The sequence below is a fragment of the Bacillus sp. P4_D3 genome, assembly GCF_056401855.1.
Map to the genome: position 1 here is coordinate 1 of NZ_JBFUIN010000003.1, position 57671 is coordinate 57671.

54 protein-coding genes, 4 tRNA genes and 1 rRNA gene (1 of these 59 running past the window's edge) are annotated in these 57671 nt (G+C 35.0%); 47 read left to right on the top strand and 12 right to left on the bottom strand.

Annotated elements, in window-relative coordinates; all coding sequences use genetic code 11:
* The 7 genes from AC1DTM_RS00910 to dnaA all read right to left on the bottom strand — a co-directional run.
* A 16S ribosomal RNA gene (locus AC1DTM_RS00910) occupies positions 1-154 on the bottom strand; the annotation flags it as partial.
* Positions 155-397: 243 nt separating this feature from the next.
* A complete protein-coding gene (gene gyrA / locus AC1DTM_RS00915; RefSeq protein ID WP_016106804.1) occupies positions 398-2869 on the bottom strand; it encodes a DNA gyrase subunit A in 2472 nt (823 codons plus the stop codon).
* 88 nt (positions 2870-2957) lie between these two features.
* Entirely contained in the window at positions 2958-4880 is a 1923-nt protein-coding gene (gyrB, locus tag AC1DTM_RS00920) for a DNA topoisomerase (ATP-hydrolyzing) subunit B (protein WP_033710559.1), read from the bottom strand.
* 38 nt (positions 4881-4918) lie between these two features.
* Positions 4919-6046, bottom strand: coding sequence for a DNA replication/repair protein RecF (recF, locus tag AC1DTM_RS00925; RefSeq protein ID WP_016106803.1), 1128 nt, complete (start codon positions 6044-6046; stop codon positions 4919-4921).
* 12 nt (positions 6047-6058) lie between these two features.
* Positions 6059-6271: a S4 domain-containing protein YaaA gene (gene yaaA / locus AC1DTM_RS00930; protein WP_002159661.1), complete on the bottom strand. Its 213-nt coding sequence runs from the start codon at positions 6269-6271 to the stop codon at positions 6059-6061.
* Positions 6272-6399: 128 nt separating this feature from the next.
* A complete protein-coding gene (dnaN, locus tag AC1DTM_RS00935; protein ID WP_476999959.1) occupies positions 6400-7545 on the bottom strand; it encodes a DNA polymerase III subunit beta in 1146 nt (381 codons plus the stop codon).
* 182 nt (positions 7546-7727) lie between these two features.
* The gene (dnaA, locus tag AC1DTM_RS00940; RefSeq protein ID WP_002144554.1) at positions 7728-9068 is read right to left on the bottom strand and encodes a chromosomal replication initiator protein DnaA; all 1341 of its coding nucleotides are present in this window, start codon (positions 9066-9068) and stop codon (positions 7728-7730) included.
* Positions 9069-9631: 563 nt separating this feature from the next.
* Here dnaA and rpmH point away from each other — a divergent pair.
* The 10 genes from rpmH (at position 9632) to spo0J (ending at position 18684) form a co-directional block, all read left to right on the top strand.
* Positions 9632-9766 (top strand): 50S ribosomal protein L34, encoded by a 135-nt coding sequence (rpmH, locus tag AC1DTM_RS00945; protein ID WP_002068706.1) that lies wholly within the window; start codon positions 9632-9634, stop codon positions 9764-9766.
* A 76-nt stretch (positions 9767-9842) separates the two neighbouring features.
* Entirely contained in the window at positions 9843-10190 is a 348-nt protein-coding gene (gene rnpA / locus AC1DTM_RS00950; protein ID WP_256416236.1) for a ribonuclease P protein component, read from the top strand.
* A gap of 52 nt (positions 10191-10242) precedes the next feature.
* Positions 10243-11010, top strand: coding sequence for a YidC family membrane integrase SpoIIIJ (gene spoIIIJ / locus AC1DTM_RS00955; RefSeq protein ID WP_002144555.1), 768 nt, complete (start codon positions 10243-10245; stop codon positions 11008-11010).
* Positions 11007-11624 (top strand): RNA-binding cell elongation regulator Jag/EloR, encoded by a 618-nt coding sequence (gene jag, locus AC1DTM_RS00960; RefSeq protein WP_016106802.1) that lies wholly within the window; start codon positions 11007-11009, stop codon positions 11622-11624. The genes spoIIIJ and jag overlap by 4 nt, the downstream gene beginning before the upstream one ends.
* A 227-nt stretch (positions 11625-11851) precedes the next feature.
* Positions 11852-13228, top strand: coding sequence for a tRNA uridine-5-carboxymethylaminomethyl(34) synthesis GTPase MnmE (mnmE, locus tag AC1DTM_RS00965; RefSeq protein ID WP_256416237.1), 1377 nt, complete (start codon positions 11852-11854; stop codon positions 13226-13228).
* Positions 13229-13286: 58 nt separating this feature from the next.
* Positions 13287-15176, top strand: coding sequence for a tRNA uridine-5-carboxymethylaminomethyl(34) synthesis enzyme MnmG (gene mnmG, locus AC1DTM_RS00970; protein WP_002159664.1), 1890 nt, complete (start codon positions 13287-13289; stop codon positions 15174-15176).
* Between the two features lie 22 nt (positions 15177-15198).
* A complete protein-coding gene (rsmG, locus tag AC1DTM_RS00975) occupies positions 15199-15918 on the top strand; it encodes a 16S rRNA (guanine(527)-N(7))-methyltransferase RsmG (RefSeq protein ID WP_002089956.1) in 720 nt (239 codons plus the stop codon).
* A gap of 105 nt (positions 15919-16023) precedes the next feature.
* Positions 16024-16896, top strand: coding sequence for a nucleoid occlusion protein (noc, locus tag AC1DTM_RS00980; protein WP_016106801.1), 873 nt, complete (start codon positions 16024-16026; stop codon positions 16894-16896).
* 182 nt (positions 16897-17078) lie between these two features.
* The gene (gene soj / locus AC1DTM_RS00985; RefSeq protein ID WP_002016469.1) at positions 17079-17840 is read left to right on the top strand and encodes a sporulation initiation inhibitor protein Soj; all 762 of its coding nucleotides are present in this window, start codon (positions 17079-17081) and stop codon (positions 17838-17840) included.
* On the top strand, positions 17833-18684 hold the full coding sequence (gene spo0J / locus AC1DTM_RS00990; protein WP_171902578.1) for a stage 0 sporulation protein Spo0J: 852 nt from the start codon (positions 17833-17835) through the stop codon (positions 18682-18684). Before soj ends, spo0J begins: the two co-directional genes overlap by 8 nt.
* A gap of 20 nt (positions 18685-18704) precedes the next feature.
* On the opposite strand, the gene yyaC is transcribed toward spo0J, so the two are convergent.
* Positions 18705-19301 (bottom strand): spore protease YyaC, encoded by a 597-nt coding sequence (gene yyaC / locus AC1DTM_RS00995; RefSeq protein WP_016106800.1) that lies wholly within the window; start codon positions 19299-19301, stop codon positions 18705-18707.
* Between the two features lie 260 nt (positions 19302-19561).
* On the opposite strand from yyaC, the gene AC1DTM_RS01000 reads away from it, so the two are divergent.
* The 26 genes from AC1DTM_RS01000 (at position 19562) to AC1DTM_RS01125 (ending at position 42054) form a co-directional block, all read left to right on the top strand.
* Positions 19562-20419 carry a mechanosensitive ion channel family protein gene (locus tag AC1DTM_RS01000; protein WP_016106799.1) on the top strand — a complete coding sequence of 286 codons (858 nt, stop codon included), beginning with the start codon at positions 19562-19564 and terminating at the stop codon, positions 20417-20419.
* A gap of 20 nt (positions 20420-20439) precedes the next feature.
* Complete coding sequence (locus AC1DTM_RS01005; RefSeq protein WP_000436054.1) at positions 20440-20637, top strand: DUF951 domain-containing protein; 198 nt, start codon at positions 20440-20442, stop codon at positions 20635-20637.
* Positions 20638-20752: 115 nt separating this feature from the next.
* Positions 20753-21853: a redox-regulated ATPase YchF gene (ychF, locus tag AC1DTM_RS01010; RefSeq protein WP_002159666.1), complete on the top strand. Its 1101-nt coding sequence runs from the start codon at positions 20753-20755 to the stop codon at positions 21851-21853.
* Between the two features lie 191 nt (positions 21854-22044).
* Positions 22045-22335, top strand: a complete 291-nt coding sequence (gene rpsF, locus AC1DTM_RS01015; protein WP_002144565.1) for a 30S ribosomal protein S6 — start codon at positions 22045-22047, stop codon at positions 22333-22335.
* A 27-nt stretch (positions 22336-22362) separates the two neighbouring features.
* A complete protein-coding gene (ssb, locus tag AC1DTM_RS01020) occupies positions 22363-22893 on the top strand; it encodes a single-stranded DNA-binding protein (RefSeq protein ID WP_002159667.1) in 531 nt (176 codons plus the stop codon).
* Between the two features lie 44 nt (positions 22894-22937).
* Positions 22938-23171 (top strand): 30S ribosomal protein S18, encoded by a 234-nt coding sequence (rpsR, locus tag AC1DTM_RS01025; protein WP_000918874.1) that lies wholly within the window; start codon positions 22938-22940, stop codon positions 23169-23171.
* An 80-nt stretch (positions 23172-23251) separates the two neighbouring features.
* Positions 23252-24187: a YybS family protein gene (locus tag AC1DTM_RS01030; protein ID WP_016106798.1), complete on the top strand. Its 936-nt coding sequence runs from the start codon at positions 23252-23254 to the stop codon at positions 24185-24187.
* Between the two features lie 78 nt (positions 24188-24265).
* On the top strand, positions 24266-26239 hold the full coding sequence (locus AC1DTM_RS01035; RefSeq protein ID WP_016106797.1) for a DHH family phosphoesterase: 1974 nt from the start codon (positions 24266-24268) through the stop codon (positions 26237-26239).
* On the top strand, positions 26236-26682 hold the full coding sequence (gene rplI, locus AC1DTM_RS01040) for a 50S ribosomal protein L9 (protein ID WP_016106796.1): 447 nt from the start codon (positions 26236-26238) through the stop codon (positions 26680-26682). The genes AC1DTM_RS01035 and rplI overlap by 4 nt, the downstream gene beginning before the upstream one ends.
* Before the next feature lie 27 nt (positions 26683-26709).
* Positions 26710-28071 carry a replicative DNA helicase gene (gene dnaB / locus AC1DTM_RS01045; RefSeq protein ID WP_002113222.1) on the top strand — a complete coding sequence of 454 codons (1362 nt, stop codon included), beginning with the start codon at positions 26710-26712 and terminating at the stop codon, positions 28069-28071.
* Between the two features lie 215 nt (positions 28072-28286).
* Positions 28287-29576, top strand: a complete 1290-nt coding sequence (locus AC1DTM_RS01050; RefSeq protein ID WP_002138921.1) for an adenylosuccinate synthase — start codon at positions 28287-28289, stop codon at positions 29574-29576.
* A 154-nt stretch (positions 29577-29730) separates the two neighbouring features.
* Positions 29731-29806 (top strand) — tRNA-Lys (locus tag AC1DTM_RS01055).
* Positions 29807-29819: 13 nt separating this feature from the next.
* Positions 29820-29891, top strand: a tRNA-Glu gene (locus AC1DTM_RS01060).
* 21 nt (positions 29892-29912) lie between these two features.
* A tRNA-Asp gene (locus tag AC1DTM_RS01065) sits at positions 29913-29988 on the top strand.
* Between the two features lie 41 nt (positions 29989-30029).
* A tRNA-Phe gene (locus AC1DTM_RS01070) sits at positions 30030-30102 on the top strand.
* Positions 30103-30384: 282 nt separating this feature from the next.
* A complete protein-coding gene (gene walR, locus AC1DTM_RS01075) occupies positions 30385-31092 on the top strand; it encodes a cell wall metabolism DNA-binding response regulator WalR (RefSeq protein WP_002089942.1) in 708 nt (235 codons plus the stop codon).
* 3 nt (positions 31093-31095) lie between these two features.
* The gene (walK, locus tag AC1DTM_RS01080) at positions 31096-32931 is read left to right on the top strand and encodes a cell wall metabolism sensor histidine kinase WalK (RefSeq protein WP_002144571.1); all 1836 of its coding nucleotides are present in this window, start codon (positions 31096-31098) and stop codon (positions 32929-32931) included.
* Positions 32928-34271 carry a YycH family regulatory protein gene (locus AC1DTM_RS01085; RefSeq protein ID WP_016106795.1) on the top strand — a complete coding sequence of 448 codons (1344 nt, stop codon included), beginning with the start codon at positions 32928-32930 and terminating at the stop codon, positions 34269-34271. Before walK ends, AC1DTM_RS01085 begins: the two co-directional genes overlap by 4 nt.
* Positions 34252-35088, top strand: coding sequence for a two-component system regulatory protein YycI (locus tag AC1DTM_RS01090; RefSeq protein ID WP_016106794.1), 837 nt, complete (start codon positions 34252-34254; stop codon positions 35086-35088). Before AC1DTM_RS01085 ends, AC1DTM_RS01090 begins: the two co-directional genes overlap by 20 nt.
* The gene (locus AC1DTM_RS01095; RefSeq protein ID WP_002138925.1) at positions 35072-35866 is read left to right on the top strand and encodes an MBL fold metallo-hydrolase; all 795 of its coding nucleotides are present in this window, start codon (positions 35072-35074) and stop codon (positions 35864-35866) included. The genes AC1DTM_RS01090 and AC1DTM_RS01095 overlap by 17 nt, the downstream gene beginning before the upstream one ends.
* 63 nt (positions 35867-35929) lie before the next feature.
* A complete protein-coding gene (locus AC1DTM_RS01100; protein WP_088099756.1) occupies positions 35930-37117 on the top strand; it encodes a S1C family serine protease in 1188 nt (395 codons plus the stop codon).
* Between the two features lie 53 nt (positions 37118-37170).
* Positions 37171-37356: a CxxH/CxxC protein gene (locus AC1DTM_RS01105; RefSeq protein WP_002035001.1), complete on the top strand. Its 186-nt coding sequence runs from the start codon at positions 37171-37173 to the stop codon at positions 37354-37356.
* A gap of 59 nt (positions 37357-37415) precedes the next feature.
* The gene (gene rlmH, locus AC1DTM_RS01110; RefSeq protein ID WP_002123590.1) at positions 37416-37895 is read left to right on the top strand and encodes a 23S rRNA (pseudouridine(1915)-N(3))-methyltransferase RlmH; all 480 of its coding nucleotides are present in this window, start codon (positions 37416-37418) and stop codon (positions 37893-37895) included.
* A 203-nt stretch (positions 37896-38098) separates the two neighbouring features.
* On the top strand, positions 38099-39217 hold the full coding sequence (locus AC1DTM_RS01115; RefSeq protein ID WP_476999960.1) for a hypothetical protein: 1119 nt from the start codon (positions 38099-38101) through the stop codon (positions 39215-39217).
* A gap of 1 nt (position 39218) precedes the next feature.
* Positions 39219-40316: a hypothetical protein gene (locus AC1DTM_RS01120; protein ID WP_476999961.1), complete on the top strand. Its 1098-nt coding sequence runs from the start codon at positions 39219-39221 to the stop codon at positions 40314-40316.
* A gap of 166 nt (positions 40317-40482) precedes the next feature.
* Positions 40483-42054: a DNA cytosine methyltransferase gene (locus tag AC1DTM_RS01125; protein ID WP_476999962.1), complete on the top strand. Its 1572-nt coding sequence runs from the start codon at positions 40483-40485 to the stop codon at positions 42052-42054.
* An 89-nt stretch (positions 42055-42143) separates the two neighbouring features.
* On the opposite strand, the gene AC1DTM_RS01130 is transcribed toward AC1DTM_RS01125, so the two are convergent.
* A complete protein-coding gene (locus AC1DTM_RS01130) occupies positions 42144-43292 on the bottom strand; it encodes an MvaI/BcnI family restriction endonuclease (RefSeq protein ID WP_476999963.1) in 1149 nt (382 codons plus the stop codon).
* A gap of 370 nt (positions 43293-43662) precedes the next feature.
* Here AC1DTM_RS01130 and AC1DTM_RS01135 point away from each other — a divergent pair, with 370 nt between their 5' ends.
* From AC1DTM_RS01135 to AC1DTM_RS01150, 4 genes are all read left to right on the top strand, one after another.
* Positions 43663-43959 carry a hypothetical protein gene (locus tag AC1DTM_RS01135; RefSeq protein WP_476999964.1) on the top strand — a complete coding sequence of 99 codons (297 nt, stop codon included), beginning with the start codon at positions 43663-43665 and terminating at the stop codon, positions 43957-43959.
* An 80-nt stretch (positions 43960-44039) separates the two neighbouring features.
* Entirely contained in the window at positions 44040-44219 is a 180-nt protein-coding gene (locus AC1DTM_RS01140; protein ID WP_476999965.1) for a hypothetical protein, read from the top strand.
* A gap of 294 nt (positions 44220-44513) precedes the next feature.
* Positions 44514-45284 (top strand): hypothetical protein, encoded by a 771-nt coding sequence (locus AC1DTM_RS01145; protein ID WP_476999966.1) that lies wholly within the window; start codon positions 44514-44516, stop codon positions 45282-45284.
* Between the two features lie 162 nt (positions 45285-45446).
* On the top strand, positions 45447-45647 hold the full coding sequence (locus AC1DTM_RS01150) for a hypothetical protein (RefSeq protein WP_476999967.1): 201 nt from the start codon (positions 45447-45449) through the stop codon (positions 45645-45647).
* A gap of 55 nt (positions 45648-45702) precedes the next feature.
* On the opposite strand, the gene AC1DTM_RS01155 is transcribed toward AC1DTM_RS01150, so the two are convergent.
* Positions 45703-46173, bottom strand: coding sequence for an arginine repressor (locus tag AC1DTM_RS01155; protein WP_476999968.1), 471 nt, complete (start codon positions 46171-46173; stop codon positions 45703-45705).
* Between the two features lie 333 nt (positions 46174-46506).
* Between AC1DTM_RS01155 and AC1DTM_RS01160 the strand changes: the two genes are divergently transcribed.
* The 7 genes from AC1DTM_RS01160 to AC1DTM_RS01190 all read left to right on the top strand — a co-directional run bounded on the left by AC1DTM_RS01160 (position 46507) and on the right by AC1DTM_RS01190 (position 55270).
* On the top strand, positions 46507-48357 hold the full coding sequence (locus AC1DTM_RS01160) for a hypothetical protein (RefSeq protein ID WP_476999969.1): 1851 nt from the start codon (positions 46507-46509) through the stop codon (positions 48355-48357).
* A 50-nt stretch (positions 48358-48407) separates the two neighbouring features.
* Entirely contained in the window at positions 48408-48920 is a 513-nt protein-coding gene (locus AC1DTM_RS01165) for a hypothetical protein (RefSeq protein WP_476999970.1), read from the top strand.
* Between the two features lie 124 nt (positions 48921-49044).
* Complete coding sequence (locus tag AC1DTM_RS01170) at positions 49045-49191, top strand: hypothetical protein (protein ID WP_476999971.1); 147 nt, start codon at positions 49045-49047, stop codon at positions 49189-49191.
* A gap of 10 nt (positions 49192-49201) precedes the next feature.
* Positions 49202-50791: a recombinase family protein gene (locus AC1DTM_RS01175; RefSeq protein WP_476999972.1), complete on the top strand. Its 1590-nt coding sequence runs from the start codon at positions 49202-49204 to the stop codon at positions 50789-50791.
* Entirely contained in the window at positions 50776-52419 is a 1644-nt protein-coding gene (locus tag AC1DTM_RS01180) for a recombinase family protein (RefSeq protein WP_476999973.1), read from the top strand. Before AC1DTM_RS01175 ends, AC1DTM_RS01180 begins: the two co-directional genes overlap by 16 nt.
* A 66-nt stretch (positions 52420-52485) precedes the next feature.
* Positions 52486-54162 carry a DUF5050 domain-containing protein gene (locus AC1DTM_RS01185; protein ID WP_476999974.1) on the top strand — a complete coding sequence of 559 codons (1677 nt, stop codon included), beginning with the start codon at positions 52486-52488 and terminating at the stop codon, positions 54160-54162.
* Positions 54163-54391: 229 nt separating this feature from the next.
* Positions 54392-55270: a radical SAM/SPASM domain-containing protein gene (locus AC1DTM_RS01190; RefSeq protein ID WP_002159675.1), complete on the top strand. Its 879-nt coding sequence runs from the start codon at positions 54392-54394 to the stop codon at positions 55268-55270.
* A gap of 36 nt (positions 55271-55306) precedes the next feature.
* Here the strand turns inward: AC1DTM_RS01190 and pepF are convergent, their stop codons facing one another.
* Both pepF and guaC read right to left on the bottom strand, forming a co-directional pair.
* Positions 55307-57124, bottom strand: coding sequence for an oligoendopeptidase F (gene pepF, locus AC1DTM_RS01195; RefSeq protein ID WP_476999975.1), 1818 nt, complete (start codon positions 57122-57124; stop codon positions 55307-55309).
* A 138-nt stretch (positions 57125-57262) separates the two neighbouring features.
* Positions 57263-57671, bottom strand: partial view of a GMP reductase gene (guaC, locus tag AC1DTM_RS01200; protein ID WP_088099754.1) — the 3' portion only. It continues 575 nt past the right edge of the window; only the last 409 of its 984 coding nucleotides appear in the window; the start codon falls outside the window, past its right edge — the gene reads right to left on this strand; the stop codon is at positions 57263-57265.

Sequence of the window (57671 nt, forward strand, 5' to 3'; positions counted from 1 at the left end):
GAGTTATCCCAGTCTTATGGGTAGGTTACCCACGTGTTACTCACCCGTCCGCCGCTAACTTCATAAGAGCAAGCTCTTAATCCATTCGCTCGACTTGCATGTATTAGGCACGCCGCCAGCGTTCATCCTGAGCCAGGATCAAACTCTCCAATAAAGTTAGTTTGTCTAGCATCTAAAAATAAAAATTGACGTTTCACGTTGTTTGTTTCGTTTAGTTTTCAAAGTTCAACATCGCGTTTCAGCGACTTTCATAATATATCATAGTATATTATTTTCGTCAACAAGTTTTTTTCGATAACTTGTATCTCTCATTTGCTGACTCTGCCTATTATATACACTTCCCTATTGCTATGCAAGTATTATTATAAAAAAATAAGAGGGGGAGAAATCCCCACTCTTATTCTTCAGAAGAAACCTCTTCGCTAATTTCTTCTTCTTCATCCTTTTGTGCTTTTGCTACTGTCGCTACCTCTTGCTCATCCCCTAATCGAATTAGACGAACACCTTGTGTATTACGCCCCATTTGAGAGATTTGATCAACTGGCATACGAATAATAACACCCGCTACTGTAATTAACATAATGTCTTCTTCACCTGTTACAGACTTAACTGCTACTAATTTACCGTTCTTGTCTGTAATGTTACAAGTCTTCAGACCTTTACCACCACGACTCTGTAGTCGATACTCTTCAACCGGCGTACGCTTACCATACCCGTTCTTCGTTACGATTAAGACATTCGTATCCTCTTCAACAATTTCCATACCTACTACTTGGTCCTCTTCGCCTAGTGTAATAGCTTTTACACCAGCTGCATTACGGCCCATAGAACGTACATCCTGTTCATTGAAGCGAATTAACATACCGTTGCTCGTCCCTACGATAATATCTTTATCACCAGATGTTAAACGTACAGAAATTAATTCATCTTCTTCACGAAGCGAAATTGCAATTAAACCGTTCGTACGTATATTTGCAAATGATGAGAGCGGCGTTCTCTTAGAAATACCTTGTTTCGTTGTAAAGAATAAGAACTGGTCGTCACCAAATTCACGAATTGGAATAATGGCGTTGATCCACTCACCCTTATCTACCCCTAATAGATTAATAATTGGTATGCCTTTTGCCGTACGACTATACTCTGGAATTTCATATCCTTTTGTACGGTATACTTTACCCTTGTTTGTGAAGAATAAAATATGATCATGAGTAGACGTTGTTAATAAATGTTCAACAAAGTCATCATCATTCGTACCCATTCCTTGTACACCACGTCCCCCACGGTTCTGTGTTTTGTACGTAGAAGCCGGTAACCTCTTAATATAACCATTATGAGTAAGTGTAATTGCGATATTTTGTTCTGGGATTAAATCTTCATCCTCTATAGCTTCCATACCGCCAATTGTAATTTCTGTTCTTCTCTTATCATTAAAACGTTCTTTGACCTCCGTTAATTCCTCACGAATGATTTCAAGAACCTTCTCTTCATCTGCTAAAATTGCTTTTAACTCTGCAATCAGCTTCATTAAGTCTTGATATTCTTGTTCGATTTTTTCACGTTCTAATCCAGTTAAGCGTTGCAGACGCATATCTAAAATTGCCTGTGCTTGTTTCTCACTTAAGCCGAAACGTTCCATTAAACCTTGTTTTGCAATATCAGCTGTTTTTGAACTACGGATTAACGTAATGACTTCATCAAGATGATCTAAAGCGATTCGTAATCCTTCTAAAATATGAGCGCGCGCTTCTGCTTTCTCTAACTCATAGGCAGTACGTCTGCGGATCACGACCTTCTGGTGCTCTAAATAATAATATAAATTTTGTTTTAAATTTAGAACTTGTGGCTCTCCATTTACAAGAGACAACATGTTAATACCGAAACTCGTTTGAAGTGCTGTATGTTTATAAAGATTATTTAATAGTACATTTGCATTTGCATCGCGACGTACTTCCATAACAATGCGCATACCATTTCGATCCGATTCATCACGTAAATCTGTAATACCTTCAATTTTCTTATCACGAACTAATTCTGCAATTTTTTCAATTAAACGTGCCTTGTTAACTTGATAAGGTAGCTCAGTTACAATAATAGATTGTTTACCGTTGGCTCTCTCTTCAATTTCAACTTTAGCACGAATTATAATAGAACCACGGCCTGTCTCGTAAGCTCTTCGAATTCCACTTCGCCCTAAGATTAAACCTGATGTTGGGAAGTCTGGTCCAGGAATATATTCCATTAATTCCGCGATAGTGATATCAGGGTTATGACTTAATGCCAACACACCATCAATTACTTCTCCAAGTTGATGCGGTGGAATGTTTGTTGCCATACCAACCGCAATACCCGTCGTACCATTGACTAATAAGTTAGGGAAACGCGCTGGTAATACAACTGGTTCTCTTTCAGAACCATCGTAGTTATCTTGATAATCAATTGTATTCTTTGTAATATCGCGTATTAATTCCATAGAAATCTTAGACATTCTTGCTTCTGTATAACGCATCGCCGCCGCTGAATCTCCATCAACAGAACCGAAATTACCATGTCCATCAACAAGCATGTAACGTTGACTAAAATCTTGCGCCATACGTACCATTGTTTCATAAACAGCTGCATCACCGTGCGGGTGATACTTACCAATTACTTCACCGACAATACGCGCTGACTTCTTATATGCTTTATCAGCTGTAATTCCTAAATCATTCATCGCATATAAAACCCTACGATGAACTGGTTTTAATCCATCACGAACATCTGGTAATGCACGAGACACGATAACACTCATTGCATAATCTAAAAATGAGGTACGCATTTCATGACTAATATTAATTTCTCGAATTCGTGCTTGTTGTTGATTGTCTGACATCAACGAGCACCTCCTCTTACATTTCCGTTACACATACATTGATTTATATGTAGAAGACAGGAATACTTAGATTCCTGTCATTACTCACTTAAATATCAAGGTTTTTCACGTATTTTGCATTTTCTTGGATAAAGTTACGACGCGGCTCTACTTTATCACCCATTAAAATTTCAAACGTTTCGTCTGCTTCTATTGCATCTTGAAGGGAAACTTGAAGTAATGAACGTACTTCTGGGTCCATTGTCGTCTCCCACAGCTGAGTTGGATTCATTTCCCCTAGACCTTTATAACGCTGAATCCCAGGCTTAGGTTGAGCTGGTAATTCAGCTAGTATTTTTTCAAGTTCTTTATTGTTATAAGCATATTGAATTTTTTTACCTTGTTGTACTTTAAACAACGGTGGCTGTGCGATATATATATAACCACACTCAATGATTTGACGCATATAACGATAGAAGAACGTTAATAATAGGGTACGAATATGCGCACCATCAACATCGGCATCTGTCATAATAATAACTTTATGATATCGAGCTTTTTCAATATCAAAATCCCCACCAATATTTGTACCTATTGCTGTAATAATTGTACGAACTTCATCATTTGATAAAATCTTATCTAAACGTGCCTTTTCAACGTTAATAATTTTACCCTTCAGTGGTAAAATCGCTTGGAAATGACGATCGCGTCCTTGTTTTGCAGATCCGCCCGCAGAGTCACCCTCCACGATATAAATTTCGCTAATTGCTGGATCTTTAGAAGAACAATCAGCTAGCTTCCCTGGTAAACTTGAAACTTCTAGAGCACTCTTTCGGCGCGTTAGTTCACGCGCCTTTTTAGCCGCTACACGTGCACGCGCTGCCATAGTCCCTTTATCTATAATTTTACGTGCAACATTGGGATTTTCTAGTAAGAACTTTTCAAACGCCTCTGAGAATACAGACTCTGTAATCGTTCTCGCTTCACTATTTCCAAGTTTCGTCTTTGTTTGTCCTTCAAATTGTGGATTTGGATGCTTAATTGACACGATTGCTGTTAAACCTTCACGAACATCTTCACCAGTTAAATTACTATCCGCATCTTTTAAAATATTATTTTTACGACCATAATCGTTAATTACACGTGTTAGAGCAGTCTTAAAACCTACCTCATGTGTACCGCCTTCATACGTATGAATATTATTCGTAAATGAATAAATATGATTTGTATAGCCTTCGTTATATTGAAGAGCAACCTCAACCTGAATCCCATCTTTTGAACCGTCAACATATACAGGTTCTTCATGAATCGGTTGTTTTGAACGATTTAAATGTTCAACATATGATTTAATTCCACCTTCATAATGGAATTCTTTCTTCTGCTTATGTTCACGCTTATCTTCAATTGTTAATTTAATATTACGATTTAAAAACGCCAACTCACGCATACGAGTAGCCAATGTATCAAATTCGTATTCTGTCGTCTCTGTAAAAATTTCTGCATCTGGCTTAAAGCGTGTGATCGTTCCTGTACGATCAGTTTCACCTATTACTTTTAAATCCGCAGCTGGGATCCCACGTTCATATTTTTGATAGTGTATTTTTCCATCTCGATGTACAAATACCTCTAATTCTATTGATAAAGCATTTACAACAGATGCACCTACTCCATGCAAACCACCGGAGACTTTATAACCGCCACCGCCAAATTTACCACCGGCATGGAGTACCGTCATAATAACTTCTACAGCGGGACGTCCCATTTTCTCTTGAATACCAACTGGGATACCACGACCATCATCTGTTACAACAATACTATTATCTTCTTCAATACTGACATTAATTTCATCACAATATCCCGCTAAAGCTTCGTCAATACTGTTATCAACTATTTCCCATACGAGGTGATGAAGACCTTTTCCACTTGTAGAACCGATATACATACCAGGACGCTTACGAACCGCTTCCAGTCCTTCTAACACCTGGATCTGACTTTCATCATATGCATTTTCCTGCATTTGCTTTTGTTCCATTGACACAAAGATCACCTACTTTTCCATTTAAACAGAAATTATTTCCTGTCTATTTCACAATCTACCGTGCCGTTCGTTACATGAATTGTTTTCGCTTCTTTCAATGTTTCGTGTTCAATTCCGTCGACACTCGTCGTCGTCACAAAGGTTTGTACTTTTCCTTGAATTGTATTTAGCAGATGCGATTGGCGATAATCATCTAATTCTGATAACACATCATCTAGTAAAAGGATTGGATATTCCTTAACCTCTGAGTATATCAATTCAATTTCAGCCAATTTTAGGGATAGTGCGGTTGTTCGTTGTTGTCCTTGTGAACCAAAGACTTGAACATTTTTACTATTAACGAAGAAGTGTAAATCATCACGATGAGGACCTAGTAAAGTTGTACCACGAAAAATTTCACGTTGTTTCACAGATTGAAAACTTTCATAGTATACTTCTTTTATTTTCGACAAATCCATTGATTCTGATACATCTACACTTGGTTTATAAACAATTTCTAACTCCTCTAATCCCCTGCTAATCCCGCGGTGAATTGGAGCAGCCCATTCTTGTAGTAAATGCAAAAACTCAAAACGTTTTCGCAAAATTTTTGCACCATGCTCAATAAGTTGAAGTGTAAATACATCCAACATCGTTTCCTCATTTTTACTATTCCCTTGCATCTTCTTAAGTAAATGATTTCGTTGCGTGAGTACCTTTTGATATTGACTTAATTCATACAAATAGACCGGAGCTATTTGTCCAAGTTCCATATCCAAAAAGCGTCTTCGTACTTGGGGGCTTCCTTTTACAAGATTTAAATCTTCTGGGGCAAACATAACAACATTCATTTCACCAATATACTGGCTCAATTTTTGTTGTTCTAACTGATTTAACTTTGCCTTTTTACCTTTTTTTGAAATATTTAATTCTAAGGATAATGAACTATTTCGCCTTTGTAATCTACCTTTTATATTACCATAATCCTCATCCCAACGAATGAGTTCACGATCGTTCGAAGTTCTATGGGATTTCGCCATCGCCAATACATAAATAGCTTCCATCAGATTCGTTTTCCCTTGCGCATTTTCACCAATAATTACATTGACTTTATCCTCAAAGGAAAGCTCTAAATGCTCATAATTGCGATAGTTTTTTAATTGTATCTCTGTAATAAACAAAGGGATCCCCCTTTATGCCTGAACTTGGAAAGTTCCGCTTCCCGGAATTTCAACAACATCATTTGCATATAACTTTCGGCCTCTTCTATTTTCAAGTTCTTGATTCACATATACTTCATATTCTTGTAAGAACCATTTCACAGCGCCACCTGTATCAATTACATCAGCTAACTTTAAAAATTGTCCTAGTGTAATGTATTCTGTTGAAATCTTAATAAGTTTCATAAAATCGCTCACTTTCTGAAAGTGTTCATTCTTTCATTGTACTAAATAAACTAGCATTAGGAAAGTAATACCCTACAAATCAAATAAGGGTCACTAGTACCTTTACACTAGCAACCCTTAATCCTTACTTAGTAAGTACGGACTGGTAAAATTAACTGGATAATAGAATTATCATTTACTGTGCGAATTAAAAACGGTCTCATCGCTCCAGTAAAACTAACTTTAATTTCTGTACTATCTAAAGCTTTTAATGCATCCATCATATATTTTGCACTAAAAGATATTTTTAATTCTTCTCCATCTACATTTTCACATTGAACCTCTTCTACTACTTTTCCGATTTCTGGTGCATTCGAAGAAATCTCTAACATCTGTTGTTCTAATGTTGATAATTTAACAACGTTGTTACGACCATCTCTTGCTAATAGCGACGCGCGATCAATCGCTTGTAAAAATTCTTTTGTATTTACAAATATATCAGTTTTACTTTCAGCTGGAATTAAACGCGTTGTATCTGGATAATTTCCTTCTAATAATCTTGAGAAGAATAATAAATGTTTTGTACGGAATAATACTTGATACTCCGTAATAACGATATCTACCATTTCTTCAGATTCATCTAGAATTTTACTTAATTCACTTAAGCTCTTACCAGGAATAACGACATTCGCTTGAAATTCATCGGCAATATTATACCCTTCGATTTTTGCTTTACGAAGTGCTAGCCTGTGACTATCTGTTGCAATGCAAGTTAGCTCGCTGTTATATACCTTCCAGTTTACACCTGTCAAGACCGGTCTCGTTTCAGAACTTGAAACTGCAAATACTGTTTGACGAATCATGTGTTTTAGTAAATCTGTTGGAATCTTAAATACATGATGTTCTTCGATTTGTGGTAATAACGGATATTCAGCAGCATCTAAACCATTTAAGTTGAACTCTGATTTTCCAGATTTTATTTTTGTCATAAAATGATTTTCCACAGAAATTTCGACAGTTTCTTTAGGTAATTTTTTTACGATCTCACTAAAATACTTTGCTTGTAAAATAATACTTCCTGATTGTTTAATTTCCACAATTTCTTTTCCAGCATCTTCGACTGGGATAAATGATTCGATAGAGATGTCTGCATCACTACCTGTTAAAGTAACTCCTTCTTCAGTTGCTACAACTTTAATTCCTGTAAGAATTGGAATTGTTGTACGAGAAGAAACTGCCTTCATTACATCTTGTACACTTCTTACAAGATAGTCTTTTTGTATTGTAAAACGCATAACGAAAAACCTCCGGTAAGTATAAGATTTTATTTATTTAATAAAGATAAAAAAGTAGTAGTAATAGTAATAGTGCTTGTGGATATGTGGATAACCCTGTTTGGAGATGTAAAAACAGTCTATCTACATGTGGATAGACTGTGCGTAAAATAAGCTAAGTTATTCACACTATTCAGCTACTACTATTTTAAAATATCCTTAATTTCTTCAACGTGTTTTTGTAATTGAGTATCCGTTTTTAATAGCTTCGAAATTTTTTCGTGAGCATGGATTACTGTTGTATGATCGCGGCCACCAAATTCTTCACCTATTTTTGGCAAAGATGAGTCCGTAAGTTCACGTGATAAATACATCGCAATTTGGCGAGGGAATGCAACGGATTTTGTCCGTTTTTTTGCTTTGAAATCTTCTAACTTTACCTGATAGACGCCTCCAACAGCCTTTTGAATATCAGAAATAGAAATAATTCTAGGTATAGAGTTTGGAATAATATTTTTAAGCGCTTCAGCCGCTAAATCAGCATTCATATCTTTATTAATTAAAGATGAATAAGCTACAACTCGAATAAGTGCACCCTCTAGTTCACGAATATTTGAATCGATTTGATTTGCGATATAAAGCATAACTTCATTTGGTATATCAAGACCTTCTGCTTTTGCTTTTTTACGTAAAATTGCGATTCTAGTTTCTAAATCTGGTGGCGTAATGTCCGTAATTAACCCCCATTCAAAGCGAGAACGAAGGCGATCTTCTAAAGTTGGGATTTCTTTTGGTGGTCTATCGCTTGAAATCACAATTTGTTTACTTTCTTCATGTAACGCATTAAATGTATGGAAAAACTCTTCCTGTGTTTGTTCTTTTCCAGCAAGAAATTGAATATCATCTATCAATAAGACATCTACATTACGATATTTATTACGAAAATCGACAGCTTTATTATCACGAATTGAGTTAATAAATTCATTTGTAAATTTTTCAGATGATAAATATACAACTTTTGCATTCGGGTTGTGTTCAATTACATAATGCCCAATTGCGTGCATTAAATGTGTTTTTCCAAGTCCAACGCCCCCGTAAATAAAGAGCGGATTATAGGCTTTAGCTGGTGCCTCAGCTACAGCTAAAGAAGCAGCATGTGCAAAACGATTACCAGAGCCAATAACAAATGTATCAAATGTATATTTGGGGTTTAACATACTCTGTGGTAAGTGATTAGACTCATCATGTGCGTGTTTTTGCTTAACAGAAGGGAGATCTATATCCTCTTCTGCCTGACTTTGGGGAATGATAAAACGAATAGCTAGTTTTGCCCCTGTTAAATCATAAAGTGTTTCGGAGATTAGTTCCGAATAATGAGATTCTAGCCAGTCACGAGCGAATTCATTTGGAGCTGTAATCGTTAATACATCTTTTTTCAAGTTATGAGCAGTTGTTGATTTTAACCAGGTTTCATAACTTGGCTTGCTTACCTTTTTTTCTAATTCTTTTAAGGCACTATTCCATAAATCAGAGATATTTTCCAAAGGTGTCCCTCCTTTACAAAGATGGTAAAAGAATAAGGTTGCGCAACAATTGTACAACCTGTAAATATTTCTAATGCATATTTATACGAAACGTATTTTAAAATATAAAAACGTCGTTAGTATCCGAGATAGAGTTTTCGACAAAAAAACAAATGTGGACAACTATTTACCCACATGTGATTTAAACTATCCACATGTTATACACAAATTGTGGATAAAATAAAGGTGTGGAAAACTTATTCAAAGTGAAAACACAACTATAATATCAAAAAAAAGCAGCTATAGCAATGAATTTAAGAAAGTTATCCACAAAATCAATACCTTGTGGAATAAACTTGTCCACAATACGATATACTGTGTAAAAGTAAAAAAAGAGTTTGTGGATACAAAAAAGAGAAAATATATTTATCCACAAGGAAATATAGGGACTGTGAAAAAGTGTGTGAATAGGTTAAAAATGAATATTTGATGAAAATTTCGAGAACCATTGACATTTTCCTATTTGATTTACTATAATTTATTAGACTGTCTTTAACAGATATTCCTCAGGGAGGTGTCATATAATGAAAAGAACTTACCAACCAAATAAACGTAAGCGCAGCAAAGTACATGGTTTCCGCAGCCGTATGAGCACAGCAAACGGACGTAGAGTGCTAGCAGCTCGTCGTCGTAAAGGAAGAAAAGTATTATCTGCGTAGACCACTGATCGTTCAGTGGTCTTTTTTTCTAATAATAATGAGTTTCTGCTGATGAGATACAGGAGTGTCAAATGATATGAAGAAAAAAAATCGTATAAAAAAGAATGATGAATTCCAGGCTGTTTTCCAAAAAGGACAATCGAATGCCAATCGCCAGTTTGTTGTATACAAATTAGATAAAGAAAAACAGCCGCATTTTCGCATTGGTCTTTCTGTTAGTAAGAAAATAGGAAATGCAGTAGTTCGTAATCGAATTAAGCGTATGATTCGCCAATCGATTATAGAATTAAAAGATGAGATAGATTCTGGAAAAGATTTTGTTATAATAGCAAGGAAGCCTTGTGCAGAGATGACATATGAAGAGTTAAAGAAAAGCTTAATTCATGTCTTTAAACGCTCTGGTATGAAGAAAATAAAAAAGTAGCGTAAGGAAATGAATTACACTATATACATACCGAAACAAGGAGGAGCAAGCTTTGAAAAAGAAAATAGGTTTATTAGCCATGGTTATTATGTTAATGGCAATCGCTACCGGCTGTAGTGAAACAAATCAGCCGATTACACCGAAAAGCACTGGGATTTGGAATGAATATTTCGTATACCCGCTTTCTCAGTTAATCACGTATTTTGCAAATTTATTTGGTAGTAATTATGGTTTAGCAATCGTTGTTACAACTCTTATCATTCGTTTTGCATTATTACCATTAATGATTAAACAAACGAAGAGTACGAAAGCAATGCAGGCGTTACAACCAGAAATGGTGAAATTAAAAGAGAAGTACAGCTCAAAAGATCAAGCAACACAACAAAAATTACAACAAGAAATGATGCAGTTGTATCAAAAAAATGGTGTAAATCCATTAGCAGGATGTTTACCAATATTTGTTCAGATGCCTATCCTATTCGCTTTTTATCATGCGATTATGAGAACGGCAGAAATTAGTAAACATACATTTTTATGGTTTGATTTAGGACAAGCAGATCCTTACTATATCCTTCCAATCGTTGCGGCTATTACGACTTTTATTCAGCAAAAGCTTGCAATGGCAGGAACGGCTGGGCAAAATCCGCAAATGGCAATGATGATTTGGCTTATGCCAATTATGATCTTAGTCTTTGCAATTAACTTCCCAGCAGCACTATCATTGTACTGGGTAGTTGGTAATATCTTTGGTATCGCTCAAATGTATATGATCAAAGGGCCTGAAATTAAGGCTAGTAAGGCAGGAGGATCAAGCAAGTGAGTATAATTACTGCTAAAGGACAAACAGTCGAGCTGGCAGTACAAGATGCTTTAAGACAATTAAATGTTTCGAAAGATCGAGTAGATATAAATATTATCGATGAGGGTAAGAGGGGATTCCTAGGTTTATTTGGGAATCGCCTCGCTGTAGTAGAAGTTGTATTGAAAAAAGATCCAATCCAAGAATGTGAAGAGTATTTAAAAAATGTTGTTCAAAATATGGGTGTGGAAGTTGAGATTAGAAAAATTGTAAAAGGACGCGAAGTTGAATTTACAATTTTTGGTGAAAATATTGGTGTTTTAATTGGTAAAAGAGGTAATACATTGAACTCCTTACAGTATTTAACAAAACTTGTTGCGAATCGTAATACAAAGCAATATATTGGTATTACACTGGATGCTGAAAACTATCGTAGTAAAAGAAAAACTACGTTAGAATCTCTTTCTTATCGATTGGCAAAACAAGTAGTGAGTACGAAAAAAAGAGTTGTTCTAGAACCAATGCCTTCTTTTGAACGAAAAATTATTCACCAAGCATTATCTAATCATCAAAATATCATTACAACTTCTGAAGGGAAAGAACCACATCGGTATGTTGTAATATCTTCCAAGTGACCGGTTACTCAATTGAGTGCCGGTTTTTTTGAGGAGAAAATAAATGTGGATAACTAAAAAACACTAGATTTATCCACTGTGAATAAGTTTAGTGTTTTTTACATAAGGACATAATAAAATGAGTTATTATTCTTTTGTAGATAGGTTCGTTATGGTATCCTAATAATTTAGTGACGGAAAAAATTCATGTTGAAATAGAGATAAATAAGCAAGTGAGGTGAAAGGACATGGAATTTGATACAATTGCCGCAATTTCCACAGCACTTGGGGAAGGTGCAATTGCCATTGTTCGAGTAAGTGGGGATGATGCGATTGAGAAAGTCGATCGTATTTTTAAAGGGAAGGATTTAACACAGGTTTCTTCTCATACAATTCATTATGGTCATATTGTCGATTTAGATACAAATCAAGTTATTGAAGAAGTTATGGTATCCATTATGCGCGCACCAAGGACTTTTACGCGTGAAAATATAGTAGAAATTAACTGTCATGGTGGGCTTGTTTCGGTAAATAAAGTATTACAGCTTATTTTAGCACAAGGAGTACGACTGGCAGAGCCTGGTGAATTTACAAAACGTGCTTTTTTAAATGGACGTATTGATTTGTCACAAGCAGAAGCTGTTATGGACTTAATCCGCGCGAAAACAGATCGTGCTATGAATGTAGCGATTAACCAAATGGAAGGACGATTATCTAAATTAATCGGCCATCTGCGTCAAGAAATATTAGAAACATTAGCTCATATTGAGGTGAATATAGATTACCCAGAATATGATGATGTAGAAGAGATGACACATAATATTTTAATTGAGAAAGCTACACATGTCCGTGCTGAAATTAAAAAGATATTAGAAACATCGAAGCAAGGAAAGATTTTACGTGAAGGCATTTCTACCGCGATTATCGGTAGACCTAACGTTGGGAAATCATCGCTATTAAATAGTCTTGTTCAGGAGAAAAAGGCAATTGTAACTGATATTGCAGGAACAACTCGTGATGTTATTGAAGAGTACGTTAATGTGCGTGGTGTACCACTTAAACTTATAGATACAGCCGGAATTCGTGAAACGGAAGATATTGTTGAACGAATTGGTGTAGAGCGTTCGAAGGAAATGATGAGCCAAGCAGACTTAGTGTTAATTGTAGTGAACTATAGCGAGGCTTTAACAAATGAAGATGAGGATCTATTCCGTGCCGTACAAGGAAAAGATTTCATTGTCATTGTAAATAAGACAGATTTACCGCAAGAAATTGATATGGAACGTGTTACAGATTTAGCGGTAGGCAATCGTGTTATTACAACATCTTTAATTGAGGAGCAAGGAATAGATGAGCTTGAAAAGGCAATAGCTGATTTATTCTTTGAAGGAACAATTGATTCTGCGGATATGACATACGTGTCTAATGCGAGACATATCGGATTGTTAACACAAGCAGGAAGAACAATTAATGATGCAATTGAAGCGATAGAAAATGGTGTTCCGATTGATATGGTTCAAATTGATTTAACAAGAGCGTGGGAAATACTTGGTGAAATTACTGGTGATACTGTCCATGAAAGCTTAATTGACCAATTGTTCTCTCAATTTTGTTTAGGAAAATAAAGTAAAACTTTAATCAGAGATGATTTAGTAAGATAGAGGTTATTAGGAGGAATAAACAATGGGATACAATGCCGGTTCATATGATGTCATAGTAATCGGTGCAGGTCATGCAGGATGTGAAGCTGGTCTTGCGGCAGCACGAATGGGCTCAAAAACATTAATGTTAACAATTAACTTAGATATGGTAGCGTTCATGCCATGTAACCCTTCTGTTGGTGGACCAGCAAAAGGGATTGTTGTTCGTGAAATTGATGCATTAGGCGGAGAAATGGGACGCAATATTGATAAAACACATATTCAAATGCGTATGTTAAATACGGGTAAAGGACCAGCTGTACGTGCGCTTCGTGCACAAGCTGATAAATTCTCTTACCAGCATGAGTTAAAGAAAACAATTGAAGAAACACCAAACTTAACGTTGTTTCAAGGTCTGGTAGAGCGTTTAATTGTTGAAGATGGTGTATGTAAAGGGGTAATTACGCAAGCTGGTGCCGAATACACAGCGAAAACAGTTGTAATTACAACGGGAACATTTTTACGTGGTGAGATTATTATGGGAGATTTAAAATATTCAAGTGGTCCAAATAATCAGCAACCATCTATTACGTTATCTGAACACTTAGAGGAACTTGGTTTTGATCTTGTTAGATTTAAAACAGGTACACCTCCGCGTGTAAACAGTAATACGATTGATTATAGTAAAACAGAAATTCAACCAGGTGATGATAAGCCACGTGCTTTCTCTTTTGAAACGACAAAATTCATTATGGATCAAATTCCATGTTGGTTAACGTATACAAGTACAGAAACACATCGTTTAATAGATGAAAACTTACATCGCTCAGCTATGTATTCTGGTATGATTAAAGGAACAGGGCCTAGATATTGCCCTTCAATTGAAGACAAGGTAGTAAGATTTAATGATAAACCACGTCATCAAATTTTCTTAGAGCCAGAAGGACGTAATACGCAAGAAGTATATGTACAAGGCTTATCGACGAGTTTACCAGAAGATGTACAGCGTGCAATGCTTAGAACAATTCCTGGCCTGGAAAATGTTGAAATGATGCGTACGGGTTATGCAATTGAATATGATGCAATTGTACCAACTCAACTATGGCCAACACTTGAAACGAAAAAAATTAAAAATTTATATACAGCAGGACAAATTAATGGAACTTCTGGTTACGAAGAAGCGGCAGGACAAGGGCTTATGGCTGGAATTAATGCAGCGTGTCGTTCTTTAGGTAAAAAAGAAGTTATTTTAGGTCGCGCTGATGCATATATTGGTGTCTTAATTGATGATCTTGTAACAAAAGGCACAAATGAACCATACCGTTTATTAACGTCTCGTGCAGAATATCGTTTATTATTACGCCATGATAATGCAGATCTTCGTCTAACTGAGGTTGGGCGTGAAATTGGTTTAATTAAAGAAGATCGTTATGAGAGATTTACAAATAAAAAACTACAAATTGAACAGGAAAAGGAACGGTTAGAGAGTATTTTTATTAAACCGCGTCCTGAAGTTCAAGAATTAATTCGTAGTATTGGTGGAAGCGAATTGAAAGATGGAATACGTGCAAGTGACTTATTACGTCGTCCAGAGATGACATATGAGCATATTCATCTTTTAGTACCAAGTGAATTAGAATTAAATGATGAAATTACAGAACAAGTTGAAATTCAGATTAAGTATGAAGGATATATCGAGAAATCTTTACAGCAAGTAGAACGTATGAAGAAAATGGAAAACAAAAAAATCCCTGTGGATATTGATTATGATGCGATTTCTAGCCTTGCCACAGAAGCGAGACAGAAATTGAAAGATGTTCGTCCACTTTCGATGGGGCAAGCTTCACGTATTTCTGGCGTAAATCCAGCTGATGTTTCTATTTTGCTTATTTACATTGAACAAGGAAAAATTGCACGAGTATCGAACCAATAACATAGTAAGGAGATATTGCTAGATGAACATAGAACAATTTCAATCTATGCTAGAAGAGAAGGGTATTTCCCTCTCTTCTAGACAGTTAGAGCAGTTCGAAATCTATTTTGAAACGTTAGTAGAGTGGAATGAAAAAATGAACTTAACGGCTATTACGGAGAAAGAGGAAGTATACTTAAAACACTTTTTTGATTCTGTTACAGCGGCTTTTTATTATGATTTTTCGAAACCATTTTCTATTTGTGATGTTGGAGCAGGAGCTGGCTTCCCAAGTATCCCTTTAAAAATCTGTTTCCCGCACTTAAAAGTAACAATTGTAGATTCATTACAAAAACGTATTAATTTCTTAAATCACTTAGCGCAAAAGTTAGAATTAAGTGATGTTGCATTTTGTCATGATCGTGCTGAAACATTTGGGAAAAAAGAAGGTGTACGTGAAGCATACGATATTGTAATGGCACGTGCAGTTGCACGTCTTTCTGTATTAAGTGAGCTATGTTTACCACTTGTAAAAGTAGGGGGAACATTCATTGCAATGAAAGGTGCAGCGGCGAACGAAGAAATCGAAAATGGCAAATATGCTTTAGAGGTACTTGGCGGAGAATTGAAAGAAATGTCTACGTTCCAATTACCGTTTGAAGAAAGTGAGCGTAATATTTTATTAATCGAGAAAAAGCGCAAGACACCAAAGAAATATCCACGCAAACCGGGAACGCCCAATAAATTACCTATTGAAAAATAAATCTTATTAGACGTAAGATTAAATTATATAAATGAAAACGTAAATGTTTCATAGGAAACATTTTATGTAGAACAGTCAATAGGCCTAAAAGGTGGTGGAATATGTATGAAAAATACGTTTTCTCGTTTATTTGGCTTTGGAGATAAAGAGAGCGAATTCGAATTACAAGACGAAAGCCATGAAGAAATAGCTAAAAAGGTATATGAAGAAATACAGGAAATTCCGATAGTAAACATTACCCCTAACCGTTATCAACCACGAACAGTTTTTGACGATGCACGTATTGAGGAGCTAGCATTAACGATTCGTACACATGGGCTTATCCAGCCGATTGTTGTGAGACAGTATGAGGATGATAAGTACGAGATTATTGCCGGGGAAAGGCGTTTCCGCGCAGCAACAAAGTTAGGGTGGGAAAAAGTTCCTGCAATAATAAAGAATTTAAATGATACTGAGACAGCTTCTGTAGCGTTAATTGAAAATTTGCAGCGTGAGGAATTAACAGCAATTGAGGAAGCTGTGGCATATCAAAAGCTGATTGAGTTACATAATTTAACACAAGAAGCATTGGCACAACGACTTGGAAAAGGACAATCGACAGTCGCAAATAAATTGCGATTATTAAAATTGCCTGAAGAAATCAAAAGTGCATTATTAGAAAAAAGTATTACAGAACGGCATGCTCGCGCCCTTATTCCTTTGAAAAATGAGGAATTACAACTGAAGGTTTTACAAGAGATTGTGGAGAAGCAATTGAATGTAAAGCAAACAGAAGAACGAATTGCAAAGTTACTAGAAGAAGTAAAACCAAAGCGCAAAGCGAAGCAAAAAGCAGTAAGTCGAGATGCAAGAATTGCTATGAACACAATTAGACAATCATTACAAATGGTTGTTAACAGTGGTTTGAATGTTAATTCTGCGGAAGAAGAGTTTGATGAATACTATCAAATTACGATTAAAATTCCGAAGAAAAAATAATTACGTGCTAGAGACCTTATCCTATTGGAGAGGTCTCTTTTACTATATTTTCTTGTTAAAGCAAGAAGGAGTTTGGAAATAAATTTTGAAGTTTAATAAGGACGTAAAAGAAAAACTTTTATTTCATGTTACAATAAAAGTAATTGTTTCTAGAATAAGAAAGGTTGAAAGTAGGTGACATCGTGGGAAAAATCATTGCTATCGCTAATCAAAAAGGCGGTGTTGGAAAAACAACAACATCCGTTAATTTAGGGGCTGGATTGGCACAAGTAGGAAAAAAAGTCCTTCTCGTAGATATTGATGCTCAAGGAAATGCAACGACTGGTGTAGGAATTGAAAAGTCTGAATTAGATCAATGTATTTATAATGTTCTTGTGGAAGATGCAGATGTTCAAGGCGCTATACGGAAAACCGCAACTGAAAACTTAGATGTTCTACCCGCTACAATTCAATTGGCTGGTGCTGAAATTGAATTGGTACCAACCATTTCCCGGGAAGTACGCTTGCAAAGAGCATTACAGCCAATTCGTGATGAATATGAGTATATTATTATTGACTGTCCCCCATCCTTAGGATTATTAACGATTAATGCATTAACAGCAGCAGATTCTGTTATTATTCCTGTACAGTGTGAATATTACGCGCTGGAAGGGTTAAGTCAGCTATTAAATACAGTTCGACTTGTGCAAAAGCATTTAAATAAAAATTTAGCAATTCAAGGTGTATTGTTAACGATGTTGGATGCTCGTACAAATTTAGGAATTCAAGTTATAGATGAAGTGAAAAAATACTTTAGGGATAAAGTATATCGTTCGATTATTCCTCGTAATGTTCGCTTAAGTGAGGCACCAAGTCATGGAAAACCAATTATGCAGTATGACGCTAAATCAAGAGGAGCAGAAGTATATTTAGATTTAGCAGAGGAAGTGATTGCAGGTGGCTAAGGGATTAGGAAGAGGAATCAATGTGTTTTTTCCAGATTTAGATGTGAAAGAAGAAGAAACGATTCAGGAGATTATAGTAACTGAATTAAGGCCGAATCCATATCAACCACGTAAACATTTCAATAAAGAAGCGATTCAGGAATTAGCGGCTTCTATTAAAGAGCACGGTATATTGCAACCGTTAATTGCTCGAAAGAGTATTAAAGGATATGAAATAGTTGCAGGTGAAAGAAGATATCGTGCTGCTAAAGAGGCCGGACTTGAGAAAGTGCCTGCTGTCGTAAGGCAATTAAATGAGCAGCAAATGATGGAATTTGCTTTGCTTGAAAACTTACAACGAGAAGATTTAAATCCTATGGAAGAGGCAATGGCATATCAGATGTTAATGAACGAGCTAAATGTAACACAAGAACAATTAGCAAAACGTCTTGGTAAAAGCAGGCCTTATATCGCAAATTATACTCGATTGTTAAGCCTCCCTTCATTCGTTCAAGATATGATTGCAAACGGTCAGCTTTCAATGGCTCATGGAAGAACTTTACTTACAATAAAAGATGAAGAACAGTTGAAATCTTTATTGAAGCGAATTGAAAAAGAAGGACTGAATGTTCGCCAATTGGAACAAATTGTCCAGGAAATTAATCAACGTGTTTCACGTGAAACACAACAAGTGAAAAAAGAAAGAAATATATTTTTTGTAGAGCGTGAAACATTTTTAAGAGAAAAGTTTGGTACGGATGTAAAGATCAAAGAAACGAAAAAAGAAAAAGGTAAAATCGAAATCGAATTTTTTAATAAAGAAGACTTAAATCGAATTTTAGAATTATTATCAAAGGGAAATTAAAAAGCAAACCATCTTATTGTTTATAGATGGTTTGCTTTTTTTAATGCAGATAATTTTTGGTCTGTTTCTTTTATACTTTGTGCAATTACATCAGCCATCTTCATGACTAAACTTAGTCTTGTATTTTGAAGTACGAAAAACTCCATGAAACCATTTAAATTTACGATGCCATGAATATGCAAATCACCAATTTCAGGTAATTTCTTATTCATCGCAGCTCCAGGTTTACTGGGGCCCTTTCCGGTAGTTATAGAACCGATACTTTGAGATTTTCCTAAACATGCATCAACAGCAATAATAAATGAAGCAGGATTTTCTTTCTGTATATTCTGAATTTTCTCTTCTAAGTTTAGTGCATGTATTGGTTCGTCTAGTGTGCCGAACACTTGAAGGTTTTTGATTTCAATTTGTTCTAGTTTAGTACCAACTAATGGACCAAGTGCATCACCGGTGGATCGGTCTGTTCCGATACAAACGAGAATGAGTGGCATATTAGTCTTAATGGGAATATGGGAAAGCAAGAAATTACTGATTGTCTCGGAGGCTTCTAAGTCATGATGCATAACATTTTGAGTTTCTTTTTCAAAAAAAGGTAAGCGAAAACTTCTAATATTCATGAAGCACCCATCCTTTTAATAAATTTTCACAATATGTTATATAGTGTGTGAAATGGAAAATTATAAGTGCATACTTTTTGCAAACTGTGAATGAAAACAGAAATAATAGTACTAGTATATATATATTCGTTTCATTTTATACCTGAATGGAAGTTAACAAATGGAATTAAAGTCATAAATTTTTTTCAGAAATCAGAGAGAGTTCTGATACAATAATAAGGATAACTAAAAAGAAATTTTAGCTGGAGAGGTAGAGGGACATGGATGTAGCGTTGAAATGGTTCGAGTCCATTGATTGGACGAATATAGGTGTGAAATCACTAAAAATAATCGTTATTTTAATACTTGGTGCAATCGTTGTGCGAGTTGCGAGGGCAATTGTACGAAATGCGTTTCGTATGGGAAGCCGTTCGCCGATTCAAATTTCAGAACGTCGTACAGTTACGGTAGCGAAGTTGCTTGAAAATATTGTGGCATACGTTGTTATGTTCATTATGTTAATTGCAATTTTAGGCGTGTTTGATATTAATGCGTCAGGTCTATTAGCCGGTGCTGGGGTAATTGGTTTAGCAGTCGGTTTTGGTGCACAAAGTTTAGTTAAAGATGTTATTACAGGATTATTTATTTTGTTAGAGGATCAATTTTCAGTAGGTGATTATGTAAGAATAGGTCAATTTGAAGGAACTGTTTTGGAAATTGGACTACGTACAACGAAGATGAAAAGCTGGACAGGTGAAATTCATATAATACCAAATGGTAGTATTGTACAAGTAACGAACTTTTCCGTTAGTAATAGTGTAGCATTTGTTGATGTATCTATTTCTTATGAAAGTGATATAGTACGAGCGGAGCAAGTTATTGAAGATTTATTAGTGGAATTACCAGAAAAATATGAGAAAATGGTAACAACACCTCAATTGCTAGGTGTTCAAACACTGGCAGCGTCTGAAGTTGTATTACGTGTTATTGCTGAAGTTGAGCCGATGCAGCATGCAGTTATTGCGAGGGCTCTTCGCAAAGAGATTAAAAATCGTCTTGATTTACATGGGATTGAAATTCCATACCCACGTATGGTTTTATATAGTCGCGAAGAATTAGTTAGTGAAAAAGCAATTTAATAGTGGGAGGGATTTAGAGAATGGAGCAAAAGCAATATAACTTGTACGATGTTGTGGAAATGAAGAAAGCCCATCCATGTGGTGAAAATCGCTGGAAGATTATTCGTATGGGAATGGATATCCGCGTTAAGTGCGAGGGGTGTGACCATTCGGTAATGATTCCTCGAAGAGAGTTTGATCGCAAGGTAAAAAAAATACTTGTGAAGCATGAAGAATAGTGAAAAAGCAACAGCTGCAGTAGACAGCCGTTGCTTTTTTTCATTTGGTGGAAACTTGTCATTTTTTTCGTTACTATCTATAATGATGAAAGATTGAGACATAGGAGTGAAAAATATGGGATTAACGGCTGGGATTGTTGGATTACCTAACGTAGGGAAGTCCACTTTATTTAATGCAATTACACAAGCAGGAGCAGAATCTGCGAACTATCCATTCTGTACAATCGATCCAAACGTAGGGATTGTAGAAGTACCAGATGAGCGTTTAAATAAATTAACGGAATTGGTAGAACCGAAAAAAACTGTTCCGACTGTATTTGAATTTACTGATATCGCAGGTATCGTAAAAGGTGCAAGTAAAGGTGAAGGGTTAGGGAATAAATTCTTATCTCACATTCGTCAAGTAGATGCAATTTGCCAAGTTGTTCGTTGTTTTGAAGATGAAAATATTACGCACGTTTCAGGAAAAGTAGATCCAATTGATGACATTGAAACAATCAACTTAGAGCTAATCTTAGCGGATTTGGAATCTGTTGATAAACGTATCGAACGAGTTGCGAAGTTAGCAAGACAAAAAGATAAAGAAGCTGTATATGAGCATGAAATTTTAGTTCGTTTAAAAGAAGCTTTTGAAGAGGGAAAACCAGCTCGTACTGTTGAATTTACAGAAGAGCAAATGAAGATTGTTAAAGGCCTTCATTTACTTACAACGAAAGAAATGCTGTACGTAGCAAACGTAAGTGAAGATGATATTATGGATCCTTCTGACAATAAATATGTACAAATGGTAAAAGAATTTGCAACAAATGAAAATTCACAAGTAATTGTTGTATGTGCAAAAATCGAATCAGAAATTGCTGAGTTAGATGAGGAAGAGAAGAAAGTATTTCTTGAAGAACTAGGTATTGAAGAATCTGGTTTAGATCAATTAATTCGTGCTGCATATGACTTATTAGGACTTGCTACTTACTTCACAGCTGGTGTGCAAGAAGTACGTGCATGGACGTTTAAACAAGGTATGAAAGCACCACAATGTGCTGGTGTTATTCATACGGACTTTGAACGTGGATTTATTCGTGCGGAAACAGTTTCTTATACTGATTTAATGACAAATGGCTCTATGACAGCTGCAAAAGAAGCTGGTAAAGTACGTTTAGAAGGAAAAGAGTATATCGTAAAAGACGGAGATGTTATGCACTTCCGCTTTAACGTTTAATTTAATATTTCCTAGGAAAAATAAAGATATAGACTTGGCAAATATATTATATGTTTGCCAAGTTTTTTACGTATTGGTGAGTTGATTCATATAACTTACTATGATATAATCTAAACTCGTGAGTAATTACTATAAATTAATTGCTCCTTGCCCATTATGGGCCGTTTAGACCAAAAGGAGGTGAAAGTGTAATGAGAAAGTACGAAATTATGTACATCATTCGTCCTGGCGTTGAAGAAGAAGCTCAAAAAGCTTTAGTTGAACGTTTCGCAGGTGTTTTAACAAACAATGGTGCAGAAATCATTAACACAAAAGAGTGGGGTAAGCGTCGTTTAGCTTACGAAATCAACGACTTACGTGAAGGTTTCTACATGATCTTAAAGGTGAACTCTAATTCAGAAGCGATTAACGAATTCGACCGTTTAGCTAAGATCAACGAAGATATCCTTCGTCATATCGTTGTTAAAGAAGAAGAAAAATAATTAAGATATATAGGGAGAGTGGTTCGATTGATGAATCGTGTTATCCTCGTTGGTCGTTTAACTAAGGACCCTGACTTACGTTACACGCCCAATGGTGTTGCAGTAGCTACTTTTACGTTAGCTGTGAATCGCGCATTTGCGAATCAACAAGGTGAGCGTGAAGCTGACTTTATTAATTGTGTAATATGGCGTAAACAAGCAGAAAACGTGGCAAATTATTTGAAAAAAGGTAGCTTAGCAGGCGTAGACGGACGTCTTCAAACTCGTACTTACGATGGACAAGATGGTAAACGTGTATATGTAACAGAAGTTCTTGCGGAGAGCGTACAATTTTTAGAGCCGCGTAATGGCGGTGGGGAGCAACGTGGTTCATTCAATCAGCAACCATCAGGAGCTGGTTTCGGTAACCAAAGCTCTAACCCATTTGGTCAATCTAGTAATCCGGGTAACTCGGGTAACTCAGGTAACTCAGGTAACACTGGATTTACGAAGAATGACGATCCATTTTCGAATGTTGGTCAACCGATTGACATTTCGGACGACGATTTACCATTTTAATGGTATGAATCGGATATTTTTAACAAAGAATGGAGGGAATAGACATGGCAGGACGCAAAGGTGGACGTGCGAAACGTCGTAAGGTGTGTTTCTTCACATCTAACGGCATCACTCGCATTGACTATAAAGATGTTGATTTATTAAAACGTTTCGTTTCTGAGCGCGGTAAAATTTTACCACGTCGTGTAACAGGAACAAGCGCGAAATACCAACGCAAACTTACAGTTGCAATTAAACGTGCTCGTCAAATGGCACTTTTACCATATGTTGGTGAATAATAGCGTATGAAATGCACAGTAGAGTCGGACTCTACTGTGCATTTTGCTATGCTTTTCTTTTTTGAGAGAGAGGTTGAATGATGAAAAACACGAGATTTATTACTGAGGGTGCAGCGTTGTTGGCTATATATGCAATTTTGTTGCTTATATCTATGTATGTTCCGATTTTAGGTACAATGGTAACGTTTGTGTTGCCGTTACCATTTATATTATTAACAGTAAGACATAAACTATCTAATATACTCGTTATTTTTGTAGCGGCACTTTTTATTACAGTTATTGTGAGTCAGCCGATTAGTCTCATAAAGACAGTGATGTTTGGATTAATAGGTGTTGTATTAGGGTATATGTATAAAAAAGGGAAAAAACCAGTGGAGATATTGATAGCTGGAACGCTTGCATATTTAATTGGTATGATGCTCATTTATGTTGGAAGTATAAAATTTTTCAACATAGATTTAATGAAGCAAATGCAAAATATATTTAGTGAAAGTATGGCGCAAAGTGAAAAGATAGCAACTGCTGCTGGTATGCCAGTTAGTAAGGAACAAAAAGAGTTATTTGCACAAATGAATGATATATTACAGACGTTATTTCCAAGTATACTTGTACTAGTTTCTGTATGTTTTTCTTGGATCACAGTGCTAATATCAGGTAGTGTTTTGAGAAAGTTAAAGCACGAGGTTACACCTTGGCCTAAATTTAAAGATATACAATTGCCAAAGAGTATTGTCTGGTATTACGTCATATTTATTTTGTTAGCAACTTTTATAAAAGTAGAACCAACATCATATTTACATATGGTATTTTCTAACCTATATGTAATCTTTGCTTTGCTGCTCGTATTGCAAGGATTAACGTTTATCACCTTTTTAGCACACAGAAAAGGTTTTACGAGGGGTATTCCTATTATTAGTTTTATTGTATGTATGTTTATTCCAATGCTGTTTCCTCTTGTGACAATCTTAGGTATAATTGATTTAGGGATTTCATTGCGTTCTAAAATAGGGGAATAAAATAATATTCCTTACACTATTTTAATTTGTTTAACTAACTGGAAGGTGAGTTAGTTTTACTTTATAGGAGTTGTATACATGCCTGAATTTTATAAGAAACAGTGGTTTTTATATCCTGTTTACGTATTGGCATTTTTTGTGTTGGTGCTAATCTCGATTCTCTGTTATTTCCACTTAATTATGGGGATATCTTCCTTTTTGGTTTTTAGCATCGTTTTCTTTTTAGTTATACGATTTGAACTTACCTTTCAAAGGAACTTTGAAAAGTATACGACAGATATGATTACTAGGGTAAAAAAAGTGAGTAACGAAGCATTCAACCAGATGCCAATCGGTATATTGTTATACAATAAGGAGTATGGGATTGATTGGGCAAATCCTTACTTGTCTTCATGTTTGGGGCAACACGCATTAGCTGGGTGGCATCTGTACGATGTATCAGAAACATTACTCCTTTTTATTAAAGGAGAGACTTCTGATGATATAGTATCTTTAAATAGTCGGAAGTTCCGTGTGTTTGTAAGGAAAGAAGAAAAACTAATTTATTTTTTTGATGTAACTGAGCAAACAGAGATTGAAAAAATGTATGAGGATCAGCGCACTGTTTTGGCTGTTATTTATTTAGATAATTACGATGAAGTTACACAAGGGTTAGATGATCAATTACGTACGAATATAACAAGTCTTGTGACGTCACGTCTAAATGAATGGGCCGTTAAGTATGGTGCATATTTGAAACGTGCATCTTCAGAAAGATTCTTCGTTGTACTAAATGAAAGTATTTTAGCGCAAATGGAGAAAGGGAAATTTAGTATTTTGGATCAAGTGCGTGAAGAAACATCAAAAAGGAATATACCACTTACATTAAGTGTTGGTGTTGGCTCAGGTGATTTACCTTTAGCGGAGCTTGGAGCGATGGCTCAATCTGGTTTAGACCTTGCATTAGGACGAGGAGGAGACCAAGTAGCTATTAAACAAGCAACGGGTAAAGTTAAGTTTTACGGTGGCAAGACGAATCCGGTCGAAAAGCGTACTCGTGTACGTGCTAGAGTTATTTCGCATGCATTAAAGGATTTAGTATTAGAAAGCAGTAATGTCATTATAATGGGGCATAGAGCCCCTGATATGGATGCGATTGGTGCGGCGATTGGTATTTTAAAGGTAGCTCAATTAAATGAGCGCAAAGGATATATTGTATTAGATGAAAATGATTCTGATAAAGGAATCAAGCGTTTGATGGATAAAGTGAAACAAAATGAAGAGTTATGGTCACACTTTATTACACCAGGGCAAGCGATGGAATTTGCAAATGATGATTCATTACTTGTTGTTGTTGACACGCATAAACCTTCAATGGTGATGGAGGAAAAACTGTTACATAAGATTGAAAATGTAGTAGTTATTGACCATCATCGCCGTGGAGAAGATTTCATTGAAGATCCATTACTTGTTTATATGGAACCATACGCTTCTTCAACGGCAGAGCTTGTTACAGAGTTACTTGAGTATCAACCGAAAAATTTAAAGATGACCATGTTAGAAGCAACGGCATTGTTAGCTGGTATTATTGTTGATACGAAAAGTTTTACATTCCGTACAGGCGCTCGTACCTTTGATGCCGCTTCTTATTTACGCTCGCATGGCGCAGACACTGTACTTGTACAAGAACTTTTAAAAGAAGATATGGGTCAGTATTTACGAGTTGCAAAAGCCATTAAAAATGCGTACATTTATAAAAATGGAATTGCGATTGCTAAAGTTGATGGTGATGAATATTATGACCAAGTACTTATTGCACAATCAGCAGACACATTATTGACAATGACAGGTATCATTGCATCGTTTGTTATTGCAAAACGTGGAGAAAATTTCATTGGAATTAGTGGTAGATCTTTAGGTGAATTGAATGTACAGCTAATTATGGAAAATTTAGGAGGTGGCGGGCACTTAACAAATGCAGCCACACAAATGAAAAATGTTACAGTAGATGAAGCGGAGGAGAAGCTTCAATTTGTTATTGATGACTATTTACAGGGAGGCACACAATCATGAAAGTAATTTTTCTAAAAGACGTAAAAGGTAAAGGTAAAAAAGGAGAAATAAAAAACGTACCAGACGGTTATGCAAATAATTTCTTACTAAAACAGGGGTTAGCTGCCGAAGCGACAAACAGCAGTATGAAAACTTTAGATGCTCAAAAGCGCAAAGAGGAAAAAGATGCAGCAGCAGAGCTTGAAGGTGCAAAACAATTAAAAGAAACATTAGAGAAATTAACTGTAGAATTAAAGGCGAAATCTGGAGAAGGTGGCCGTTTATTTGGTTCTATTACAAGCAAACAAATTGTAGATGCAATGCAAAAATCACACAAGATTAAACTTGATAAACGTAAATTTGAAATGGACGATGCAATCCGTGCATTAGGTTATACAAAAGTCACTGTAAAATTGCATCCGCAAGTAACAGCGGCAGTAAAAGTTCATGTTAGTGAACAATAAAAATAAATTAAGCAAGGAGGATTGCGCATGAGTGATGTACTGGCTGATCGTACCCCTCCGCATAATATAGAAGCAGAGCAGGCGGTTTTAGGGGCTATATTGATTGATCAAGATGCATTAACGTCAGCATCAGAGCTGTTGCTACCTGACTCGTTCTATCGAACGAAACATCAAAAGATTTTTGAAGTCATGCTTGGGTTGTCTGATAAGGGAGAACCAATCGACTTAGTAATAATGACATCAGCGATGGCTGATCAAGGGTTACTAGAAGAAGTTGGTGGGGTTTCTTATCTAGCAGAATTAGCAGAAGTTGTTCCAACAGCTGCTAATGTAGAATATTATGCACGCATCATCGCTGAAAAGGCACTTTTACGTCGTTTAATTCGAACGGCAACTCATATTGTATCGGATGGATACGAGCGAGAAGATGATGTGGATGGCCTTTTAAATGAGGCTGAGAAAAAAATATTAGAAGTATCACATCAAACAAATGCAAAAGCATTCCAAAACATTAAAGATGTTCTTGTAGATGCTTATGATAAAATTGAACTTTTGCATAATCAAAAAGGTGAAGTTACTGGGATACCAACTGGATTTACTGAATTAGATAAGATGACCGCGGGTTTTCAGCGAAATGATTTAATCATCGTAGCAGCGCGTCCGTCGGTGGGGAAAACTGCATTTTCATTAAATATCGCACAAAACGTAGCGACGAAAACTGATGAAAATGTAGCGATTTTTAGTTTGGAGATGGGCTCTGATCAGCTTGTTATGCGTATGCTTTGTGCAGAAGGAAATATTGATGCGCAAAGACTTCGTACCGGTTCATTAACTTCTGATGATTGGGCGAAATTAACAATGGCGATGGGTAGCCTTTCTAATGCTGGTATATATATTGATGATACACCAGGGATTAAAGTAAATGAGATTCGAGCAAAATGTCGTAGATTAAAGCAAGAACAAGGTCTTGGGATGGTTTTGATTGACTATTTACAGCTTATTCAAGGAAGTGGGAAATCAGGAGAAAACCGTCAGCAGGAAGTATCTGAGATTTCTCGTACATTAAAAGGGATTGCACGTGAATTGCAAGTACCTGTTATCGCCTTGTCGCAGTTATCTCGTGGTGTAGAATCTCGTCAAGATAAACGTCCGATGATGTCTGACATTCGTGAATCAGGAAGTATCGAGCAGGATGCTGACATTGTAGCCTTCCTATATCGTGAAGATTACTATGATCGTGAAACAGAAAATAAAAATACAATTGAAATTATCATTGCAAAACAACGTAATGGTCCAGTAGGTTCAGTAGAGCTTGCGTTTGTTAAGGAATTTAATAAATTCGTCAACTTAGAACGCCGCTTTGAGGATGGACATGCACCGCACGCATAAAGGCAGTATAAAAAAGAAACACATTTCTTATAATAAGATGTGTTTCTTTTTTTTTATATGAAAGATAGGGCTTTCATAAGGTGAATATGTAATTCTTACGAACGAAAACGTTTTTCGATAAAAAAATGTTCGCTTTTTGGTTGACTTCTTTTTCTGTTTTGGTACAATTATATTGTTTGAATAGATCGTTTGAAAATTGCGGAGGTGCTTTAATAATGTCTTCAGTAGTAGTTGTAGGAACACAATGGGGCGACGAAGGAAAAGGTAAAATCACTGATTTTCTTTCTGAGCATGCGGAAGTAGTTGCAAGATATCAAGGTGGAAATAACGCGGGACATACAATTGTTTTCGGCGGAGTTAAATATAAATTACACTTAATTCCATCTGGTATTTTCTATAAAGAGAAAATTTGTGTAATCGGAAATGGCTTAGTAGTAGATCCGAAAGCATTACTTGAAGAGTTAAAATACTTACACGATCGTGGTGTAAGTACTGATAATTTACGTGTAAGTAACCGTGCGCACGTTATTTTACCTTATCACTTAAAACAAGATGAGTTAGAAGAAGCGAGTAAAGGTGATAACAAGATCGGTACAACGAAAAAAGGTATCGGTCCTGCATATATGGATAAAGCTGCTCGTATTGGTATCCGTATGGCTGATCTTTTAGACCGTGAAGCATTTAAAGAGAAGCTTGAGCGCAATTTAGTGGAAAAAAATCGTTTGTTTGAAAAAATGTACGATACAGAAGGTTTCAGCGTAGAAGAAATCTTTGAAGAGTACTTCGAATACGGACAACAAATCGCACAGTATGTATGCGATACATCTGTCGTATTAAATGATGCACTAGATAACAATCATCGTGTATTATTTGAAGGTGCACAAGGTGTTATGCTTGATATTGACCACGGTACGTATCCATTCGTTACATCTTCTAACCCAATTGCTGGTGGTGTAACAGTTGGAACTGGAGTTGGTCCTGCGAAAGTTACTCGCGTTGTAGGTGTATGTAAAGCATATACAAGCCGTGTAGGTGATGGTCCATTCCCTACGGAACTTAATGATGAAATCGGTCATCAAATTCGTGAAGTTGGTCGTGAATACGGAACAACAACTGGTCGTCCGCGCCGCGTAGGTTGGTTCGATAGCGTTGTTGTAAGACATGCACGTCGTGTTAGTGGTTTAACAGACTTATCATTAAACTCTATCGATGTATTAACAGGTATCCCAACTCTTAAAATTTGTGTTGCTTACAAATACAATGGCGAAGTTATCGATGAAGTTCCAGCTAACTTAAACATTTTAGCGAAATGTGAGCCTGTATATGAAGAGCTTCCAGGTTGGACAGAAGATGTTACTGCTATGAAATCATTAGATGAACTTCCTGAAAATGCAAGAAAATACGTAGAGCGTGTTTCTGAATTAACAGGAATCCAATTATCTATGTTCTCAGTTGGACCAGATCGTAATCAAACAAATATCGTTCGTAATGTATACGAAGCTTAATTGATATAAAAAATTGATTCTTTTAAGAAAAAACTCATGTTTTCATGAGTTTTTTCTTATCTTTTATAAAAAAATAAAAAAAGGTATTGCAAAAATGAAAGATAACATGTTATGATATGTCTTGTCGTCACGAAAATATGACGTTGGTGAGTATGAGCCATTAGCTCAGTTGGTAGAGCATCTGACTTTTAATCAGAGGGTCGAAGGTTCGAATCCTTCATGGCTCACCATTTTATTTTTCGTGGCCCGTTGGTCAAGTGGTTAAGACACCGCCCTTTCACGGCGGTAACACGGGTTCGAATCCCGTACGGGTCATGTTTTTTTATGTTCATTTTTGGTCCCGTGGTGTAGTGGTTAACATGCCTGCCTGTCACGCAGGAGATCGCCGGTTCGACCCCGGTCGGGACCGCCACTTTTGTTTATACCACCATTAGTGGTTTTATATATAGTTTTGGCTCGGTAGCTCAGTCGGTAGAGCAGAGGACTGAAAATCCTCGTGTCGGCGGTTCGATTCCGTCCCGAGCCACTCTCAGGATATTAAGTGGGCCCACTTAATATCCTTTTTATTTTGTCCAGTTTTACAAAAGTGGGTAGTTATTTTACAATAGAATGAGGAGCCTCTAGCAGTTGAAGCTAGAGGTTTTTCTATAGATCGTATAGGATTCCGTGTAAAAGTGGATGATACATGAGTCTATGAGAATAGAGGAGAAATACTTAGACTAAGATTGTTGTCATATAGGAACATACTATAGAAACACCAATATGTTTGAGGATTATTGATCATATTTTTATAAGGAGGAAATAGACGATGATGGGAAAGAAAATTTTAGTAGTTGATGATGAAAAGCCGATTGCGGATATTTTGAAGTTCAACCTAGAAAAAGAAGGTTTTGAAATTGTAATGGCGCATGATGGTGATGAGGCGATTGAAAAAGCAAATGAAGAACAGCCAGATATGGTTTTATTAGATATTATGTTACCGGGAAAAGACGGTTTAGAGGTATGTCGTGAAATACGTAAAAGCTCAGAAATGCCAATTATTATGCTTACAGCAAAAGACTCTGAAATTGATAAAGTATTGGGGCTTGAGCTTGGGGCAGATGATTATGTAACGAAGCCATTTAGTACGAGGGAGTTACTTGCTCGTGTGAAAGCAAATTTACGTCGCCATCAGCAGGGTGGTGCTGCAGAGAAAGAAGAAAATACCGAAATGGTTATTGGACCAATCGTTATCAATTCGAACGCTTATAGTGTAACGAAGCGTGAAGAAAGCATTGAGCTTACACATCGTGAATTTGAATTACTACATTATTTAGCGAAGCATTTAGGTCAAGTTATGACTCGTGAACATTTATTACAAACAGTTTGGGGTTATGATTATTTTGGAGATGTACGTACAGTAGACGTAACAGTACGTCGTTTACGCGAAAAAGTTGAAGATAATCCAAGTCATCCTACTTTAATTGTAACTAGACGTGGGGTAGGGTATTACTTGCGTGACCCAGAACAGGAATAGTATATGAAGAAAGTTGGGTTTTTTCAATCTATTCATTTAAAATTTGTGCTCATATATATGCTGTTAATATTAATAGCAATGCAAGTAATTGGTGTATATTTCGTCAGGGAATTAGAAAAAAGCCTTGTAAAAGGCTTTCAAGATTCCTTAACGCAGCAAACAAACTTACTTTCTTATAACCTGAAGCAAGAGTTTGTAAAAGAACGTCCTAAAACAGAATCAGTAGATAAAGCTATTAATGATTCGATTCAAAAATTCGCATCAGATCGTAAGAGAGATATTCAAGAAGTAAGTGTAATTGATTCTACTAAAAAATTAATGGCAATTTCAGATGGGTCTAAGCAAAATAAGGTAGGACGAACGTCAGCAGATACAGCTGTACAACGGGTAATGGTACAAAAGAAACCAGAGTCAAAGATTGAGAAAGATGGACATACAGGTCATCGAGTTCAAGTTATGATTACCCCTATTCTAAAAGAGCCGGGCGGAGATGTACTTGGCGTCATTCATATTGTTGCATCTATGGAAGATGTGTATAAACAAATGAAGGACATCAACCAAATTTTCGCAACGGGGACAGTAATTGCTTTATTAGTAACAGCTGTACTTGGAATTTTATTGGCTCAAACAATTACGAGACCAATTTCAGATATGCGAAGACAAGCAATTGAAATGGCGAAAGGAAATTATTCGCGAAAAGTAAAGGTGCATAGTCACGATGAGATTGGACAATTAGCATTATCTTTTAACAATTTATCTAAAAAATTACAACAAGCTCGTTCCTCCACAGAAAGTGAAAGACGAAAATTATCATCCGTTTTATCACATATGACAGATGGAGTAATTGCTACTGATCGAAAAGGGGATATCATTTTATTAAATGATCCTGCGGAAAAGATGTTAAATGTTTCGCGTGAAACGGCGCTAGATCAATCAGTGTTAGAAGTGTTAGGAATACAAGAAGAATTTACACTTGATCATTTATATGAAGAACCTGATTCAGTTTTATTAGATTTTAGTACGAGAAATGAACCATATATTTTACGTGCTAGTTTCTCTGTTATTCAAAAAGAAACAGGGAAGGCAAATGGTTTAATTGCTGTATTATATGATGTAACAGAACAGGAGCGGATAGAACAAGAGCGCCGTGAGTTTGTTGCGAACGTATCTCATGAGTTAAGAACGCCGTTAACAACAATGCGCAGTTACTTAGAAGCACTTACTGATGGAGCATGGCAAGATCCAAATATTGCACCGCAATTTTTAACGGTTACACAAGAGGAAACGGAAAGAATGATCAGGCTTGTAAATGCATTGTTACAACTATCTAAACTAGATAGTACAGAACATCGCTTAATGAAGGAATGGGTCGACTTTACTGACTTCTTTAATAATGTTATCGATCGCTTTGAAATGTCTAAAGAGCAAAATGTAAGCTTCAAACGATCTTTCTCTAAAAAATCTCGATTTATTGATATGGATACAGACAAAATCACACAAGTTTTATATAACATTATTTCCAATGCACTAAAATATTCGCCAGAAGGTGGTACAGTAACATATCGCCTGCGTGACCGCGGGGAGTTATTAGAGATTAGTGTGAGTGATCAAGGAATGGGAATTCCGAAAGAAAATGTAGATAAAATATTTGAACGTTTTTATCGTGTAGATAAAGCGCGTTCGAGACAAATGGGTGGTACAGGTCTTGGGTTAGCTATTGCGAAAGAAATGATTGAGGCACATGGCGGCTCGATTTGGGCGAAAAGTGAGGAAGGAAAAGGGACAACTATTTATTTCACATTGCCAATGGCGACAGATGAAGAGGACGATTGGGAATGAGTATGGAAAACTTTAAAACGATAGTTCTAATTAATTTGGTTGTCATTAGTCTATTTCTTACTTTTAACTTATGGACATATGTTCCTGATTCCACTTCTATGCAAAATACAAAGTTCGTTCAAGGTAACGAAGAGATAAATCAGGTAAAAATTTCGGAGGTTGTTCGCCCATCCTCTGTCGTTATTCATAAAGAGAAAAATCATTATGTAAGCGAAAAGAAGGAAAATGTGGATTCAATCTATAAAATTCTTGAAAACGGAGAATTACATGATTTTAGGGAAATAACGGGGACAGTCCCTAAAGGTGATTTTCTGTCTTATGTACACGGAGAAGAAAAAATTGAATTTGTTTTCCCTACAAATATCCCGTTAGATACGATTAAAGATATGTTTAATATTAAAGATAAAAACATAGAAAGTAACAGAAGTTTTAATCGTATTATAATTGATCCTTCTAGAAGTACGGACCAAGAAATTAAAGTTAGCTTTGTTTCCTATGATACTCCTCATAAAATATATCAAGCAAAATTGAGCGGTGCTTATATAAAGGATATTATAAATGCTCAAAATCAACTTATAACAGTAGCAAGACCATATTTTGAATATCAAATAAATGATACAAAAAAACTTTTTTTACCAGATGGGATTACGGAATTAAGTAAGGCAGAGTATATTACAGCTAAACTAGAGGTGGATCCATTCAAAAATGCTTTATTTAGTGATCCACGTTATTTAAGTCCTATTTCTGAGAAAGAAAAGGAAACATTTACGGATGGCATCCGTTCTATGGAAATTGATAAGTTGGATGCAATGTTGAAATATAAAAATTCCGCTGTACATGGTGATAAACCTACGGATAATGCGGTGATTTTACAAAAAAGTTTTGACTTTGTAAGTGGGCATAGTGGATCCTTTAAGTCCTATCGTTTTGATTATATTAATGGGAGGAAAACTTCATTCCGTTTATATGAGGATGGTTTGCCTGTATTTAATGCCAATGGAATAGCGGAATTAAAACAAGTATGGGGTTCAGGTGAAATTATGCAGTATGAAAGACCCTTTTTTGAGTTCAGTATTACTTTGCCTAGTAAACAACAAACAACTTCTCTTGCATCAGGTCATACAGTGATGACATCACTAGAGAATAACCCGGAAATTGATAAAAAATCAATTCAGGATGTTGGTATTGGTTATAAAATGTCATTGGAACCTTCCATCAGTGATGGGAGTGGGAGAATCGCTGTCTTACAGCCGATATGGTATGTAAAATGTGAAGAAGATGGTAAGCAACAAATATATGAGTGGAGTGAGGGGGGACTAAATGGATTGGGATCGAATTAAAACCATATTTATTGTGACCTTTTTTGTTTTAGACCTCTTTCTTATTTTTCAGTTCATTCAAAAGCAAGATAGTAATCAATTAGAAATTGTGACGGAAACGAAAATCGATCAACAATTAAAAGCTGAAAAAATTACTATGGGGAATTTTCCTAAAGAACCGAAAAAAGAGTCATTTATAATGGCAAAAAATAAGGTTTTCAAAGAAGAAGATGTGCAATCTTTAAAAAATCAGACGGCGCATGTGCAAGACGAATATCAAATAGAGAGTAAATTAAAAGAGCCTTTTTTAAATACAAAATCATTGTCAAAAGATAAGTATAATGAGTTTTTGAAAAATTATGTGCTGGATGGACAAAAATATGAGTTTGGGGCAATAAAGGACTCAAAAATTTACTTCTTTCAAAAGTATAAAGATAAACCAATCTTCTACAATAATCGTGCGATGATTGTTGTAGATTTAAATGAAAAAAATGAGCTTATTTCGTATAAACAAACAATGTTAACGGATTTGAAGGAAATGGGCGAAAGCGAAAAGACGAAAGAACAAGAAATTATTACTGCGCAAACAGCTTTAGAAAATATATATTTGAAAAATAAAATTGCAGAAAATACGCACGTGAAAGAGGCGCAGATTGGATATGCGACTCTTGCGGAGTCTTCTTCTAATATACAAGTGCTTGCTCCAACATGGAACTTAAAGACAGAACAGAAAAAGGATTTTTTTGTGAATGCAATTGAAGGACAAGTTATGGAATTAGGGGAAACTCAAGTGCCGGAAGAACATAATGGAGTGAGAAAGAATGAGTATGCATTTTAGTGTACTTGCAAGTGGAAGTACAGGGAATATGTTATATGTAGGAACAGATGAAAAAAAGCTGCTCGTCGATGCAGGTTTAAGTGGTAAAGCGACAGAGGCTTTATTTAAACAAGCTGAACTGAATATAAATGACATATCAGGTATTCTTGTAACACATGAGCATAGTGACCACATTAAAGGATTAGGTGTATTGGCGCGTAAATATGATTTACCTGTTTATGCGAACGAGAAAACATGGAATGCAATGGAACATTTAATAGGTAATATCCCAACTGATCAAAAATTCATTTTCTCAGTAGGAGACGTGAAAACATTTGGAGATATTGAAGTTGAATCATTTGGTGTTTCTCATGATGCGGCGGAACCGATGTTTTATGCTTTTCATAACAATAATAGAAAGTTAGCTCTTATTACAGATACAGGCTACGTAAGTGACCGTATGAAAGGTGTTATTAAGGGAGCGAACGCTTTCGTATTTGAAAGTAATCATGATGTGGAAATGCTTCGTATGGGGCGCTATCCATGGAGCATTAAGCGACGTATTTTAAGCGACGTTGGCCACGTTTGTAATGAGGACGCTGCATTAGCGATGGCTGATGTTATTACAGACGAGACAAAACACATTTATTTAGCGCATTTAAGCTTAGATAATAACATGAAAGAATTAGCGCGTATGTCTGTATCACAAGTATTAGAAGAAAAAGGTTTTGGGGTTGGAGAATCCTTTGAAATACATGATACGGATCAAAAAATGCCTACGAAAATTCAATACGTATAATTCTTCATTTTAGTAAACAATAAAGGTGAATATAGTTGTTTTCAGGAAGATAGGTGAACAAATATGTCCTTTATTGATGAAGAAAAATATCGTATTAAACGCGCAGGGAAAAAGAAACATAAAGGTATTGTCATTTCTAGCATAGCGGGAACAATTGTAGGTGCTTCATTATTTGCATTTGGAGCTCCTTTATTTTCAAATCATGCAGGTAAGCTTCCGCAAGCTGAAGCAAGTGAAAAAAATATGGCTGAAGCTCAAAGTGGAAATGTTCCTGTTAAACAGATTAGCTTTGTAGATGCTGTTGATCGTGCTTCAGAGGCTGTTGTTGGTGTTATTAATATTCAACGAGACGATTTTTCAGAGGCTGATTCGGAGGCTGGTACAGGCTCTGGTGTGATTTATAAGAGAACAGATGGACATGCGTATATTGTAACGAATAACCACGTTGTTGCTGGGGCGAATCGTATTGAAGTGAGCTTAAGTGACGGTAAGAAAATTCCAGGTAAAGTATTAGGAACCGATGTAGTCACGGACTTAGCTGTACTAGAAATAGATGCGAAGCATGTGAAGAAAGTGATTGAAATTGGCGAATCTAATACCGTTCGTAGAGGAGAACCAGTTATTGCGATTGGAAATCCACTGGGGTTACAATTTTCCGGAACTGTCACACAAGGTATTATTTCGGCTAATGAGCGTATTGTTCCTGTAGATTTAGATCAAGATGGACATTACGATTGGCAAGTAGAAGTATTGCAAACAGATGCGGCAATTAATCCAGGTAATAGTGGTGGAGCGCTTGTAAATGTAGCGGGACAATTAATAGGTATTAACTCAATGAAAATTGCAGCAAAAGAAGTAGAAGGAATTGGACTAGCTATTCCAGTTACGAGAGCTGTTCCTATTATGAATGAACTAGAAAAGTACGGTAAAGTAAGAAGACCTTACGTTGGGATTGAACTAAGATCATTAAATGAGATTCCGAGTTACTATTGGTCAAAAACATTACACTTACCAGGTAACGTAACAGAAGGAGTCTGCATTTTAGATGTGAAAAGTCCTTCGCCAGGTACGGATGCGGGTCTTAGAGAACATGATGTTATTGTGGCGGTAGATGGAAAAGCGGTGCACGATATTATTGGGTTCCGCACGGCCTTATATAATAAAAAAATTAATGATAAAATGACTCTTACGTTTTATCGTGGTACAAAACGAGCGACAACAACGGTGAAATTAGGCATTCAAAAGTATTAAAAACAGGAGGGCCTACCTCCTGTTTTCTATTGTAGAAAAGTGAGGTGAAGAATATGAATTTACCTTGTTGTTTAGAACATGTTGAATTAGCATTAGATATCATTGTGGATGAGTGTGAAGTCGCACCGGTTATTAACAATGTGGATAACTCTAAAGAAGAGAAAAAAACATGTGAATTTTGTCAAAATGAGGCGACATATGTTGTATCGAACACAGATTCTCACACAATATGTGGGTAACATTTGTGGATATGTGGATAAGTCCTGTGGATAACGTGTTTGTAAGGTGGGGAATAGATGTGAATATCTCGATTATTTCAATCGGAAAATTAAAAGAAAAATACTTAAAACAAGGTATAGCAGAATACTTAAAACGATTATCTTCTTACGCAAAAGTAGAAGTAATTGAGTTGCCAGATGAAAAGGCACCAGAAAATTTAAGTGCAGCAGAAATGCTAATTGTAAAAGAAAAAGAAGGCATACGTATACTGGATAAAATTTCTGATGATACGCACGTCATTGCGTTAGCTATAGAAGGAAAACAAAAATCATCAGAAGAATTTGCAGCAAGTATAGATCGCCTTGCTACATATGGAAAGAGCAAAATCACATTTGTAATTGGTGGATCACTGGGGCTTAGTTCTGAAGTAATGAAGCGTTCAAACGAATCTCTTTCCTTCTCAAAGATGACATTACCACATCAATTAATGCGATTAGTATTGCTTGAGCAAGTGTATAGAGCGTTTCGTATTAATCGCGGTGAACCGTATCATAAATAGGGGCGGTTTTTTGATTTTAATAATACCCCTTTTGTAAAGGGGTATTATTGAATCATAAAACAGAGAAAAAGCAGTTCTTAGTATTAAAATTTGAATGTCGATTTTTGGTAGTATTTAGTGTTTTTTTAGCTAACCTGCATCAGTTTATGATATCTTTAATTTAGTATAAGCAATGGTGTAAGAGCTAAATGGAGGTTAATGATATGAAGATAAATGTTATTGGAACTGCAAAGGATTTTAGAACGGACACTAATGTAATTTATGCCACAATGTTAATAGATGATTATTTACAATTAGTGGGTGAGGACTTTAGTGAATTTTATATCCAAAGAAAAAAAGAAACCCATAAAGCTTACAAACGTTTAAAGAGGGACATTTTAGATGGTACTTTATTACCGTCCATTACTTTAGCAATCAAACCTGATTACGTTAGTGGAATATCTGAAATTATTAATGATGGAAACCAATTGAAATTAGAAACAGAACTGGCTAAAAAGGGTATAGTCAATATACTTGATGGTTTACAACGGACATATATACTAAAAGAGTTAAAAGAAAGTGGAAAAGAATTTAAAGAAGGGCAATCGCTTTTATTAGAATTTTGGTTGGAAGCTGATATCAAACATTTAATTTATAGATTAATTGTGTTAAATTCAGGACAAAAACCAATGTCCATGAGACATCAAGTTGAGCTACTTTTCTTAACAATAAAAGAAAATTTAGAAAAAGAAATTACAGGTCTTGAGATATATCTAGAAAGAGATGAAGAAAGACGTGATAAACCAAGAAAATATTCTTTAGATAGATTAGTCACGGCATACCAAAGTTTTATGACTAAAAGTCCAGAGGTTAGAAGGGATAACATAGTTGCCACAAAGATGGTTGAGGATGAGATCCTGGGTTCTGATGAAGAAAGTTTGGATGAGAATTTCAAAACATTTAAGGCGTATTTAGAAAAGTATGCGGATATAGATACTGAGATGAACAGAATTTATAAAAATGGAAAAGCAAACTGGCTAGCCGATGAAAATGTAATGAATGCTTTCTTTGCTGCGTTATCTGATTTTGGTTCAATTAACGATGTTAGAAAACAAAGAATTGATACTGCGTTAAATAATTTACTAGAACTTATTAAAACTTCTGGACCAGAAGATGATCCATTAGGATTAGAAAAATTTAATGATATTAAGTCTGGTTTAAATCCTAAAAAGGATAATGTAGGCTTCGCTACTAGAAAATTATTAGTTGCTGCTTTTAAAGAATTTTTTAGGGAGGAAGGAGAAAAAACTTTAGAAGCATGTTGGATTGCGGAGGCAGAATAATATGAATTATTCCCAATTAACAGAAGTCAATATAGTTGAATATGAAAATTTACCTGTAGAAATTACATCTATAAAAGATTTGAATTACGAGGGATATTATTCACTAAATGATAAAGTCCCTATCCCAATTGTTGATATTAGCTCGATGTATAAGCAGGATGACCCGGTAGAATTATATGATGAACAAGGAAATGAAATAGGGTTAATCTACTATTGTAGTAATAGGAAGAAACAGTTGCTTAACTCTCTTAATGAGTGGAAATTCATTGCGTATCTTTCTGAAGTTGAAAAGGATATATTTTTAGATAATCAACATGAATATGAATTTGAATATAGCTACCTATTATTAGAAGAAGAATATTTTTCGGAGTATATGAGCAAGTATTATGATACAGCACCAATTTGGGGGCACTTTAGTCATAAAGATGTTTTTCCTGAACCTTATCAAAAGAATCTAAAAAAGATCAGTGTTGTCAGTGATCTAGAATATCATACAGTTGTGCATCATGATAATGCATTAAGAGCTTTAAAGCAACCATATGCTTTTGAGAGATATTTGAAAAATTATCATCATATGGAGTTGCTTTTTGATAAGGACTTAGTTGAAAAAATAAGTAGTTTACGAGATGATTTCACGGAACTAGGTATATTATTGAAATCATTCGAGGATTCAGAAAGCAAAAAATTAATAAGTGTAATGGAAAATAGATGCACAGATATAGATAGTATTTGTAATAGCCTTAATTTAGTTGATAGGTATAAGAGTATTGCAAAAAAAATATTTTTTGATTTTGGTAAAAAGAGCGACCCTTTGGGGAATGACTTCTCCTTGTTAGAGAGCATTTTGTTAGAAACAGGTGGCTTTAATGAGCAGAATTGTAAAAAACATTTGCCTAATAAAGCAAAAGATAGGGAGAAATTTGAGAAATTTATAATTAGTCTTTCAGCCTATTGGATTTATAGAATAAGATGTTCTATCGCACATAATAAGATAGGCGAGTATATTCTTAATCATAGAGAAGAAGAGTTTGTTTCTGAATTTGGAGAAACCTTAATTAATACGGTAGTACTACAAGTATTAAAAAAGAAACCAATTTAAAAAAGGAATCCGAGAGATTTATTAGAGAAAATATACAATTAGTGTATTTTCTCTTTTTTATTATATGTAAAAAAAAAACTAACATAACAAATATAGGAATTAAATTAAAATTTTAATCCTGGAAAATTATTCGACAATATGTTACATTATATCAGAGGTGAATTGGATGTACGCGATAGATTTATTTTGCGGTGCTGGAGGGTTTAGCGAAGGTATAATTCAAGCTGGATTTCACATCGTTTTTTCAAGTGATAGAAGTGAACATGTAAAGGCAACATATATGAATAGGCATGAACAATTAGGTTTAATAAATGGTGAGAATACTCATTTTGAATTAGCTGACGTTAGAGATTTAGATGGTGAACTTATCTTTAATAGAATAAATTCTTTGCCAATCTTTTTAGATAATCCATTGAATGTTGGGACTATAGATGCCATATTTGGAGGGCCACCATGTCAGGGGTTCAGTCGAGCTGGGAGGAAAGATCCTAATGATCCTCGAAACATGCTATTTCACGAATACGTTAGAATAATTAGTGAAGTTGAGCCTAGGTATGTGGTTATGGAAAATGTAGAGGGATTTATGGATACTAAACTTACTGGTTTCCGTAGTTTGCAGGAAGATGTGGTATATGCAGGTGAACATTTTGTGAGTGATATATTGCAAAATGAACTAAACCTAATTGGTTATAATGTATTACAACCCCAAATATTAAATGCAGCTGATTATGGTGTTCCACAGAGAAGAAAGAGGGCTATATTTATTGCTTACCGAAATGGAGAAAGTGAACCTTGTTATCCTGTTCCTACAACTCCAGAAGAACATCAGAGGGTAACGGTGTTTCAAGCCATTGGTGATTTGATTATAAATGGTGAACATCCAGAAATAGATAATGGAGACTATATTAACGCTTCTATGACAGGAAGAACCCCTGATACGGAGGGAAGGCCCTTGAGAAGGAGTGGTACTCCGTTGAATCATGAAACTTCGACACACTCTATAAATATTATTGAAAGATTTTCCTTATTTAGACAAGGGGAATCGGCAAAAAAATTGGAGAATAGAATAAGAACAGAGGGTATTAATTTAGAAGAATTCCCAACATTATTAATGGAATGCACGTTTAATGCAAATACTAATATGAATCGAGAAATATTAAAAAAATTAGCATCAGAATTTGAGCTGAATATAAATACTGATGCTAATTTATGGTTAGTAAATACGTCAAAGTTGTTGGCTGCTATGTTTTTAACTGAAAATAGAGATGATATGACTGAGCTAAATAAAATGATGTTAAAGTTAAAAGATAGATTGAAGTGTACAGAAGATCAAGCAGTCGATTTTTATGTCCAGTGTAGAAATAGGTTAAATACAAATATTACAGCTGATGAAATTATAAATAGGTTTGCAGAGGGAAATGTGGATTCCGAATTGATGAAGAGCTTGTTAACTAAAAAGAATAGTCGTATTAAGTTAAATGGAAATAATATTTCTCCTACAATGCTAACTCTACCGGATGATTTTATACATCCATATGAGGCTAGGATTTTATCTGTAAGAGAAATGGCAAGATTACAATCGTTTGACGACAGCTTTGAGTTTTTAGGAAAAAGAACAACTGGAGGAACATTAAGAGGACAAGAAGTTCCGCAATATACTCAAGTAGGGAACGCAGTACCACCTTTATTAGCAAGGGCAATTGCATCTGAGATTATGAATGCTTTGAATTTAAATTAAAAAGAACGAAGATGATTTTTGTTAATATCATCTTCGTTCTTTTTTGATATTTAATCCAGCATACTTGTTGAATACAATTATTGCTGTAGTTAAGTTAAGTCAATTTGTTCAGTTTCACCAAACAGCAAGCTTCTATTTTTCGGGGCGATTCTAAAGCAATGCCCTTTATCTTTGTATCCTGTTCCATCTTTACGAACTCGTCCACGCCAATCAAAAGTAACAATTCCTGACGAAATCAGTAAAAGGAAAGAGCTGAAAATAGGTTTTCTTGTATATTCTGCGGAAAAATAATGGAAACTTATGTTGCCGTCTATTACTTGTTCGTCCGCAATGATCCACATGGTTTCTTTGTGCTTGTTATAAAGTCTCTCTTTTACTGCGTTAAATTCCCAAAAACAAGTAAGTGTTTTTTTTCCGTTTGGACTCAAATGATATTGTTGAATTTGCTCTTTTTCTTCATCAACAACAAGAAAAAGACCTTGAGCATTTGGTTTGTTTCCAACTGTTACATACAAATCTAAAAAGTCTTCGTATTTTCTTGAAGGATATCCAAACTGTTGAATCATTTGGTTTGATCCTCCGATTGGACTATTAGACCAATCGGGCACCATTGAAAACAGTGTGTCTCTAGTTTTTACATTGGAACGTTTAGCTTTAAGTTCAATTTGACCTTTAAAATCAGCTAATTTATCGCAATTGGGATGAATATTTAGTTCTCTTTCAAACGTTTCTCCTACATCTTTAGCGAATTTTTTGGAAGGTGAAACGCTTGGAATAAACCTTTTACGCTCAATGGTTTTCATTAAATCGATAAGCTCTTTCTTGACAATGTCATCGTCGGGGCTACCGAAACAATTACTAAGTGTGTTAGAATTAAAAATATCTTTTACAAGGGGAACTACGATAACTTTTGAGTTTAAAACGGTAAGCATAATCATGTCATCAGCATGAATATGTTTTTTAATTCCGTTAAACCAAAGTCGTGGGTCTCCTTTTTTCGTATTGGGTCTATAAAAGCTTATCTTTAGATTTAACTCTTCATTTGATAAAAAAACAACATCTTTTATAATTTTGTGTTCAGGTCCTTGGTCAATGTTGCTGTAGTCAACAACATTACCTTGTTTTAATAAGTTTCTGATTAAACCAGAAGCATCTATAATAGACTTCGTCAGCATGGTCGGAGTTAATCGAACCACAACATATTCTTCTGGATGAAATCGTAATACTTGTTCAATCATTTTTTGTTCTTCTGCATTTGGAGTAAAAAGTATGATAATCACATCCTACGTAATATTAGCTAGTATAAAAGGTATAAACACTGTTGTTTTATTTTTTTTACAGGGTGTATTTTTCGTTAAAACCTTTATATATAAGCTTATTTAGAATATATCACTAACAACTTTTGTTGTAAAGCGTTTTTGGAGTGATATGACAGGGGATCTTTGATACTGTGCAAATGTATAAGAAAATAGGGGAATCTTCGAATGTTAAGAGCAAGTGGTTAATCGTATTAATAGGAATATGAAATGTATATTATAACTATGAAAGAAGTTCAAGTGCTAATCAATGGTGCTTGAACTTCTTTTTAATTTTTAGGAGGTGATAATAATGGATTTAGAGTTAGAAGAATTTTGTAACGGATTGAAGTACAAATTCAATGTGATAGCTAAAGAAGAAGAAGTTGGTTGGGAGAATATAGAGCATTATCGAGATGAATTAGATGTAGACTTGTTTCCAACAGTTGTTTATGAAAGTTTACCTGATCCATGTTTATTTCAAGTGATGATCTTCACAGATAAGAATTTGAAAGATTGGATGTTGATTGTTCCTATTCATCCATCTACAAAAGAGCGGTTGTATACAATTTGGTTGAAAAACTCAGAAGTCGTTGATTGGGAAAAATAAAGCTGAACCGTATCATAAATGGGGGTGGTTTATTATAATTAGTTTAGTATAAAAATATGTTGTGTAAGGTGGGAGAATGTATGGATAACTTTAAAAAATCATTAGACGAATGTATAATAGCTTTTACTCATTTGAGTGGGGAGTGGGAAAAGTTAGAAAGGGAGTATTCGGATCAGCTATCAGAGAAATATCCATTTAATAAAGATTTTAGTGAACTAATTATTGACATGATGGAATGGAGAGAATCGCTTAATAAATAATTAAATATTATAAAAAGGTAAAAAGCTAGTTTGAACTAGCTTTTTTATTTTTGTTGAAGTACAAGGATTTGAAAATGGAATTAAGCAGTGGGTGCTCAGATCATTCCCCTCTGTCGAAATTTTAGAGCCTAAAAGCTTGCAAGAAGAAGTAATGATTATTTTGGAAAAAAGCTTAAAAATATATAGCTAAATTGATATAAATGGATAATGTGTGTGAATTTTTGTAAAATAGTATTTAGGTAAAGGGATTAAGGATATGAATACAGATGGTTGTAATTAAATGGAGGGGAAAAAATGAAAAAGATTGTGGGTAGTATTTTTGTAAGTTCTGTTTTATTAGTAACAGGGTGCAATAGTGATGACGTAGATGAAGCAGTAACTAAAGCTGATAAAAAGGTAAAAGAAGAGGTTACGGTAGCAACTACAAAAGATCATGAGTATGTAAAAATGATTAAAGCTTCTAAGCTGCCTGATTATGAAATAATGACTATAGAAGAAGCTTTTCATAAATTTTTTAAGAGTCCTAAATGGAAGTATTTCACATCTAAAGATAATGAAGAGATAGTTGAGTTTACAGGTAACTGTCTATATCGAGAGCAGGAAGTAAAAGCTAAAGTTCAATTTGTAATAAATAAAGCTGATAATACATTCAGATTAAAAGCCATGGCATTAAATGACATACCGCAAAACGAACTTGAATTAGCAGGAATGTTACATTCTATATATGGTATGACTAATGATAATTCAAAACAGAAAGAAGATACTCAAGATAATAATAGTGATCAAAGCAATCAAGAGGAAGCTGAAAAACCAGAAGGATCTGTAAAAGCCGATTCATATTATGACGAGGTTAAGAATAAGAAAGAATTGGATTCACCGAAACCAGAAGGATCTGTAAAGGCAGATTCATATTTTGAGGAAGACAGAAATGTTGAAGAGGTAGATCCACCAAAACCAGAGGGATCTGTAAAGGCAGACTCGTATTTTGAGGAAGATAGAAATGTTGAGGAAGTAGATCCATCGAAGCCAGAAGGATCTGTAAAAGCTGATTCATATTTTGAATAGGATGCTCTGAAATGGATGAAGTTGTTGGAGATAGCGATGAAACAACCTACTGAAAAAGATGAATCAAATAATTAAATGAGAAAGGCATAATACCAATTAGCGTATTATGCCTTTTTATTATTGAAATGAAGATGGATTACCATAAAGAAGGGAGTAAATAGGATGTCATTTCTTAACATGCCATTAAAAACATTGGGAGGAAAAGTATGGTGGACGAATAACCATCAAAAAGGAGGGTGGAAGTTGCAACAACATATTTTGACGCAACATTATAGAATTCTTGATCCAGAAGATATACGCCAAGCATGGGGAACCGAGTATGATGCAATATATATAACATTTTTAAAATTCACAGCAAATTAGGAGAAATACTATAAAAAAGAAGGTTTTATGCAAAACCTTCTTTTTTATAAATATATTATCTTTTCTTTTTTTCAGGTTTTTGTATAAATTTCCATACGTTTTTAGCACTATTTTCATCCCGACAATAAATCATTAAAAAGTTTTTTTCAGAAAGGTAGCCCATAATTTCTTTTTTAAAACGGCTTTTTAAGAATAAACCAAGTGTGTTTGCCATATCATAGTTGCTTTCAATTCCTATTTGCAATTTCGTAAATCGCTTTCTATCTATAATATGTACATCCATGAGTTCATGAAGAAATGCTCTATTTTTTCTTGTTCTATGCTCTTTCCCGAGTATGTAGTAACCAGATTTAGATTTTTCAATTTTTAACTCTTCAAAATCTTTACTAATGGTAGATTGTGCAACGTTTATCTCACAAGCATCATATAGTAATTTTCTGACTTCCTCATGATTAGTGGGTTGATGTTCATCAATAATAGCGATTAACCAGGTTTGACGATCCTGTTTTGTAAGTTGTTTTGTCATTTATAACATGCTCCTTTTTATCAGATGAGGTATAAATTCAGTAGGATAGTAAAAAAAAATTAGAATTTTTTTTATTAGAATTTATCTTTTTTTTTTCGAAATGGTCAGTGAGTGCTTTCGGATACAATATTCCGTTCTATTCCGTTGGTAATAAAGGGTATATTTATATTTTTTTGTTTTTCAAGGAATAATCGCGGAATATTTTTGCCTTTTGAGGGAATAATATTAAATTTTTATATTTTATCATCCGTTTGAGTGTTTTACAACATGTTTTTTTGATTGTATGATAAAAACTATTCAAAGCAAGCAAGTTGAAAGAAGGAGGCGGATAGTATGAAAGGTAATAAAAACAGTAAACATTTGAAAACTCTAGATAAAAATAAGGAAGAGAATTTACAAAAATCTTATCCTGAAAATCCTATATATTCTCCTTATATAAAATGCGTTAGTAAAAATAAGAAGTTTGATTTAGGTGAGGAAGGCGAGATGTTGGCAATTGGGAATAAAGGGAATGAATATCAAATTGCTAATTTTGTTGCACGACCCGTAAAGGAAATCGTAAAAGACAATGGCCTTGAAATTGAAAAGTATTTAGAAATAACAGGTATCCTTAAAGGTGGGAGCTTGCTACCAACTATTCAAGTACCTATAGATGATTTTGATTCTATGTCCTGGCCATTAAACAAATGGGGGGTACAAGCCATTATTTCATCTTCAAATGGGGCGAAATCATTGGTAAGAGAAATGATCCAGCACATGGGAGAAGGGATAGAAAGAGTAGAAATATATCAGCATTTAGGGTGGAGACGAATTCAAAATGGAGAGTATGTATTCTTACACTCTAATGGTTGTATAGGTGGCGGCAATGCTTATGTAGAGATTGATGAAGAATTAAATCGGTATTGTTTACCTAATCAGGTAACTGATATAAAGAAGGCAACAATCGCAAGTTATAAATTACAAAGTATTGCACCACTACAGATAACGATGCCCATGATTGCCATGGTATATTTAGCACCTTTGTTGGAAGCGGCTAGAAGAGCAAATATTGAGCCTAAATTTTTGTTATGGATATATGGTATGACAGGATCGCAAAAAACATCTCTGAATTTAGTATTTTTATCCCACTTCGGGCAATTTATGAATCATCCACCTGCTAGTTTTAAAGACACGTTTAATGCCGTTGAAAAAAGGACATTTCTTGCTAAAGATGTATTAATGTTAGTTGATGATTATCATCCATCAACTAATCGAAATCAAAAGCTGGCCATGGATGACATGGCACAAAAAATCCTAAGGATTTATGGTGATCGAGTTGGCAGGGGAAGAATGAAGGCAAACACAGATTTACAAAAGACTTATAGGCCTATGGGATTGGCAACTGTAACAGGGGAGGATATACCTAAAGGTCAATCTTCTGTAGCTCGCTTTTTAGGAGTAGAAGTAAAACCTGGCGAGGTGAACCTTGAAAAATTATCTGTAGCGCAAGAGAATGTAGAATACTTACAAGAGGCAATGTTGGGATATATCAAATGGTTAATTCCTCAAATGGATGAACTGCCCACTAAGCTACAAGGTATGTTTACGAAGTATCGGATAGAGTTTAAGCAACATGTACATGGTAGGCTTGTGGATGCTGCTGCTTGGTTATGTATTGGTTATGAAATGATGCTGGAGTTTATGAAATCTATCAGTGTACTTTCGGCACAGAAAGCGGAAGTACGCCTGAGTAATGCGAAAAAGATCCTAACCAGTATGATTCAGCAACAGCATAAACTCGTTAGTGAGGACAAACCAGTTGAAATATTTATAAAGAGTTTAGCGTACCTTATCGCTAATTCTAAGATACATGCAAGAAATTTAGAAGATACGGATCATGAGCTTTTACTTAATAATCCTGTAGTTTTTTATGATAAGGATTACTATTACCTAAAATTTAAAAATGTTATGGATGAGGTACATAAGTTGCAAAGAATTCGGGGCAAAGAGTTTCCTGTTAGTGAATATATTCTCTTAAAAAATTTAGAGGAAGAGGATATGATACGAGTTGAGAAAGATGGTAATGGAAAAGTACATCGTACCATTAAGAAGAAAATTCCCAGTACAAATAAGTTGAATGACAGGCCAAGATTGTTACATTTGCATCGACATACACTAGATATAGAAATTAGTAATAATAACTAGGTTATTAAAATTATTTAATTATAATATTAAAATCAAAGGAGATAACTATTATGAAAAAGAGAAAGCGTAATTTATCATTATTAAATGAGTTAGATATGGAAAATGAGGATTTTGAATGGGAGGAAGAGGTTACTGATGATATGGAAGAAGAGATTGAGCTAGAAATTGAAGAGCCAGAGGAATTCGAAGATGAAAATGAAGGATCAAATGAAGAAGATGACTTATTAGTTGTTCATAGTACCTGTTTTATTACTAACATAAGGCCAGGAAAGCATAAGGCTATTGTAGAGGAAGTCAAAGGTTTGAAGCAGGAAGGATGGGTAAGGGTCACTATAACTTTCCGAATATTGGGAAAAAATGAGCCGGTTTCTTTTGTAGCAAGCAGCTCTATGCATAAAGGGGGTCGATTATATCCGATTGTGACTGGAATTTTAAATGATGAACCTAGTGTGGGGTTTTCATTAGGGAAATTACGAGAAAAAAAAGTTCTTTTAACGATTGAAAATCAACCAGACCAAAAAGGTAATATTTGGCCTAATGTAGTAGAGGCTAAGGGAATCTAGTATACATTTTGGGGGGATGAAGGGGCGTATTGAGTATATGATGAGCCCCTCTGGCCCCAAAAGCTTTGGTAACTGAATTGAAATCAAGTTGAAATAGATATTATAAATTTGTAGGAGGATCAATATGAAATATACAGATCATAATTATAAATATTTTGTAGAATTATTAGCTGAATTAATTGTTACACATCATAACAAAATAGCGAGAAATGATGATGAAGAGCAAGTATACATTGAAGATCTTCCTATAGACCAAAAAGATATAGCATGAGGTGATTTATATGAGTATTCAAGTTGCGCTGTATATTCGTGTAAGTACATATGAGCAGGCTGAATATGGTTTTAGTATTGAAGCGCAAAAGCAGCTACTTGTAGAGTATTGTACGAATAATGACCTTAGTGTATACAACGTATATGGAGATGTTGGAATATCAGGAAAAAGTATAAAGGGAAGAAGCTCCCTCCAGCAAATGCTACATGATGCGAAACAGGGACAGTTTCAAGAAGTGATTATATGGAAGAGCAATCGATTGGCAAGGAATTTGGTGGATTTACTTCATATTGTCGAGGTACTTAAAAGTTGTGGGGTAACAGTGAGAAGTCTAAGTGAAAAATTTGACAGTAGTACTCCAATAGGCAACTTTACCCTACAAATGTTAGGAGCAGTTGGGCAACTAGAAAGGCATACAATTTTGGAGAATTCTAGACTTGGACGGAAGCAAAGGGACAGACAAGGGGAATACTGCGGTGCAAGAATTCTAGGATATAATGTAATCTCGAAGGCTGCTTGTTTAGAAAAGGGTCGAGAATCTAATTTAGTGGTAAATGAATCAGAGGCAAAACTGATTCGGCAAATTTTTCAATGGTATGCAGAAGGTAGTGGATATAAAGCAATTGTAAATAAACTGAATAGCAAGGGTATTCGTACTAAGTATAATAAGGCTTTCTCAATTGGAACTGTTCGTAAAATTTTAAGAAATGTTGTCTACATTGGAAAAATCCGTTTTCATGAAGAAAATAAAGAACAGATTGTAAATGGAAAGCATATACCTATTGTTTCAAGTGAGATATGGGAGACAGTACAGTTTCGTATGAAACAAAAAAGCAAACAACAAAAAAGAGATTATACAAAAAAGGTTGTATATGTCCTTTCTTCCCTTCTCTTTTGTCCGATATGTCAAAGTTCTATGGTAGGTGTAGGTACAGGAAAAGTATTACGAAATAATCAAGAATCCGTAAGGATTTATCGTTACTATTCATGTAGTAAACGTATCAATAAAGGAACCAATGCCTGTAGCTTTTTACCTATTCAAGCAGATTATATAGAGCAACAGGTATATAAAAGTATAAAAAATATTATAGATCAACAAAACGTCACTGAATCTTTATGTAAAAATAAAGGAATTATGGATGATGATAAAGAGAAAAGACTGAGTTTAAAGATATTATTGGAACAAGAGGAAGAACTAAAAATAAAAAAGGAGCGGCTGTTTAGTGAATTTGAAGAGGAACACATTTCGGCCAAAGTATTTAAAAAGAAACTAATTATCATCAAACAAGAGATGGAGAAGTTAATTCGGGAAAAACAACAACTAGAAGAGTTTGAAAATTATAAAAATAAAACATCTTCTTCAAAGAAAGATATAGATCAAATTTTTACTAATTTACATCAATTGTTATTTGAGGAAAATAATGAAAAGAAAAAAGAATTTTTAGCATCTGTTATTCACAAAATCGTATTGGATGAAAAGCAAAAAGTACAGAATATCGAAATGAAGTTGGATAAAAACGAGAAACAAGAGATAGATATTTTTACAATTTATCATAAAAATGTGAAAAGTGAAGAGGGTTATGTATGCAACATCTCATAAGAGTAGCTATTTATGCAAGGGTCAGCACAGAGGAGCAAGCAGAACATGGGTATTCCATCGATGCGCAACTGGAAACATTACGGAATTACTGTAAAATGCATGGGAAATTACTTACAAAAGAATATGTAGATCGTGGAGTTAGTGGTAAGTCAATCAATGGTAGATATGAACTTCAGAGGATGTTACGTGATGCAAAGAATCATGAATTTGATGAGTTAGTTGTTTGGAAAATTTCACGTCTAGCTCGAAAGACAATAGATCTTCTTCGTATTGTAGAAGAATTAAGCAAATATAATATATCATTTCGTTCTTTTAGTGAGAACTTTGAAACAGAAACTCCTATGGGGAAATTTGCCCTTCAAATGATGGGGGCTGTAGGGGAATTAGAAAGGAATACAATTGTAGATAATGTCAGAATGGGTATGAAACAGAGAGCACGCGAAGGGAAATGGAATGGTGGGGTTGTTCTAGGCTATAAAAGTATTTCTGTTGATGCTAAAGGAAAGCACAGTAAAGGAACAAAATTAGTAATTGTAGACGAAGAAGCAGTCATCGTTCGCAAGATATTTGAACTGTATGCATCTGGTAAAGGATTAAAGGCAATTGCTAATAAAATTAATTATGAAGGATATAAAACAAAAAAGGGTAATACATTCAGTACAGATTCTGTAAAGCAAATTCTGTTAAACCCTATCTATATTGGAAAAATTCGATTCAACCGTTTTGAAGGATGGAATGAGCATCGAAGAAAAGGAAAGAACGAGAATTTTATTCAAGAGCAGGGAGACCATCAGCCTATTATTAGCTTAGAGCTATGGGATAAGGTACAAGCCATTCAACAGAAAAAATCTCATACTGGTATTAGGAATTTTGATGGAAGATTTCTACTGACCGGACTTATGAAATGCCCAAAATGTGGGGCGTCTATGGTTGCGAGTAGGACGAAAAGTAAGTTGAAAGATGGAACAATAGTAATTAGAAGATATTATTCCTGTGGAGCCTTCCGTAGTAAAGGAAGCTCTGTATGTAATGCCAATAGTGTAAGAGCAAATTATGCAGAACAACATGTCATGGAGCGATTAACAGAAGTGGTAAATGAGAAAAGCATTCTCAAAGATATCATAACTGCTACGAATAAGCGGAAGAAAGAGAGTATTAAGCCGATGAGGCAAGAATTATCTGCTATAGAAAAATGGATCGAACAACTTGAAAGCAAACGTAAAAAATATTTTGCACTTTACGAAGATGATTTTATAGAGAAAGAAATGTTTTCTTCTCGGCTACATGAACTGCAAGAAGAACAAGAAAAGCTTTCAATTCGCAAATCAGAGATTCTGTATAAGTTGGATGATGAACCCCAAAAGCCCCTTTCATATGAGTATGTAAAAAGTGTAATGAAAAATTTGAAAGACTTGTTGATTGTTGTGCCAGCTGAACAAAAGAAAATTTTGCTCCATCTTTTTATTAAGGAAATTAAGTTGGATGCGAAGAGAAAAATAGAGTTTATAGAACTACAGTTTGATGAATATAATCAGAAACATTGTTTACAAAAAACCTTATCCGAGAATGAATCGGATAAGGTTTTATTTATGGATGGAATTCTAAAATTTAATTTACGAATATTATAACATTATTTTCAGATATAAAAATAATGTTATAATTTTATGTGGTTAATTTTGTAAAGGGGGATATGTATGCTTTCTACAATAGGTTTTATTTTAAGTATAATTGTAGCAATTTGTGCAATTACTTTACTAATAACAGGATTGTTCAATCCTAATTTAGTTTTATGGTGGTTAAAAGGAAAAGAGAAAAATCGTTCAGTCGTGTTCAAAGTGTATATTTTTATTATAAGTTTAGCTATATGTTTGGGGATTATCTCGTTTTCTACGGGAATACATCGTAATAATTTACAGTTAATGTTTTTATTCCTGTTCTTTATCTGTTTGTTTATTTGGATTATAGGATTATTTTTCCCAAAATTAATTTTTACAAAAGGAAAAAGATTAAGGCTGAAAAGTGCTATTTTATTTGGTATAAGTGCAGTTCTTTGTCTAAGTCTATCGATATTATCTGCACCTAAATATAATAAAAAGGAAAAACAACAAATTGCAGCAATAGAACTAAAAAGGGAAGAAGCAAAAGCGAAAGAAGAAGCAAAAGCAAAAGAAGAGGAAAAAGTGAAAAAAGAGGCTAAGGCAAAAGAAGAGGAAAAAGCGAAAGAAGAAGCAAAAGCAAAAGAAGAGGAAAAAGTGAAAAAAGAGGCTAAGGCAAAAGAAGAGGAAAAAGCGAAAAAAGAGGCTAAGGCAAAAGAAGAGGAAAAAGCGAAAAAAGAGGCTAAGGCAAAAGAAGAAGGAAAAGTAGAAGAAGAAAGAGCATCTAAAAAAGATGTTAAGAATGTGAACAAGGAACCTAATAATTCCATGGGGAATTCCATGGGGAATATTGTAAATGGAGGAGTTGTAGCAAATCAAGGGGACTGGATTTACTATCATTCGAAGGACCTAACATTATATAAAATGCAGAAAGATGGTAGTAAAAAGACTAAATTAAGTGATGATAGACCGTATTATATTAATGTTGTAGGTGATTGGGTTTATTATGCTGCGTACTCTAAAATGCATAATGGGATGGAGATATATAGGGTTAATTTGGATGGTAAAAATAAACAAAAAATAACTAATCATGCAAAAGAATATAATGATACACAAATTGAACAAGCTTTGGGAGATAGCCATAATATTTTTAGAATTGAGAATATGATTGTAAATGGTGATTGGATTTATTATTTAATAGAAATCCAAGATAAAACATCCCATACGGATGAAAAGGCACTTTATAGGATTAAGGTAGACGGTACAAACAAAACAAAATTAGTTCATACGTCATTCTTTTACATTAATGATAATTTTATTTACTATAAAGATAAGGTTGATATTCCGGAAGAAAGGTATGAAATCTATCGAATGAATTTAGATGGTACAAATAAGGAAAAAACAAAATCATTACTAAGTGATTTTAGATCTTTTTCTGTAACTCAAAATTATATTGTTCTTAATGATGATTATGAAGTATCTAGATATAATATAGATAAAAATTTAATGGAAAGACAAGTGCTTGAAAATGTAAGTTACCACACCTCAGTAAATCTTAATAATGACGAAATTTATTATAATAGTTCGGATAATGATGAAGAATTTATTCATCGGATAGATATAAAGAATGGTACTAAGAATAAGATTTCAATCGAAAATTATGGAAGTACAATAGAACGGATAAATATTATTGAAAATGATATATTCTTTATAGGGAGGAATGGTAATGTGTATAAAGTATCTAAAACAGGTGGGAGTATATCACCCATAAATTAATATATAAATTCGCTATTAAACACGTTACGGTGAACCGTATCATAAATAAATTTTTCCTTTGTATATAAAGAGTAAAAAAGACCATTGGACAAAAACCACCGATGGTCTTTTAAACATTAATAGGTAGTACGAAGGTTTCCTAAAATAAGTATGTTTCTATTTATAAAAAAGTGTGTTGTAATATGAAGAGGAAAAAAGTATAAGTAGTCATAGAAGTGAGGAATTAAAGGTGAAGAAGTTTAAAAAGTTTTACTTGGAGATTACGAGTGTATGTAATCTTGCGTGCAGCTTTTGTCCGCCGACGGAAAGGCAGAAGCAATTCATTTCTGTGGAGGATTTTGCTAAAAGATTAGACCAAATTAAACCTCACACAGACTACATCTATTTGCACGTGAAGGGTGAGCCATTGCTCCATCCGAAAATAGATCAACTATTAGATTTAAGCCATGAAAAAGGGTTTAAAGTTAACATTACAACGAACGGAACGTTAATTAATAAGAGAAGACATAGACTGTTAAATAAGCCTGCGTTAAGACAAATGAATTTTTCACTGCACAGTTTTGATGGACACCCAGGATCGCAAGATAAAGAGGGCTATGTAAGGAGTATACTTTCTTTCATTAGAGAGGCGACAAGTCAATCGGATTTAATTGTTTCGCTAAGGTTGTGGAATTTAACTCAGGATAACAAAACGAATCTTGAAATTCAACGGAATAGAGATTTATTATCTATTATCGAAAATGAATTTGATCTTTCTTATAACATTGAAGAGAAGCTTACACCAGGAAAAGGTATAAAAATTGCAGAACGTGTATTTATTAATCAAGATTATGAATTCCAGTGGCCAGCATTACATGAAGAAGAGGATGATGGAAAAGGCTTCTGTCATGGACTTCGTAATCAGGCTGGAATCTTAGCGAACGGAACGGTTATTCCTTGCTGTTTAGATGGTGAGGGAATTATTAACCTTGGAAATATTAATAATGATTCATTCTCTAATATTATTGAAGGCGATAGAGCGCAAAATATTGTAGATGGATTTTCCAAAAGGGTTGCAGTAGAAGAACTGTGTAGAAAGTGCGGATACCGCAAAAGATTTGGAAAGTAAATATAGAATAAGCCCTCATAAAACGAGGGCTTATTTTTATTCTTGATAAGAGTGCTCTAGTTCATCAATTAAGGAACCGACGTAAGAAACAGCTTTACGGATTGCATCTGGTTTTGACATGTCTACTCCAGCGTGTTTCATTAATTCGAGTGGTTTCATCGTACCGCCTGCGCGGAGTACGTTGAGCCAGCGATCAACAGCAGGCTGTCCCTCTTCCTGAATCATTTGGGCTACAGCGGTAGATGCAGTTAGGCCTGCTGAATATGTGTAAGAATATAAGCCCATATAATAGTGAGGTTGACGCATCCATGTTAAACCAGCGCCTTCATCAATTTCTACGGAATCTCCCCAGAATGTCGAAAGGACCTTTGTTTTTATTTCAGTTAAAGTTGTAGCTGTGAGTGCTTGCCCTTCTTCTGCTAGAGCGTATACTCTTCTTTGATATTCTCCCTCAAGTAGATGGGTAACGAAGTTGTGGTAATATGTGCCGAGTAGTTGCAGAATAACCCATCTGCGCATTCTCTTATCTTCAGTAGTCGCAAGTAAATGCTGAGCTAATAGTAATTCATTCATCGTTGATGGAGCTTCAACAAAGTACATAGAAGGACGTACATTCATAATGCGCTGATTTTTATTTGCTAAATAAAAATGACCAGCATGTCCAAATTCATGAGCTAATGTGAAACACCCGCGCATCGTACCCTGCCATGTAATTAAAATATAAGGGTGAGAACCGTATGGGCTAGAGCAGAAGGCACCTGTTGATTTTCCTACGTTATCTGCAAGGTCTACCCATCTTTCTTTGAAGCCCTTTTCGATAATGGAACTATATTCATTTCCTAATACTTTTAAAGAATCTTGAATGAGTTTGCCAGCTTCTTCGTAAGTGATTGTTGGATTAAATTCAGGATCTAACGGTGCATGTAAGTCACAGAAAAGCATTTGATTAACCCCTAATACATTCTTTTTTAAATCTGCAAAACGGCGCATATGAGGCGCTAATTCGTTATAAATAATATCTAGTTGGTTGTTATACATTTCAAGTGGAACTTTTTGAGGTTCTAAAAGCATATGGGTAACGGACTCGTACTTGCGCAAACGAGAAAGCGCCACTTGTTTTTTTACTTCAGTAGCATATGTTGTTGCAACTGTATTTTTATATCGTTTCAATGTGGAAACAAATGATGAATATGCTTTTTTACGTATATATGCGCTTGGAGAAAATTCATATTTGCTTTCGAATAATGCAAACGATACAGGCAAATCATTTCCCTGTTCATCTTGTATAGAAGGGAAATCCATATCGGCTAATTTAGTCATGCCGTAAATTTTGTAGGGTGAACTATGAACTTCGCCGAGTGCAGCAAGAGCTTCTTCTGTTTCAGGAGAGAGAGTGTGCTGCCTCTTTTTGAGTATCTCTAGTAATGATTTACGGAAAGGTTCAAGTTTTATTTCCTCAGTTAAATATTTTTCAATTATTCCCTCCTTAAGTGAGAGAATTTCGTTATGAATAAAGGATAGTGCGGTATGTACATTCGTTCCTAGAGCGGAAGTTTTGGAAGAGTTCGCTTGAATAACTGAATCTGTACGATCAGCGGATTCTTTTAAATTTGCATATGCGCCGAGTTTTGTTAACTTCATTAAAAGCTCTTCTTCTAAAAGTAGGCAATTTAATAAGGTAGCGGGGCTAGTGTGTAATTGTCCTTTAAATGCATCAAGTTTTTTTATATCGTCTGTTAATACACGTAATGCAGTTTCCCACTCTTTATCAGATTCGTATAAATCAGAAAGGTCCCATGTCAATTCAGTAGGGACTTCCGCGCGAATAAGGCGTTTCTCAATTACATTTTTCATTTGTTATATCCCCCTTATTATAAGTATCTAAAAACATGATACTAGAAAATTCAGTGAAATGAAAATATTTTACATTTTTATACATGAAAAAGAAGGACAAGCATTTTTTATGCTTGTCCTTCTAGTTAAATTTATAAATTAATATACTTTGTCACCGTTGAAAATAGAGTTTTTCACGACTACATAATCTACAGTACGAATTGCGTCTAATTTTGTTCCACCAGCGTAAGAGATAGAAGATTGAAGATCTTGTTCCATTTCGATTAAAGTGTCTTCTAAAGAACCTTTATGCTCAACGAACATTTTCTTACCTTCAACGTTTTTCTTCTCACCTTTTTGGAATTCAGAAGCTGAACCGAAGTACTCTTTATAAAGTTTGCCATCTTTTTCGATTGTTTCCCCTGGAGACTCTTCATGACCTGCGAATAGAGAACCGACCATAACCATAGTTGCTCCAAATCGAATTGATTTAGCTACGTCGCCATGTGTACGAATACCACCGTCAGCGATAATTGGCTTACTTGCAGCTTTTGCACACCAGCGAAGT

What these genes read in the sequence shown, in the direction of transcription:
- gyrA (WP_016106804.1), bottom strand. Translation starts at nt 2,869, where the DNA reads ATGTCAGACAATCAACAACAAGCACGAATTCGAGAAATTAATATTAGT.
- gyrB (WP_033710559.1), bottom strand. Translation starts at nt 4,880, where the DNA reads ATGGAACAAAAGCAAATGCAGGAAAATGCATATGATGAAAGTCAGATC.
- yaaA (WP_002159661.1), bottom strand. Translation starts at nt 6,271, where the DNA reads ATGAAACTTATTAAGATTTCAACAGAATACATTACACTAGGACAATTT.
- dnaN (WP_476999959.1), bottom strand. Translation starts at nt 7,545, where the DNA reads ATGCGTTTTACAATACAAAAAGACTATCTTGTAAGAAGTGTACAAGAT.
- rpmH (WP_002068706.1), top strand. Translation starts at nt 9,632, where the DNA reads ATGAAAAGAACTTACCAACCAAATAAACGTAAGCGCAGCAAAGTACAT.
- rnpA (WP_256416236.1), top strand. Translation starts at nt 9,843, where the DNA reads ATGAAGAAAAAAAATCGTATAAAAAAGAATGATGAATTCCAGGCTGTT.
- mnmE (WP_256416237.1), top strand. Translation starts at nt 11,852, where the DNA reads ATGGAATTTGATACAATTGCCGCAATTTCCACAGCACTTGGGGAAGGT.
- mnmG (WP_002159664.1), top strand. Translation starts at nt 13,287, where the DNA reads ATGGGATACAATGCCGGTTCATATGATGTCATAGTAATCGGTGCAGGT.
- rsmG (WP_002089956.1), top strand. Translation starts at nt 15,199, where the DNA reads ATGAACATAGAACAATTTCAATCTATGCTAGAAGAGAAGGGTATTTCC.
- noc (WP_016106801.1), top strand. Translation starts at nt 16,024, where the DNA reads ATGAAAAATACGTTTTCTCGTTTATTTGGCTTTGGAGATAAAGAGAGC.
- yyaC (WP_016106800.1), bottom strand. Translation starts at nt 19,301, where the DNA reads ATGAATATTAGAAGTTTTCGCTTACCTTTTTTTGAAAAAGAAACTCAA.
- AC1DTM_RS01000 (WP_016106799.1), top strand. Translation starts at nt 19,562, where the DNA reads ATGGATGTAGCGTTGAAATGGTTCGAGTCCATTGATTGGACGAATATA.
- AC1DTM_RS01005 (WP_000436054.1), top strand. Translation starts at nt 20,440, where the DNA reads ATGGAGCAAAAGCAATATAACTTGTACGATGTTGTGGAAATGAAGAAA.
- ychF (WP_002159666.1), top strand. Translation starts at nt 20,753, where the DNA reads ATGGGATTAACGGCTGGGATTGTTGGATTACCTAACGTAGGGAAGTCC.
- rpsF (WP_002144565.1), top strand. Translation starts at nt 22,045, where the DNA reads ATGAGAAAGTACGAAATTATGTACATCATTCGTCCTGGCGTTGAAGAA.
- rpsR (WP_000918874.1), top strand. Translation starts at nt 22,938, where the DNA reads ATGGCAGGACGCAAAGGTGGACGTGCGAAACGTCGTAAGGTGTGTTTC.
- AC1DTM_RS01030 (WP_016106798.1), top strand. Translation starts at nt 23,252, where the DNA reads ATGAAAAACACGAGATTTATTACTGAGGGTGCAGCGTTGTTGGCTATA.
- AC1DTM_RS01035 (WP_016106797.1), top strand. Translation starts at nt 24,266, where the DNA reads ATGCCTGAATTTTATAAGAAACAGTGGTTTTTATATCCTGTTTACGTA.
- rplI (WP_016106796.1), top strand. Translation starts at nt 26,236, where the DNA reads ATGAAAGTAATTTTTCTAAAAGACGTAAAAGGTAAAGGTAAAAAAGGA.
- dnaB (WP_002113222.1), top strand. Translation starts at nt 26,710, where the DNA reads ATGAGTGATGTACTGGCTGATCGTACCCCTCCGCATAATATAGAAGCA.
- AC1DTM_RS01050 (WP_002138921.1), top strand. Translation starts at nt 28,287, where the DNA reads ATGTCTTCAGTAGTAGTTGTAGGAACACAATGGGGCGACGAAGGAAAA.
- walR (WP_002089942.1), top strand. Translation starts at nt 30,385, where the DNA reads ATGATGGGAAAGAAAATTTTAGTAGTTGATGATGAAAAGCCGATTGCG.
- walK (WP_002144571.1), top strand. Translation starts at nt 31,096, where the DNA reads ATGAAGAAAGTTGGGTTTTTTCAATCTATTCATTTAAAATTTGTGCTC.
- AC1DTM_RS01085 (WP_016106795.1), top strand. Translation starts at nt 32,928, where the DNA reads ATGAGTATGGAAAACTTTAAAACGATAGTTCTAATTAATTTGGTTGTC.
- AC1DTM_RS01090 (WP_016106794.1), top strand. Translation starts at nt 34,252, where the DNA reads ATGGATTGGGATCGAATTAAAACCATATTTATTGTGACCTTTTTTGTT.
- AC1DTM_RS01095 (WP_002138925.1), top strand. Translation starts at nt 35,072, where the DNA reads ATGAGTATGCATTTTAGTGTACTTGCAAGTGGAAGTACAGGGAATATG.
- AC1DTM_RS01100 (WP_088099756.1), top strand. Translation starts at nt 35,930, where the DNA reads ATGTCCTTTATTGATGAAGAAAAATATCGTATTAAACGCGCAGGGAAA.
- AC1DTM_RS01105 (WP_002035001.1), top strand. Translation starts at nt 37,171, where the DNA reads ATGAATTTACCTTGTTGTTTAGAACATGTTGAATTAGCATTAGATATC.
- AC1DTM_RS01115 (WP_476999960.1), top strand. Translation starts at nt 38,099, where the DNA reads ATGAAGATAAATGTTATTGGAACTGCAAAGGATTTTAGAACGGACACT.
- AC1DTM_RS01120 (WP_476999961.1), top strand. Translation starts at nt 39,219, where the DNA reads ATGAATTATTCCCAATTAACAGAAGTCAATATAGTTGAATATGAAAAT.
- AC1DTM_RS01125 (WP_476999962.1), top strand. Translation starts at nt 40,483, where the DNA reads ATGTACGCGATAGATTTATTTTGCGGTGCTGGAGGGTTTAGCGAAGGT.
- AC1DTM_RS01130 (WP_476999963.1), bottom strand. Translation starts at nt 43,292, where the DNA reads ATGATTGAACAAGTATTACGATTTCATCCAGAAGAATATGTTGTGGTT.
- AC1DTM_RS01135 (WP_476999964.1), top strand. Translation starts at nt 43,663, where the DNA reads ATGGATTTAGAGTTAGAAGAATTTTGTAACGGATTGAAGTACAAATTC.
- AC1DTM_RS01140 (WP_476999965.1), top strand. Translation starts at nt 44,040, where the DNA reads ATGGATAACTTTAAAAAATCATTAGACGAATGTATAATAGCTTTTACT.
- AC1DTM_RS01145 (WP_476999966.1), top strand. Translation starts at nt 44,514, where the DNA reads ATGAAAAAGATTGTGGGTAGTATTTTTGTAAGTTCTGTTTTATTAGTA.
- AC1DTM_RS01150 (WP_476999967.1), top strand. Translation starts at nt 45,447, where the DNA reads ATGTCATTTCTTAACATGCCATTAAAAACATTGGGAGGAAAAGTATGG.
- AC1DTM_RS01155 (WP_476999968.1), bottom strand. Translation starts at nt 46,173, where the DNA reads ATGACAAAACAACTTACAAAACAGGATCGTCAAACCTGGTTAATCGCT.
- AC1DTM_RS01160 (WP_476999969.1), top strand. Translation starts at nt 46,507, where the DNA reads ATGAAAGGTAATAAAAACAGTAAACATTTGAAAACTCTAGATAAAAAT.
- AC1DTM_RS01165 (WP_476999970.1), top strand. Translation starts at nt 48,408, where the DNA reads ATGAAAAAGAGAAAGCGTAATTTATCATTATTAAATGAGTTAGATATG.
- AC1DTM_RS01170 (WP_476999971.1), top strand. Translation starts at nt 49,045, where the DNA reads ATGAAATATACAGATCATAATTATAAATATTTTGTAGAATTATTAGCT.
- AC1DTM_RS01175 (WP_476999972.1), top strand. Translation starts at nt 49,202, where the DNA reads ATGAGTATTCAAGTTGCGCTGTATATTCGTGTAAGTACATATGAGCAG.
- AC1DTM_RS01180 (WP_476999973.1), top strand. Translation starts at nt 50,776, where the DNA reads ATGCAACATCTCATAAGAGTAGCTATTTATGCAAGGGTCAGCACAGAG.
- AC1DTM_RS01185 (WP_476999974.1), top strand. Translation starts at nt 52,486, where the DNA reads ATGCTTTCTACAATAGGTTTTATTTTAAGTATAATTGTAGCAATTTGT.
- pepF (WP_476999975.1), bottom strand. Translation starts at nt 57,124, where the DNA reads ATGAAAAATGTAATTGAGAAACGCCTTATTCGCGCGGAAGTCCCTACT.